The 55,649-nt window shown below is 73.4% G+C and carries 51 protein-coding genes (2 of these 51 cut by a window edge); 30 read left to right on the top strand and 21 right to left on the bottom strand.

Translation table 11 applies throughout. The annotated features are described in order from the left end of the window. From ACJ6WD_RS03320 to alc, 3 genes are all read left to right on the top strand, one after another. Nucleotides 1-1,540: the 3' portion of an NCS1 family nucleobase:cation symporter-1 gene (locus tag ACJ6WD_RS03320; RefSeq protein ID WP_407615098.1), read on the top strand. 14 nt of this gene lie to the left of the window's left edge; only the last 1,540 of its 1,554 coding nucleotides appear in the window; its start codon lies off the left edge, out of view; its stop codon occupies nucleotides 1,538-1,540. Nucleotides 1,541-1,717: 177 nt separating this feature from the next. Further along, on the top strand, nucleotides 1,718-3,058 hold the full coding sequence (gene allB, locus ACJ6WD_RS03315; RefSeq protein ID WP_016573510.1) for an allantoinase AllB: 1,341 nt from the start codon (nucleotides 1,718-1,720) through the stop codon (nucleotides 3,056-3,058). Further along, nucleotides 3,055-4,185, top strand: coding sequence for an allantoicase (alc, locus tag ACJ6WD_RS03310; RefSeq protein ID WP_233661950.1), 1,131 nt, complete (start codon nucleotides 3,055-3,057; stop codon nucleotides 4,183-4,185). Before allB ends, alc begins: the two co-directional genes overlap by 4 nt. 675 nt (nucleotides 4,186-4,860) lie before the next feature. Here alc and ACJ6WD_RS03305 read toward each other — a convergent pair. The 4 genes from ACJ6WD_RS03305 to ACJ6WD_RS03290 form a co-directional block, all read right to left on the bottom strand. Further along, nucleotides 4,861-6,786: a beta-N-acetylglucosaminidase domain-containing protein gene (locus ACJ6WD_RS03305; RefSeq protein WP_376442690.1), complete on the bottom strand. Its 1,926-nt coding sequence runs from the start codon at nucleotides 6,784-6,786 to the stop codon at nucleotides 4,861-4,863. A gap of 152 nt (nucleotides 6,787-6,938) precedes the next feature. Continuing rightward, on the bottom strand, nucleotides 6,939-7,133 hold the full coding sequence (locus tag ACJ6WD_RS03300) for a DUF6126 family protein (RefSeq protein ID WP_233661551.1): 195 nt from the start codon (nucleotides 7,131-7,133) through the stop codon (nucleotides 6,939-6,941). Between the two features lie 53 nt (nucleotides 7,134-7,186). Next, a complete protein-coding gene (locus ACJ6WD_RS03295) occupies nucleotides 7,187-7,819 on the bottom strand; it encodes a helix-turn-helix domain-containing protein (RefSeq protein WP_233661552.1) in 633 nt (210 codons plus the stop codon). Nucleotides 7,820-7,901: 82 nt separating this feature from the next. Next, entirely contained in the window at nucleotides 7,902-8,285 is a 384-nt protein-coding gene (locus ACJ6WD_RS03290; protein WP_233661553.1) for a VOC family protein, read from the bottom strand. Nucleotides 8,286-8,498: 213 nt separating this feature from the next. Here ACJ6WD_RS03290 and ACJ6WD_RS03285 point away from each other — a divergent pair, with 213 nt between their 5' ends. The 3 genes from ACJ6WD_RS03285 (at nucleotide 8,499) to ACJ6WD_RS03275 (ending at nucleotide 10,927) form a co-directional block, all read left to right on the top strand. After that, nucleotides 8,499-8,930 carry a ribonuclease gene (locus ACJ6WD_RS03285; protein ID WP_037636072.1) on the top strand — a complete coding sequence of 144 codons (432 nt, stop codon included), beginning with the start codon at nucleotides 8,499-8,501 and terminating at the stop codon, nucleotides 8,928-8,930. 341 nt (nucleotides 8,931-9,271) lie between these two features. Beyond that, nucleotides 9,272-9,940, top strand: coding sequence for a bifunctional 4-hydroxy-2-oxoglutarate aldolase/2-dehydro-3-deoxy-phosphogluconate aldolase (locus ACJ6WD_RS03280; protein ID WP_038522865.1), 669 nt, complete (start codon nucleotides 9,272-9,274; stop codon nucleotides 9,938-9,940). A 132-nt stretch (nucleotides 9,941-10,072) separates the two neighbouring features. Further along, nucleotides 10,073-10,927 (top strand): transporter substrate-binding domain-containing protein, encoded by an 855-nt coding sequence (locus ACJ6WD_RS03275; RefSeq protein WP_233661554.1) that lies wholly within the window; start codon nucleotides 10,073-10,075, stop codon nucleotides 10,925-10,927. A gap of 48 nt (nucleotides 10,928-10,975) precedes the next feature. Here the strand turns inward: ACJ6WD_RS03275 and ACJ6WD_RS03270 are convergent, their stop codons facing one another. Continuing rightward, nucleotides 10,976-11,869 (bottom strand): LysR family transcriptional regulator, encoded by an 894-nt coding sequence (locus ACJ6WD_RS03270; RefSeq protein WP_376447455.1) that lies wholly within the window; start codon nucleotides 11,867-11,869, stop codon nucleotides 10,976-10,978. A gap of 61 nt (nucleotides 11,870-11,930) precedes the next feature. Here ACJ6WD_RS03270 and ACJ6WD_RS03265 point away from each other — a divergent pair, with 61 nt between their 5' ends. The 12 genes from ACJ6WD_RS03265 to ACJ6WD_RS03210 all read left to right on the top strand — a co-directional run bounded on the left by ACJ6WD_RS03265 (nucleotide 11,931) and on the right by ACJ6WD_RS03210 (nucleotide 23,677). Continuing rightward, a complete protein-coding gene (locus ACJ6WD_RS03265; protein ID WP_407615097.1) occupies nucleotides 11,931-13,286 on the top strand; it encodes an MFS transporter in 1,356 nt (451 codons plus the stop codon). Between the two features lie 87 nt (nucleotides 13,287-13,373). Then, nucleotides 13,374-14,120 (top strand): SDR family NAD(P)-dependent oxidoreductase, encoded by a 747-nt coding sequence (locus tag ACJ6WD_RS03260; RefSeq protein WP_407615096.1) that lies wholly within the window; start codon nucleotides 13,374-13,376, stop codon nucleotides 14,118-14,120. Between the two features lie 137 nt (nucleotides 14,121-14,257). After that, nucleotides 14,258-15,031: a GntR family transcriptional regulator gene (locus tag ACJ6WD_RS03255; protein WP_233661558.1), complete on the top strand. Its 774-nt coding sequence runs from the start codon at nucleotides 14,258-14,260 to the stop codon at nucleotides 15,029-15,031. 422 nt (nucleotides 15,032-15,453) lie between these two features. After that, on the top strand, nucleotides 15,454-16,428 hold the full coding sequence (locus tag ACJ6WD_RS03250; protein WP_407615114.1) for a sugar ABC transporter substrate-binding protein: 975 nt from the start codon (nucleotides 15,454-15,456) through the stop codon (nucleotides 16,426-16,428). Continuing rightward, nucleotides 16,425-17,492 (top strand): ABC transporter permease, encoded by a 1,068-nt coding sequence (locus ACJ6WD_RS03245; protein ID WP_233661559.1) that lies wholly within the window; start codon nucleotides 16,425-16,427, stop codon nucleotides 17,490-17,492. The genes ACJ6WD_RS03250 and ACJ6WD_RS03245 overlap by 4 nt, the downstream gene beginning before the upstream one ends. Beyond that, the gene (locus ACJ6WD_RS03240; protein WP_020930851.1) at nucleotides 17,489-18,298 is read left to right on the top strand and encodes an ATP-binding cassette domain-containing protein; all 810 of its coding nucleotides are present in this window, start codon (nucleotides 17,489-17,491) and stop codon (nucleotides 18,296-18,298) included. The genes ACJ6WD_RS03245 and ACJ6WD_RS03240 overlap by 4 nt, the downstream gene beginning before the upstream one ends. Nucleotides 18,299-18,550: 252 nt before the next feature. Further along, nucleotides 18,551-19,672 carry an ROK family glucokinase gene (locus ACJ6WD_RS03235; RefSeq protein WP_233661560.1) on the top strand — a complete coding sequence of 374 codons (1,122 nt, stop codon included), beginning with the start codon at nucleotides 18,551-18,553 and terminating at the stop codon, nucleotides 19,670-19,672. Further along, complete coding sequence (locus ACJ6WD_RS03230) at nucleotides 19,669-20,241, top strand: hypothetical protein (protein ID WP_233661561.1); 573 nt, start codon at nucleotides 19,669-19,671, stop codon at nucleotides 20,239-20,241. The genes ACJ6WD_RS03235 and ACJ6WD_RS03230 overlap by 4 nt, the downstream gene beginning before the upstream one ends. A gap of 65 nt (nucleotides 20,242-20,306) precedes the next feature. After that, a complete protein-coding gene (pcaC, locus tag ACJ6WD_RS03225) occupies nucleotides 20,307-21,578 on the top strand; it encodes a 4-carboxymuconolactone decarboxylase (protein ID WP_331250044.1) in 1,272 nt (423 codons plus the stop codon). An 83-nt stretch (nucleotides 21,579-21,661) separates the two neighbouring features. Then, a complete protein-coding gene (locus ACJ6WD_RS03220; RefSeq protein ID WP_275462209.1) occupies nucleotides 21,662-22,300 on the top strand; it encodes an MBL fold metallo-hydrolase in 639 nt (212 codons plus the stop codon). Between the two features lie 30 nt (nucleotides 22,301-22,330). After that, entirely contained in the window at nucleotides 22,331-23,110 is a 780-nt protein-coding gene (locus tag ACJ6WD_RS03215; RefSeq protein WP_407615095.1) for an exodeoxyribonuclease III, read from the top strand. Between the two features lie 126 nt (nucleotides 23,111-23,236). Then, on the top strand, nucleotides 23,237-23,677 hold the full coding sequence (locus tag ACJ6WD_RS03210) for a DUF6278 family protein (RefSeq protein WP_016575139.1): 441 nt from the start codon (nucleotides 23,237-23,239) through the stop codon (nucleotides 23,675-23,677). A 47-nt stretch (nucleotides 23,678-23,724) separates the two neighbouring features. Here ACJ6WD_RS03210 and ACJ6WD_RS03205 read toward each other — a convergent pair whose 3' ends face one another. Further along, nucleotides 23,725-24,180 carry a pyridoxamine 5'-phosphate oxidase family protein gene (locus ACJ6WD_RS03205; protein WP_233660662.1) on the bottom strand — a complete coding sequence of 152 codons (456 nt, stop codon included), beginning with the start codon at nucleotides 24,178-24,180 and terminating at the stop codon, nucleotides 23,725-23,727. Nucleotides 24,181-24,269: 89 nt separating this feature from the next. Next, nucleotides 24,270-25,877: a CocE/NonD family hydrolase gene (locus ACJ6WD_RS03200; protein ID WP_407615094.1), complete on the bottom strand. Its 1,608-nt coding sequence runs from the start codon at nucleotides 25,875-25,877 to the stop codon at nucleotides 24,270-24,272. A 262-nt stretch (nucleotides 25,878-26,139) separates the two neighbouring features. Here ACJ6WD_RS03200 and ACJ6WD_RS03195 point away from each other — a divergent pair, with 262 nt between their 5' ends. Next, nucleotides 26,140-26,970, top strand: a complete 831-nt coding sequence (locus ACJ6WD_RS03195; protein ID WP_407615113.1) for a class I SAM-dependent methyltransferase — start codon at nucleotides 26,140-26,142, stop codon at nucleotides 26,968-26,970. Nucleotides 26,971-27,016: 46 nt separating this feature from the next. Here ACJ6WD_RS03195 and ACJ6WD_RS03190 read toward each other — a convergent pair whose 3' ends face one another. Beyond that, complete coding sequence (locus tag ACJ6WD_RS03190) at nucleotides 27,017-27,835, bottom strand: alpha/beta fold hydrolase (RefSeq protein WP_331249528.1); 819 nt, start codon at nucleotides 27,833-27,835, stop codon at nucleotides 27,017-27,019. Between the two features lie 130 nt (nucleotides 27,836-27,965). On the opposite strand from ACJ6WD_RS03190, the gene ACJ6WD_RS03185 reads away from it, so the two are divergent. Continuing rightward, nucleotides 27,966-29,306, top strand: coding sequence for a PLP-dependent aminotransferase family protein (locus ACJ6WD_RS03185; RefSeq protein ID WP_233660659.1), 1,341 nt, complete (start codon nucleotides 27,966-27,968; stop codon nucleotides 29,304-29,306). A gap of 64 nt (nucleotides 29,307-29,370) precedes the next feature. Here ACJ6WD_RS03185 and ACJ6WD_RS03180 read toward each other — a convergent pair whose 3' ends face one another. After that, nucleotides 29,371-30,405 carry a glutathione S-transferase family protein gene (locus tag ACJ6WD_RS03180; protein WP_233660658.1) on the bottom strand — a complete coding sequence of 345 codons (1,035 nt, stop codon included), beginning with the start codon at nucleotides 30,403-30,405 and terminating at the stop codon, nucleotides 29,371-29,373. A 183-nt stretch (nucleotides 30,406-30,588) separates the two neighbouring features. On the opposite strand from ACJ6WD_RS03180, the gene ACJ6WD_RS03175 reads away from it, so the two are divergent. Then, a complete protein-coding gene (locus ACJ6WD_RS03175; RefSeq protein ID WP_407615093.1) occupies nucleotides 30,589-31,518 on the top strand; it encodes a hypothetical protein in 930 nt (309 codons plus the stop codon). A 123-nt stretch (nucleotides 31,519-31,641) separates the two neighbouring features. Here the strand turns inward: ACJ6WD_RS03175 and ligD are convergent, their stop codons facing one another. The 4 genes from ligD to ACJ6WD_RS03155 all read right to left on the bottom strand — a co-directional run bounded on the left by ligD (nucleotide 31,642) and on the right by ACJ6WD_RS03155 (nucleotide 37,105). Further along, on the bottom strand, nucleotides 31,642-32,622 hold the full coding sequence (gene ligD / locus ACJ6WD_RS03170) for a non-homologous end-joining DNA ligase (protein WP_233660656.1): 981 nt from the start codon (nucleotides 32,620-32,622) through the stop codon (nucleotides 31,642-31,644). A gap of 87 nt (nucleotides 32,623-32,709) precedes the next feature. Beyond that, on the bottom strand, nucleotides 32,710-34,962 hold the full coding sequence (locus ACJ6WD_RS03165) for an MMPL family transporter (RefSeq protein WP_407615092.1): 2,253 nt from the start codon (nucleotides 34,960-34,962) through the stop codon (nucleotides 32,710-32,712). A 248-nt stretch (nucleotides 34,963-35,210) separates the two neighbouring features. After that, nucleotides 35,211-36,311, bottom strand: coding sequence for a calcium:proton antiporter (locus ACJ6WD_RS03160; RefSeq protein ID WP_233660654.1), 1,101 nt, complete (start codon nucleotides 36,309-36,311; stop codon nucleotides 35,211-35,213). Between the two features lie 50 nt (nucleotides 36,312-36,361). After that, complete coding sequence (locus ACJ6WD_RS03155; RefSeq protein WP_331249523.1) at nucleotides 36,362-37,105, bottom strand: hypothetical protein; 744 nt, start codon at nucleotides 37,103-37,105, stop codon at nucleotides 36,362-36,364. 241 nt (nucleotides 37,106-37,346) lie between these two features. Between ACJ6WD_RS03155 and ggt the strand changes: the two genes are divergently transcribed. Both ggt and ACJ6WD_RS03145 read left to right on the top strand, forming a co-directional pair. Continuing rightward, the gene (ggt, locus tag ACJ6WD_RS03150; protein WP_233660652.1) at nucleotides 37,347-39,173 is read left to right on the top strand and encodes a gamma-glutamyltransferase; all 1,827 of its coding nucleotides are present in this window, start codon (nucleotides 37,347-37,349) and stop codon (nucleotides 39,171-39,173) included. A gap of 183 nt (nucleotides 39,174-39,356) precedes the next feature. After that, nucleotides 39,357-40,877 carry an amidase gene (locus tag ACJ6WD_RS03145; protein ID WP_233660651.1) on the top strand — a complete coding sequence of 507 codons (1,521 nt, stop codon included), beginning with the start codon at nucleotides 39,357-39,359 and terminating at the stop codon, nucleotides 40,875-40,877. Here the strand turns inward: ACJ6WD_RS03145 and ACJ6WD_RS03140 are convergent. The 3 genes from ACJ6WD_RS03140 to ACJ6WD_RS03130 are packed head-to-tail and all read right to left on the bottom strand — an operon-like array spanning nucleotide 40,858 to nucleotide 43,350. After that, nucleotides 40,858-41,412, bottom strand: a complete 555-nt coding sequence (locus ACJ6WD_RS03140; RefSeq protein ID WP_376446374.1) for an isochorismatase family protein — start codon at nucleotides 41,410-41,412, stop codon at nucleotides 40,858-40,860. The genes ACJ6WD_RS03145 and ACJ6WD_RS03140 overlap by 20 nt on opposite strands. 37 nt (nucleotides 41,413-41,449) lie before the next feature. Further along, the gene (locus ACJ6WD_RS03135; RefSeq protein ID WP_407615091.1) at nucleotides 41,450-42,922 is read right to left on the bottom strand and encodes an MFS transporter; all 1,473 of its coding nucleotides are present in this window, start codon (nucleotides 42,920-42,922) and stop codon (nucleotides 41,450-41,452) included. Next, entirely contained in the window at nucleotides 42,919-43,350 is a 432-nt protein-coding gene (locus ACJ6WD_RS03130; protein ID WP_233660648.1) for a MarR family winged helix-turn-helix transcriptional regulator, read from the bottom strand. The genes ACJ6WD_RS03135 and ACJ6WD_RS03130 overlap by 4 nt, the downstream gene beginning before the upstream one ends. A 261-nt stretch (nucleotides 43,351-43,611) precedes the next feature. Between ACJ6WD_RS03130 and ACJ6WD_RS03125 the strand changes: the two genes are divergently transcribed. The 3 genes from ACJ6WD_RS03125 (at nucleotide 43,612) to ACJ6WD_RS03115 (ending at nucleotide 46,401) form a co-directional block, all read left to right on the top strand. Continuing rightward, a complete protein-coding gene (locus tag ACJ6WD_RS03125; RefSeq protein ID WP_376558359.1) occupies nucleotides 43,612-44,454 on the top strand; it encodes a nitrilase-related carbon-nitrogen hydrolase in 843 nt (280 codons plus the stop codon). Next, on the top strand, nucleotides 44,451-45,764 hold the full coding sequence (locus tag ACJ6WD_RS03120) for an aspartate aminotransferase family protein (protein ID WP_233660646.1): 1,314 nt from the start codon (nucleotides 44,451-44,453) through the stop codon (nucleotides 45,762-45,764). The genes ACJ6WD_RS03125 and ACJ6WD_RS03120 overlap by 4 nt, the downstream gene beginning before the upstream one ends. A gap of 160 nt (nucleotides 45,765-45,924) precedes the next feature. Further along, complete coding sequence (locus tag ACJ6WD_RS03115; protein ID WP_331249520.1) at nucleotides 45,925-46,401, top strand: hypothetical protein; 477 nt, start codon at nucleotides 45,925-45,927, stop codon at nucleotides 46,399-46,401. Nucleotides 46,402-46,688: 287 nt separating this feature from the next. Here the strand turns inward: ACJ6WD_RS03115 and ACJ6WD_RS03110 are convergent, their stop codons facing one another. Both ACJ6WD_RS03110 and ACJ6WD_RS03105 read right to left on the bottom strand, forming a co-directional pair. Further along, on the bottom strand, nucleotides 46,689-47,522 hold the full coding sequence (locus ACJ6WD_RS03110; RefSeq protein WP_376446234.1) for a heparin lyase I family protein: 834 nt from the start codon (nucleotides 47,520-47,522) through the stop codon (nucleotides 46,689-46,691). A 115-nt stretch (nucleotides 47,523-47,637) separates the two neighbouring features. Next, nucleotides 47,638-48,522: an ABC transporter substrate-binding protein gene (locus ACJ6WD_RS03105; protein WP_376446231.1), complete on the bottom strand. Its 885-nt coding sequence runs from the start codon at nucleotides 48,520-48,522 to the stop codon at nucleotides 47,638-47,640. A gap of 334 nt (nucleotides 48,523-48,856) precedes the next feature. Here ACJ6WD_RS03105 and hydA point away from each other — a divergent pair, with 334 nt between their 5' ends. Both hydA and ACJ6WD_RS03095 read left to right on the top strand, forming a co-directional pair. Further along, nucleotides 48,857-50,263, top strand: coding sequence for a dihydropyrimidinase (gene hydA / locus ACJ6WD_RS03100; protein WP_016574990.1), 1,407 nt, complete (start codon nucleotides 48,857-48,859; stop codon nucleotides 50,261-50,263). Nucleotides 50,264-50,324: 61 nt separating this feature from the next. After that, a complete protein-coding gene (locus ACJ6WD_RS03095; RefSeq protein ID WP_233660642.1) occupies nucleotides 50,325-51,323 on the top strand; it encodes a TIGR03842 family LLM class F420-dependent oxidoreductase in 999 nt (332 codons plus the stop codon). A gap of 253 nt (nucleotides 51,324-51,576) precedes the next feature. On the opposite strand, the gene ACJ6WD_RS03090 is transcribed toward ACJ6WD_RS03095, so the two are convergent. Continuing rightward, nucleotides 51,577-53,703, bottom strand: a complete 2,127-nt coding sequence (locus ACJ6WD_RS03090) for a tetratricopeptide repeat protein (RefSeq protein ID WP_407615090.1) — start codon at nucleotides 53,701-53,703, stop codon at nucleotides 51,577-51,579. A gap of 8 nt (nucleotides 53,704-53,711) precedes the next feature. Then, nucleotides 53,712-54,068: a hypothetical protein gene (locus ACJ6WD_RS03085; RefSeq protein WP_376446225.1), complete on the bottom strand. Its 357-nt coding sequence runs from the start codon at nucleotides 54,066-54,068 to the stop codon at nucleotides 53,712-53,714. A gap of 322 nt (nucleotides 54,069-54,390) precedes the next feature. Here ACJ6WD_RS03085 and ACJ6WD_RS03080 point away from each other — a divergent pair, with 322 nt between their 5' ends. After that, a complete protein-coding gene (locus tag ACJ6WD_RS03080) occupies nucleotides 54,391-54,660 on the top strand; it encodes a hypothetical protein (protein WP_016574986.1) in 270 nt (89 codons plus the stop codon). Beyond that, the gene (locus ACJ6WD_RS03075) at nucleotides 54,653-55,279 is read left to right on the top strand and encodes a DUF6879 family protein (protein ID WP_233660639.1); all 627 of its coding nucleotides are present in this window, start codon (nucleotides 54,653-54,655) and stop codon (nucleotides 55,277-55,279) included. The genes ACJ6WD_RS03080 and ACJ6WD_RS03075 overlap by 8 nt, the downstream gene beginning before the upstream one ends. 328 nt (nucleotides 55,280-55,607) lie before the next feature. On the opposite strand, the gene ACJ6WD_RS03070 is transcribed toward ACJ6WD_RS03075, so the two are convergent. Next, nucleotides 55,608-55,649, bottom strand: partial view of a biotin/lipoate A/B protein ligase family protein gene (locus tag ACJ6WD_RS03070; RefSeq protein WP_407615089.1) — the 3' portion only. It continues 1,026 nt past the right edge of the window; only the last 42 of its 1,068 coding nucleotides appear in the window; its start codon lies off the right edge, out of view; its stop codon occupies nucleotides 55,608-55,610.

Raw genomic sequence — 55,649 nt, 5'->3', positions numbered from 1 at the left:
GCAGCACCGTCCGGGACCGCCGGACCCGAGGCTCTTCAACGAAGACCTCGCACCGGCGGCGAAGCGCACCTGGGGCACGTACAGCGTCTTCGCGCTGTGGATGTCCGACACCCACGCGATCAGCAACTACGCCTTCGCCGCCAGCCTCTTCGTGCTGGGGCTGCCGGCCTGGGAGGTGTTCCTCGCCCTGCTGGTCGGCATCACGATCGTCTACTGGCTGATGAACCGGATGGGGCACGCCGGGCACCGCACCGGCGTCCCCTACCCGGTGCTCGCCCGGGCGAGCTGGGGCGTCTACGGCGCCAACATCCCGGCGCTGTTGCGCGCGGTGATGGCGGTGGCCTGGTACGGCATCCAGACCTGGCTGGCCTCCACGGCCGTGGTGCTGCTGACGTTGCAGATCGCACCCGGCCTGGACGCGTACAACCACAACTCGGTGCTGGGGCTGTCCACCCTGGGGTGGATCGCCTTCATGGTGATGTGGGGGCTGCAGGCCGCGCTGCTGACCCGCGGCATGGAGTTCATCCGCAAGGTCCAGGACTTCGCGACCGGGCCGGTGGTCTGGCTGGTGGTGCTGGCGCTGGCGGTGTACCTCGTCATCGCGGCGCACGGCGACATCTCGCTGACCCGCAGCCTGACCGGGCTCAGCGGCACCGCGCAGCTCCGGCAGAGCCTGATCGCGGTCAGCCTGACCGTGGCCACCTTCTTGACCCTGGTCCTCAACTACGCCGACTTCGCCCGCTTCACCCCCGACCACCGCTCCTACCGGCGGGGCAACCTCGTCGGGCTGCCGGTGAACTTCACCGCCTTCGCGGTGGTCGCCGTCCTCGTCACCGCCGGCACCATCGCGGTCTTCGGTGAGGCGATCTACGACCCGGTGAAGGTGATCCAGAAGATCGACAACCCGGTGGTCACCGTCATCGGCGCGCTGGCCTTCATCGTCGCCACCATCGGCATCAACGTCGTGGCCAACTTCGTCTCGCCCGCCTACGACTTCGCCAACCTGCTGCCGAAGTACCTGGACTTCAAGCGCGGCGGCATGATCACCGCGGTGCTCGCGGTGCTGGTCATGCCCTGGAAGCTGTACTCCTCGGCGCTGGTGATCCAGTACTTCCTGGGCGCGCTGGGGGCCTTCCTCGGTCCGCTGGTGGCGATCCTGCTCGTCGACTACTCCCTGGTGCGACGGGGGCGGATCGACGTCGATGCGCTGTTTTCGGCCGATGCCGCCGGGGCCTACTTCTACCGCCGGGGCTACAACCCGAAGGCCGTGATCGCCTTCCTGCCGGCGGCCGCGGTCTCCGCCTCGGTGGCACTGATACCGGCCTTCGACGCCGCGGCGCCGTTCTCCTGGATCTTCGGCATGGGGATCTCGGGGCTGCTCTACGCCTTCGTCTCGCGGCGCGAGCGGGCCGCGGCCGGTGCCGGGCCGATTCCGCAGGACATCATCGCGTCGCAGGTCAGGGGCGAGTTGGTGACGTCTGTCGAGGAACCGGAGCGGTCCGGTGCGATCGCCGGGCCGGCTGCCGCATCGGGGTCTTGACGGGCCGCGGTCCTGAGTGAAGACTCATTCAACAGACTGTTGAATTCCGTATACCAGTGGTCCACTCCGGCATTCCGGGGTGCTGGAGAATCCGCGCCGGCGGCGGCACGGCCCGCGTCAGACGTGCCCCGCAGGCGCCGGCCCGCGACCATGAAACAACGATATGGGAGGTACTGGGTGTCCGAAATAGAGCTGGTGCTGCGTTCCACGCGCGTCGTCACCCCGGAGGGGACGCGGGCCGCGTCCGTCACCGTCCAGGACGGGAAGATCGTCGCGGTCCTGCCGCACGACGCCGAGGCCCCGGCCGGCGCCCGGGTGGAGGACTTCGGCGACGACGTCCTGCTGCCCGGTCTGGTGGACACCCACGTGCACGTCAACGACCCCGGTCGCACCGAGTGGGAGGGCTTCTGGACGGCCACCCGCGCGGCCGCCGCCGGCGGCATCACCACGCTCGTGGACATGCCGCTCAACAGCCTCCCGCCGACCACCACCGTCGACAACCTCGACACCAAGCGCGCGGTCGCCCGCAGCAAGGCCCACATCGACGTCGGCTTCTGGGGCGGAGCCATCCCCGGCAACGTCAAGGACCTGCGCCCGCTCCACGAGGCCGGCGTCTTCGGCTTCAAGTGCTTCCTGTCGCCCTCCGGCGTCGACGAGTTCCCGCAGGTCGACCAGGAGCAGCTGGCGGCGGCGCTCGGCGAGATCGCCGCCTTCGACGGCCTGCTGATCGTGCACGCCGAGGACCCCGGCCACCTGGACGCCGCCCCCGAGCCGCACGGCCCCAAGTACGCCGACTTCCTCGCCTCCCGCCCCCGGGTCTCCGAGAACGACGCCATCGCCGGCCTGATCGAGCTCGCCCGGAAGCTGGACGCCCGGGTGCACGTGCTGCACCTGTCCTCCAGCGACGCCCTGCCGACGATCGCCGCCGCCCGCGCCGACGGCGTCAAGATCACCGTCGAGACCTGCCCGCACTTCCTGACGCTGACCGCCGAGGAGATCCCGGACGGCGCCACGGAGTTCAAGTGCTGCCCGCCGATCCGCGAGGCCGGCAACCAGGACGCGCTGTGGCAGGGCCTGGCCGACGGCACCATCGACTGCATCGTCTCCGACCACTCGCCGTCCACCACCGACCTGAAGACCCCCGACTTCGGTACGGCCTGGGGCGGCATCTCCTCCCTCCAGCTCGGCCTGCCGGCCATCTGGACCGCCGCCCGGGAGCGCGGCCATAGCCTGGAGGACGTGGTCCGTTGGATGTCCGCCGCCCCCGCGGAGCTGGTCGGCCTCGGCAGCAAGGGCGGCATCGCGCCCGGCCGGGACGCCGACTTCGCAGTGCTGGCACCCGACGCGACCTTCACCGTCGACCCCGCCGAACTCCAGCACCGCAACAAGATCACTGCGTACGCCGGAAAGACCCTGTACGGCGTCGTCCGCTCCACCTGGCTGCGCGGCCGGAAGATCAACGACGGCGCCACCCTCGCCGAGCCCACCGGCGAACTCCTCGAAAGGCCGCGCGCATGACCACCGGCGAACCCCCGCGCTACACCGGGGACGCCAGCCCCTACGGAGGCGGTGACCCCTACGCCGACTACCGGACCCCCGGCCCGGCCGGCTTCCCCTTCTCCCACCTGCCCGACCTCGCCGACCGGCGGCTCGGCGCCGGAGTGCTCGCCGCCAACGACGAGTTCTTCGCCGAACGGGAGAACCTCCTCAAGCCCGAGGCCGCCCACTTCGACCCCGAGGCGTTCGGCCACAAGGGCAAGGTCATGGACGGATGGGAGACCCGTCGGCGCCGCGGCACCGACGGCGCGCACCCCTTCCCGACCGAGGAGGACCACGACTGGGCGCTGATCCGGCTCGGCGCCCCCGGCGTGATCCGCGGCATCGTCGTCGACACCGCGCACTTCCGCGGCAACTACCCGCAGTCCGTCAGCGTCGAGGGCACCCGCGTGGAGGGCTCGCCGTCACCCGCCGAACTCCTCGGCGCCGACGTCACGTGGACCCCGCTGGTCCAGCGCACCGCCATCGGCGGGCACGCCGCCAACGGCTTCGCCGTCCACATCGAGCAGCGCTTCACCCACCTGCGGCTCAACCAACACCCCGACGGCGGCGTCGCCCGCCTACGGGTCCACGGCGAGGTCGTCCCGGCGCCCCGCTGGCTGGCCGCGCTCGGCACCTTCGACCTCGCCGCCCTGGAGAACGGCGGCCAGGTCGAGGACGCCTCGGACCGCTTCTACTCCTCGCCCACCAACACCATCCAGCCGGGCCGGTCCCGCAAGATGGACGACGGCTGGGAGACCCGGCGGCGCCGCGGCACCGGCAACGACTGGGTCCGCTACCGCCTCACCGAGCAGTCCGCGATCCGCGCGGTGGAGATCGACACCGGCTACCTCAAGGGCAACGCGGCCGGCTGGGCGGCGCTGTCCGGACGCGACGGCGAACAGGGCGACTGGGTCCAACTACTGCCCCGCACCCGGCTCCAGCCCGACACCGTCCACCGCTTCCTCCTGGACGACGCGCCGGCCGTGACCCACGTCCAGTTGGACATCTTCCCCGACGGCGGAATCGCCCGACTCCGGCTCCACGGCTCGCTCACCGACGACGGCGCGGCCCGACTCACCGCCCGCCACCGGGAACTCGGCGGCTGACGGTTCGCTGTGCGCTTGGTTGGGCTTCCGACGTTGTCGGCTTTCCCGCCGTGGGGGTTGCTGTTTTTGCGCCTGCGGCGCGTTGCCGCGGCGCGGGGCTTGTGCGTACGTCGTCGGCTTCCCGCCGTGCGGGTTGCCGTTTGCGCCTGCGGCGCGGGTCCGCTGCGCGGGGCTGTTAGGGCGCGGTGACGGGTCTGCGGGGTTGGGGGTTGCCGGACTGCTGCGCTTTACGTCCGGCAACCCCCAACCCCGCAGACCCGTCACCTCCCGTGGGTGGGTGGGAAAGAGGAAGGGCGGGGGTCTGGGCGGGTGGGCTGCTGTGGGGATCGGTGCGGTGGTGCGGGCCGAGGACGAGCGGCGTGGCCGCGTTGGGCCGGTGCGGCGGAGCCGTCACGGGCGCGGCCCTGTCATGACCGACGGATGACCGGCACCGCACCATTCACCTCAAGTCCCACCCACCCGTCTTTCCCCCCACCTCCAACGGGAGGGGGCGGGCCGGAGGGGGTGGTGTGCAGGACGTAGGGCGCAGCAGTCCTGCACACCGCCCCCGCAGGCCCGTCACCGCACCCAACAGCCCCGCGCAGCGGACAACGCCCGCGCCGCAGGCGCAACGGCGAGACGACCCACGGCGGGAAAGCCAAAAACGTGGGAAGCCAGCCAAGCGCAGCGCAGCGGTCAATGACCGCCCCGCCCCGCCAACGCGTCCGCGACGAAGGTGTCCAGTACTCCGTCGCCGACCACGACGGGGATCCGCTTGCCTTTCAGGTCCACGTAGACGTACGACTTCGCCTTGGTCACCAACTCCGGGATGCTGGCGCGTAGTTGCTTGGCCTTGGCCGTGTCGCCCGACCGGTCCGCCTCGATCAGTCGTAGGGCGTCGCGCGCCGCGACCGCCCAGGCGTGGGTGGCGTCCAGCCATGGCGTCGCCTCCCGGGCGAAGCCGCGGTCCGGGAGTCGGTCGCGCAGCACGCCCGGGGCGTCCTGGAGGTCGTGCAACACCGCGTCCAGCCGCCGGGCGTCGCCGCCCTTGCGGAACCGGTCGAGGGCGGCGGACAGTTCGGGCGCCTGCTTCGGGTTGATCGCCGAGGTGTAGTTGACGTCCGCGAAGGCCCGCAGGGCGCGGGCGGCCCGGGCGTCGCCGCCGGCCAGTTCCTCGATGGCCGTGCTCCAGGAGTCCCGTGCGTCGTAGGCCCGGTCGTTCCAGGCGTAGTCGGCGACGGTGGCCAGCGCCAGCTTGGACGCCGAGGGTTGGATCATCGGGTTGGCGGTGATCCCGGCCAGCCGGCCCGGGACGCCCGGCGCCCGCCCGTTGTACGGCCCGAGCATCAGCCGCTTGCTGACGTAGTCGTTGACGGGGTAGTTGTCCCAGAGCAGGATCGGGTGGCCGAAGAGCTCCCGGGCCTGTTGGGCCTGTGCGGCGGTCATGGTCGGTGCGATGACGCCCACGCCCGTCCACTCCACCAGCACGTTGGCGTCCAGCTTGGTGGCGAGCGCCGCCTTGTACGGCGTGGCCTTGAGGTCGTAGTACTCGGTCGGCACCATCTGGAGCGGCCGGGCGCCCGGATGGCGGGCGATGAACTCGCGGTTGACCTGGTTGAGCAGTTGGGCCTGCGCGGTGCCGGCCGCCGCGCCGCCGGTCCCGAACTTCTCCTTGTCCGCGGCGCAGTTCCACTTGGTGTAGCTGATGTCGTCCAGCGGCACCGCGAAGGTCCGCACCCCGATGTCCCACAGGGTCGCGAACTTGGCGGTCAGTGCCTTGACGTCGGCGGCCGAGCTGTAGCAGACGGACAGTCCGGGGGAGAGGGCGTAGGTGAACTCCACGTGCCGGGCCCGGGCCCGGTCCACCAGCTCCTTGATCCGGTCCAACTGGTCCGCGGGGTAGCGGTCGCGCCACTTCTCCCGCAGGTAGGCGTCGTCCTTGGGGGAGTAGACGTAGATGTTCATCTTGTGCCGGGCGGCGAAGTCGAGTTGGTCGAGGCGGGCGGCGTGCGACCACGGCGTGCCGTAGAAGCCCTCGATGACGCCGCGCAGCGGGGTCGCCGGCCAGTCCCGTACGACGGCGCCGGGCACCCGGGCGCCCGGGCGGTCCCGGTGCGGCAGCAAGTGGGCCAGCGTCTGCGCGGCGTAGTAGGTGCCTGTGGCGTCCTTGCCGGCCAGGGCGATCCGACCGCGGCCGACGGCCAGCGCGTAGCCCTCGGCGGGGAGGCCGGCGGTGCCGCGGGCCCCCAACGCCGTCAGGGCGCGCGCCGCACCCGGCCCGTCCACGTAGACGGTCAGCCGCCCGGCCTGCGGGGCGACCCGGTCGGTGCGCACGACGCGCTGGGCACCCGCGGCCTTCAGGGACGTGGTCACCAGCGCCAGCGCCGGGGCGTCGGCCTTCGGCCCGGCGACGAGGGTCACGGTGCCGGTGACGGTGAGGTGGTCGGAGCGGTCGTGGACGGACTGCGGGGCGGGGGAGAGGGTGGCGGTGGCGGGTCTGGCCCGGGAGCCGTCGGCCCCTCGGGCCGGCGCGGCGCCGGACGGCCCCGCCATGCCCGCCAGGGGGATCACGGCGAGGGTCACGGCGAGGCCGGTGACGGCCGCGGTGCGCGTACGGTGCATCCTTCGGTCCTCCTCGGTGCAGCGAGGTTCACGGACGAGTCTGGTGCGTGCGTCGCGCCGCGGGTGCGCTGCCGGGCGCGCGTCGGGCAGGGTGTGGCAGCAGGGTTCACCCGATCGCGGGGGTGGGGCAAGGGGGCCCGGCCCGGCGCGGCCTAGCGGGACTTGGCGACGAGGACCAGCACGCTCATGAAGGCGAGCAGCACGTGGGTGGCGACGACGTAGATGAAGACCCGCACGTACAGACCGCGCGGTGGCTTGTTCTCGACGTAGCGACGGGGGGCCGCGGCGTCGGACGCGCCCCCGGCGGTCGGGGGCGTGGCGGGGTCGGGAGTGGTGTGGTCGGGCACGGCGGACGGTCCTTCCCTTCCGGAAACGGTGGACGGCGGGTGGCGGCTCGGGGTCAGCCGCCGCGACGGTGCGGGGTGCGATCGCCCAGGCACAGCTCGGCCGCGCCGCTCTGCAGCAGGGTGTGCACGAACAGCAGTTCCGTCCCGCCGCGGGCGGCGGCGGCCAGCCGGTGCGGGGTGAGCGAGTCGAAGTGCGCGGCGTCGCCCGGCTCCAGTACGTGCACCGCCTCGCCGAGGGTGAGCCGCAGCCGTCCGGTGAGGACGTAGAGCCACTCCTCGCCGGGGTGCACCCGCACCAGGTCGCCCTGCGCCCGCTCCGGCACGTGCACCCGCAGTGCCTGCATGGCGCGACCGGCCCCGCCGACGGTCCGGTACGTCCAACCGCCGGCCTCCGAGGGCTCGGCGCGGTCGGCCCGCACGATCGGGTCGTGCTCCGGGGCGGTCTCGCCGAGCAGGTCGGATACCGTGGTTCCGTACGTCCGGGCCAGGGCCAGCAGCATCGGCAGCGACGGTTGCCGCTGACCGGTCTCCAGCCGGGACAGGTGTGCGGGCGACAGGCCCACCCGCCGGGCCGCGGTCTCCAGCGTCAGTGCGCTGTGCCGCCGCAGCTCGCGCAGGCGCGGTGCGACGGCGGTCGACAACTCCTCCGGGGCGGGGTCGGAGGGCGGGTCGGGGAGCTCGGTCATGCTTCCGGTATAGCCAGCGTTCGCCTCAGAGGCAAAAGTTTTGCCTCTGAGGCAAAACTCCCCAGAGGGCCGGCCGGGCCGGCTATCGGACGTCCTGCGGGTACCAGCGCAGTTCGACGGTGTTGCCGTCCGGGTCGGCGACGTAGATCGACTGTGCGTCGCCGCGGGCGCCGTAGCGGCCCACGGGGCCCTCCAGCACGGTGAAGGCGCCGGAGTCGACGACCTCCTGCCAGTCCAGCGGATCGACGACCAGACAGATGTGGTCCACGTTGGTGCCGGCCCGGTCGCCGGTGACCAGGTCGATGATCGTGGTCGGGCTCACCCGGACCGACGGGAACGGGGCCTCGCCGGCCCGCCAGGCGTCCACCCGGACCGGCTCCAGGCCGAGCGGCCCGCAGTAGAACTCCAGGGAGCGTTCGATGTCCTGCACCGTGAGGACGAGGTGGTCGAAGTCCTTGACGTGCATGGGGGTTCCTCCTGTGGGTGTGGGGATGGGTGTCGGTGTCGGTGTCGGTGTGGCTGGGGGAGTGGTGGGGGCGGGGGTGGTTGGTGTCGGGGTGGCGGCGGCGGAACATTCAGGGCGTCTTGGGGTGACCCTGCGGGGTCCGTGTGAACTCCCGGGAAACATCGGCTCCTTGGGATTGACAGGGCCATGTCTACGCGCGTCATGCTGGTTCGCATGAGAATCCCCCCACGGATGACCAGGATCGGCGCCGCCGGCGCCCTCGCATCGGCCCTTCTCCTCGGTGGCACGGCGGTCGCCGCGACGCCCGCCGCCCCGACGCACCACGCCGCGGTCCACACGGCGACCGTCCACGTCAAGTCGGTCGGCAGCGTCTGCTATTCCAAGCTGCCGTCCCAGGCGCACGACACCCTGGACCTGATCGACAAGGGTGGCCCCTTCCCGTACCCGAAGGACGGCACCGTCTTCGACAACCGCGAGGGCATCCTGCCGTCCCAGAGCTCCGGCTACTACCACGAGTACACCGTGGTCACGCCGGGCTCGCCGGACCGTGGCGCCCGGCGCATCGTCGCCGGTCAGAAGCAGCAGGAGGACTACTACACCGCCGACCACTACGCCACCTTCAACCTCGTCAACTTCGGCTGCTGAGCCGACGGACGACCCAGCCGCACGAGCGGCGCACGCGGCGGCCGGGGTGCCCATGCACCCCGGCCGCCGTCGTGCTCCCCCGAAAACCCCGGTCCCACCTGCCACTCGCCCCTCTCCTTCGCCCATTCTCGGCAGAAGGGGCGCACGGGGGCGCACCCCGAGAGAGGATTGTCAGTGGTTGCCGGTAGCGTTTCGGTAGAAACGAGGAACGGGCGGGCATCGGCGGCAAAGGGGCCATGAGTGGTCGGCCGGCGTGGCGCGCCCCGGATGGTGCTGGGTCAGTCATGAGCCGCCTCGCCGCGGCGCGGGCGTCGGAGCAGAAGGAAGGACGGCGAACTGCCGTGTATCGCTGGGAGATCACCCGGGCCGCACTGGCGCAGCGTGTTTTCGCCATCGTCCGCAGCAAGACCTACGACGAGGCGAGCGCCACCGCCGACACCCTGCTGTCGGCCGGCATCACGAGCCTGGAGATATCCCTCACCACGCCCTTCGCGCTGGAGGCGGTCACCACCCTGTCCCGCGAGTTGGGGGACGACGCGGTCATCGGCGCCGGCACCGTCCTCGACGCCGCGTCGGCCCGGATGGCGGTCGACGCCGGCGCCCGCTTCCTGGTCTCGCCGAGCCTGGACGCCTCGGTGATCAGCGCCGGCCACCGCTACGGCGTCCCGGTCTTCGCCGGGGTCTCCACCCCCACCGAGATCGTGCGCGGCCTGGAGCTCGGCGCGGACGCGCTCAAGCTGTTCCCGGCCGCCGGCCACCACCCCTCCTGGGTCAGTGACGTCCGCGCGGCCCTGCCGCAGGCGCCGTTGGTGCCGACCGGCGGGGTGACCACCGAGACCGCCCCGGAGTGGATAGCCGCCGGCGCCGTCGCCGTGGGCATGGGCTCGGCCCTGTCGGAGGGCGACCGCGAGACGGTGGCCAAGCGCGCAGCGGACCTCCTGGCGCGGCTCGCCGACGCGGTGCCGGAGCAGCCGGGCCAGGCCGGCGCGCTGGACCCGTACGGGGCCTGAGCGGGCGGGACTGGTGGGTCCGGGCACGCCCGGGCGTCGTCGGGGCGCCCAGGGGTCGGTCGGGGGCTTCACCGGGCGGCCGGGCTCTGCCACCCTGAGCGCTCCGCCCACCTGATCAGGAGTCAGCCCACGATGAAGCGCGCCGCGACCCTCCCCGCCCTGGCCTGTCTGCTCCTCGCCACCGCCGCTGCCCCGGCGGCTTCTTCCGCCCCGGCGGCCGCTTCTGCCCCGGCTGCCGGCCACGCCGCCGCGGCCGCCGCCCAGCGGGACCGGCGACCGGCCACGCTCCTGGACGAGGTCCCGCGCCGCGGCGTGCTGAGGGTCTGCACCACCGGCGACTACCGCCCCTTCAGCTACCGCGACCCGGCCACCGGCGACTACCGCGGCGTGGACATCGACATGGCCCGGGACCTCGCCAAAAGCCTGGACGCCACGCCCCGTTACGTTCCGACGACCTGGTCCGGGCTGGTCGGCGACCTGACCGCCGGCCGCTGCGACATCGGCATGGGCGGCGTCTCGATCACCCTGGCCCGGGCCCGCTCGGTGGCCTTCAGCGAGCCGACCCGCACCGACGGCAAGACGCCCGTCGTCCGCTGCGCCGACCAGGACGCGTACCGCACCCTGGACCAGATCGACCGGCCCGGCGTCCGCGTCGTGGTCAACCCCGGTGGTACCAACGAGCAGTTCGCCCGTGCCCACGTCAAGCGGGCCACCCTCACCGTGCACCCGGACAACACCACGATCTTCGACGAGATCATCGCCGGTCGCCAGGACGTGATGATGACCGACGCCAGCGAGACCCGCTACCAGGCCAAGATCCACCCCGAGCTGTGCGCGGTCCACCCGGACCAGCCGTTCACCTTCTCCGAGAAGGCGTACGCCCTGCCCCGCGGCGACGCCCAGTTCACCGCGTACGTCAACCAGTGGGTCCACCTGGCCACCCACGACGGGACGTACCGCAGGTACGAGGACGCCTGGATGAAGTAGCCCGGCGGCGACCGGACGCCGCGGCCGACGGCCCTGGTTGACGGGGCGTCACACGGCGGGCCGGGCCTGCCGGACCGCTTCGAGGACGTCGCGCAGCACGGTGCGGTGGTCGTCCGCGCGCCAGGCCAGCGCCAACCGGCTGGGGGACAGGCCGCTCACGGGCCGGGTGACCACCCCGGGGCGGCGGTAGATCGTGGCGTTCCCGGCGGCCAGCAGCACCACGCCCAGCCCCTCCGCCACCGCCTCGAACGTCTCGTCCGCACCGGCCACCACGGCCCCGACCCGCACCGGCCGGCCGTCCCGCTCGGATGCCGCGAGCCAGTGGTCGCGCAGCGCGCCCGCGCTCTCCGGCAGCGCGAGGAACGGTTCGTCGAGCAGTTCGGCGAACGGTATCTCGGCCGCGTCCGCGAGCCGGTGCCCGGCCGGCAGTGCCACCCAGCGCGGTTCGGTGGCCACCACCTCGACGGCGAGGGCGTCCTGCCCCGGACACGGCAGCCACAACAGCGCCAGGTCGGCGGTGCCGTCGGCGAGCCCGGCGGTGCCGTCGTCCCAGGTGATCTGCCGCACCCGAATACGCCAGTTGGGGCGGCGTTCGGCGAACCGGGCCCGGATGGCGGGGAGGAGGCCGCGGCCCACACTGGTGGAGACCCCCAGGGTCAGCTCGGCGGCCTCGGCCGCCGCCGCGTCGCTCACCGCCCGCTGGGCCTCGTCCCAGAGGCCGACCAGCTCCCGGGCCCTCGGCAGCAGCGCGGTGCCGGCCGCGGTCAGCGTCACGGTGCGCCGGTCGCGGTGGAACAGCCGGACCCGCAGGCCCTCCTCCAGCTGGCGGATCTGCTTGCTCAGCGCCGGCTGCGAGACGAAGAGCCGCTCCGCGGCCCGGGTGAAGTGCAACTCCTCGGCGGTGGCGAGGAAGTAGCGAAGATCGCGGATATGGGCGTCCATAACCCCTGGTTATCAGAAAGGGTCTTGGACGGGGAACGGCAGGCGGCGGCACGATCGCCCCATGGACTCCTCATCGCCGCACCAACTGCCCGTCAGCAAGCCACCGTTGGGACGCCGGTCGGTGTCCGCGCCGCCGTCGGCGGGGTCCGGTGCCGCCGGCGGCGGCAGCCGTTGGGGCCGGCTCGTCGCCACCGTCGTGGTCACCGTCGGCGCCGTCACCCCGGGCCTGATGGTGCCTGCCCTCGCGGCCCCCGTGCCGGGCGCGCCGCCGCTGTCCGCCACCGCCTACGGCGCCGCCGTCACCTGCTTCTTCGCCTGCACCGCCGCGGGCGCCCCGCTCGCCCGCCGGAGCGTGCCGCGGATGCCCGTGCGGGCCGTGCTCGGTGCCGTCGGGCTGCTGACGGTCGGGGTCTTCGCCGGTCTGGCGGTGGCCGGGCGGGCGTGGCAGCTGTGCCTGCTGCTCGCCCTGGCCGGCCTCGGCAACGCCTTCACCCAGCCGGTCGCGGCCCGGGTGATCGCCGCCGACATCGCGCCCGGGCGGCACTCGTTCGCCGGGGGCCTCTTCGGCGCCTCGCTCGGCGCCGGACCGTTCCTGCCGGGGCTGTTGGTGACGCTGGTCGGCGCGCCGTACGGGTGGCGGCCCGCACTGTGGACCGCGGCCGGCCTGGCCCTGCTGACGCTGGTCGCGGCGGCGCTGGCCCGCCCGGCGGCGGGTGGCCGGGCCGTGCCCGAGCAGGGGCGCGCGGTGACCGCCGCGGGGGCCCCGGCGGCCGTCGCGGCCCCCACGCCGCGCACCGTGGGCCGGGTCGTGGTGGCCTGGAGCGCCGCCGCGGCCCTGGCGACCATCGGCAACAACGTCGGCGCCGCGTACTTCATCCAGATCGGTTCCGCCTCCGGGTTCTCCGCGGCGACCGCCGGGACGCTCCAGATGGTCGCCAGCGTGCTGGGCATCGCGGTGCGCCTCGGCTCGGGCGGCCTGGCGGACCGGGCGCCGCACCGGATCCCGCGGACCGTCGCCGTGATGATGCTCACCGGCACCGTCGGGCTCGCGGTGATCGTCGTCGGCACCCCGGTGGCGTTCGTGGCCGGCGCGCTGCTCGCCGTGGCCGGCGGCTGGGGCTGGACCGGCCTGTTGCTGGCCGCCACCATGCGGCTGCTGCCGGGGGAGAGTGCCCGGGCCGGGGCGGCGATGCAGGGCGGGCTGTTCGCGGGCGCGGCCGTCGGCCCGCTGTCGTTCGGGGTGCTCTCCGGTCAGCTCGGCATCCCGACGACGGTCGGCATCGCCGCCGTCGGCCCGCTGCTGGGCGCGCTGCTGCTGGGCGTCGGCATCCGCGCCCTGGCGAAGGACGGGGCGGGACGGGCCGCCCCGGCCGCCCCGCCCGCATCGGCGGCCGTCCGGGCGGAGGAGGCCCGGTGACGGTGCCCGCCCGCCCGTGACCGGCCGGCCACGTCCGCCCCCGCCCCCCGGCCCCCGACCGACCGCCCCCGTCTCCAGGAGCACCCCATGCCGTCCTCGGCCGCCAGCACACCCGCCGCCTCCGCCGCCCCGACCGCACGCATCGCCCTCGTCACCGGCGCCACCCGGGGGATCGGCCGCGAGGTGAGTCACCAACTGGCCGAGCGCGGCCACACCGTGCTGCTCACCGGCCGCGACCCGGACGCCGTCCGACGGGCGGCCGACGAACTGCGGGCCGCCGCCGGCACCGCGGACGTCCGCCCGCTCCCGCTGGACGTCACCGACGACCGCAGCGTCGCCCGTGCCGCGGCCCGGGTCACCGCGGCGTTCGGCCGGCTGGACGTCCTGATCAACAACGCCGCGATCACCTACGACACCTGGCAGCGGGCCGTCACCGCCGATCTGGCGGTGGTGCGCGGGGCGGCCGAGACCAATCTGTACGGGCCCTGGCGGATGGCCACCGCCTTCGCCCCGCTGCTGCGCGCCTCGGCCCACCCCCGGCTGGTCAACGTCTCCAGCGAGGCCGCCGCGCTGACGAACATGGGCGGCGGCACCCCCGCGTACACCGCCTCCAAGGCCGCGCTGAACGCGCTGACCCGGATGCTCGCCGCCGAGCTGCGCGCGGACGGCGTGCTGGTCAACGCGGTCTGCCCGGGCTGGGTGGCCACCGACATGGGCGGGCCGGGCGGCCGACCGGTGGCGGCGGGCGCGGCGAGCGTCCTGCACGCGGCGACGCTGCCCGACGACGGACCCACCGGCGGTTTCTTCCGCGACGGCCGTCCGCTGCCCTGGTAGGCCGGCGTCCTCGCGGCCCCCGCACGGCCCGGCGACGCCGGGGGAGATCCCGTCCTTCGAGACGCCCGACCGCCCTTGTCCGGACAATGTGACCTGAAGACTTCCCGTCATCTGTGCGGACGGTTACGCTCGCCAGCGTGGGGAAACGCGATGCAGATGCCGCGGGTGCCGAGGGCCCCGTCCAGTTCAGCGTGGACCGGAACAGTCCGGTGCCGCTGTATTTCCAGCTGTCGCAGCAGTTGGAGGCCGCGATCGAGGACGGCCGGTTGGCCCCCGGCAGCCTGCTCGGCAACGAGATCGAACTGGCCGGTCGGCTCGGCCTGTCCCGGCCCACGGTGCGCCAGGCCATCCAGTCACTGGTCGACAAGGGCTTGTTGGTCCGCCGCCGCGGCATCGGCACCCAGGTCGTGCACAGCCAGGTCAAGCGCCCGCTGGAACTCAGCAGCCTCTACGACGACCTGGAGGCGGCCGGGCAGAAGCCGGCCACCCGCGTCCTGCTGAACACCACCACCGCGGCGGACGCCGAGGTCGCCGCCGCCCTGGGGATCGCCGAGGGCACCGAGGTGGCCCTCGTCGAGCGGCTCCGGCTGACCCACGGCGAACCGGTCGCCCACCTGCGCAACCACCTCCCGGTCGGGCTGTTGAAGCTGGCGACCGCCGACTTGGAGGAGACCGGCCTGTACCGCCTGATGCGGGCCGCCGGGATCACGCTGCACAGCGCCCGCCAGGCGGTCGGCGCCCGCGCGGCGACCGCCGAGGAGGCCGCCCGGCTCGACGAACCCGAAGGCGCGCCGCTGCTCACGATGGAGCGCACGACCTTCGACGACACCGGTCGCGCGGTGGAGTTCGGCTCGCACGTCTACCGGGCGACCCGCTACGCCTTCGAGTTCCAGCTGCTCGTGCGGCCGTAGCCGCGCGGTGTCGGTCGGGCGGCGTGCGACCGTAGGGTGCCGGGGGCGGAACGCGCGCCGACCCTCTCGTCAGAATGTTCTGACAAACCATTGACGCGGCTCGACGCGCGCCGCTAGAACTCCTCCAGCCGCAATCCGGCGGCGGGGGAGCGAAGGCGGTCCACCATGATCTGCGTCAGCACGGCCCGGCCCGGGAGCGGTCGGCCGGGCACCCTGCGAGCCCTTATCACCCGGTGCACCTCGGCCGGGGCCAGGACCCCATGAATCGGTACAGAACGCCGGTAACGGATACTTGCAAGGTTGCCCGGTCCGGCCGCTGGCCGGCGCCGCGGCGACACCAGACAGAGCCGGGACAGCGGCTAGAGCGGGAAAGGCAAGTCCTCGTGGCAAGGGTTCGAAGAAGAGGACGCGTCGTGGGCGCCGTGCTGGCGGCGGTGCTCGGCGCCTCCCTGGTGGGGTGCAGCAGCACCGGCGGCAAGCGTGCCGAGGAGGAGCGCGCCGCGCAGACCGCGGGCGGGAAGGCCGCCGTGAACACGCCCCGGTGGACCTTCGCGATGGTCACCCACTCGGGAGACGGCGACACCTTCTGGGACATCGTGCAGAACGGCGCCGAGCAGGCCGCCCTCAAGGACAACATCAACTTCGTCTACGCGCACGACAAGGAGGCCCAGCGGCAGAGCCAGCTCGTGCAGTCCTACATCGACCAGAAGGTCGACGGGCTGATCGTCTCGCTGGCCAAGCCCGACGCGATGAAGGACGTGGTCCTCAAGGCCGAGAAGGCCGGCATCCCGGTGATCACGGTGAACTCCGGCGCCGAGGAGTCCAAGGCGTTCGGCGCGCTCACCCACGTCGGGCAGGACGAGACGGTGGCCGGCGAGGCGGTCGGCGAGGAACTGACCAAGCGCGGCAAGAAGAAGGCCCTGTGCGTCCTGCACGAGCAGGGCAACGTCGGTCACGAGCAGCGCTGCGACGGCGCCGCGAAGACCTTCAAGGGACAGTTCCAGAAGCTCTACGTCGACGGCACCAACATGCCCGACGTCCAGGCGTCCATCGAGTCCAAGCTCCAGGCGGACCCGGACATCGACGCCGTGGTCACCCTCGGCGCGCCGTTCGCCCCCACCGCCGTCAAGGCCAAGGAGCAGGCCGGCAGCAAGGCCGAGGTCGACACCTTCGACCTCAACGCGCAGGTCGCGGGCGGGCTGGAGGCCGGCTCGCTGGGCTTCGCCGTCGACCAGCAGCCCTACCTCCAGGGGTACCAGGCGGTCGACCTGCTGTGGCTGTACAAGTACAACGCCGACGTCCTCGGCGGCGGCAAGCCGGTGTTCACCGGACCCCAGGTGATCACCAAGAAGGACGCCGCCGCGCTCCAGGAGTACACGAAGCGGGGGACCCGATGAGCACGGCCGACGCGCCGACCCGGCAGCCCGCGCCGTCCGACGGCGCGGGCGACGAGCGGCTGCTGCACCGTTCCCTGGCCCGCCGGCTGATGGGCCGCCCCGAGCTGGGCTCGGTGGTCGGCGCCCTCGCGGTCTTCGTCTTCTTCTCGCTGATCGCCGAACCGTTCCTGCGGCCGGCCAGCCTCTCCACGGTCCTGTACGCCTCCTCGACGATCGGCATCATGGCCGTGCCGGTGGCGCTGCTGATGATCGGCGGGGAGTTCGACCTGTCGGCCGGCGTGATGGTGGTCAGCTCGGCGCTGATCTCGTCGATGTTCAGCTACCAGATGACCGCCAACACCTGGGTCGGCGTCGGGGTGTCGCTGCTGGTCACCCTCGCCATCGGGGTCCTGAACGGGGTGCTGCTGACCCGGACGAGGCTGCCCAGCTTCGTGATCACCCTGGGCACCTTCTTCATGCTCACCGGCCTCAACCTGGGCTTCACCAAACTGATCAGCGGCACCGTCTCGACCAAGTCGATCGCCGACATGGAGGGCTTCGACTCCGCCCGCGCGGTCTTCGCCTCGCACCTGGACCTCGGCGGCGTCGACATCCAGATCACCATCGTGTGGTGGCTGGTGCTGGTGGCCGTCGCCACCTGGATCCTGCTGCGGACCCGGGCCGGCAACTGGATCTTCGCGGTGGGCGGCAACGCGGACGCGGCCCGGGCGGTCGGCGTCCCGGTGACCCGCACCAAGATCGGCCTCTACATGGGCGTCGCGTTCGCCGCCTGGATCTCGGGCCAGCACCTGCTGTTCTCGTACGACGCGATCCAGTCCGGCGACGGCGTCGGCAACGAGTTCCTGTACATCATCGCGGCGGCGGTCGGCGGCTGTCTGATGACGGGCGGCTTCGGCTCGGCGATCGGCGCCGCGGTCGGCGCGTTCATCTTCGGCATGGCCAGCAAGGGCATCGTCTACGCGCAGTGGAACCCGGACTGGTACAAGTTCTTCCTGGGCGCGATGCTGCTGCTCGCCACGCTCCTGAACGCCTGGGTCCGCAAGCGGGCGGAGGACAAGTCATGACGGCGCTGGTCGAACTCGACGACGTCAGCAAGTTCTACGGCAACGTCAAGGCGCTGACGGGCGTGTCGCTGGAGGTGCACGCGGGCGAGATCACCTGCGTCCTCGGTGACAACGGCGCCGGCAAGTCCACCCTCATCAAGATCATCGCGGGGCTGCACCGGCACGACGCCGGCGCCTTCCGCATCGAGGGCGAACAGACCCGGCTCGGCTCCCCGAGGGAGGCCCTGGACCGCGGCATCGCCACGGTCTACCAGGACCTGGCCGTGGTGCCGCTGATGCCGGTGTGGCGGAACTTCTTCCTCGGTTCGGAGCCGACCACCGGCGTCGGTCCGTTCCGCCGGCTCGACGTGCGCACCATGCGCGAGACCACCCGCGCCGAGCTGCTGCGGATGGGCATCGACCTGCGCGACGTCGACCAGCCCATCGGCACCCTCTCCGGAGGCGAACGGCAGTGCGTCGCCATCGCCCGCGCGGTCTACTTCGGCGCCAAGGTCCTCGTCCTGGACGAGCCGACCGCGGCGCTCGGCGTGAAGCAGTCCGGGGTGGTGCTCAAGTACGTCGCGGCCGCCCGGGACGCCGGTCTCGGGGTGGTGTTGATCACCCACAACCCGCACCACGCCTACCTGGTCGGCGACCGCTTCGTCCTGCTCAAGCGCGGCACGATGGCCGGCAGCCACCTGAAGTCGGAGATCGCGCTGGAGGAGCTGACCCGCCAAATGGCGGGCGGCAGCGAGCTGGAACAGCTCAGCCACGAACTGGCCCGCACCGGCCCGACGGAGTTCCCCGGCGGTCACCGGCCCGAGTGAACCCGCGCCGCGCCCCGCACCGGCCCCCGGCCGCACAGCCGTCCGGCGCCCCGCACCGCGGTGCGCCGGACGGTGCGGGTGATGCACAATCGCAGCGGACCATCCACCGAGGCCCCCGGCCTCCCCGACACCCGCAGGGACGAGACGACTCTTGCGCGCACGCAGCCGTCGAGACCGTAACGGCAGCCGCCCCGGCTGTCCCGGCTGCCGCCCCGGCAGCCGTACCGGCGACGAGGCCCGGGGGGTGATCCGATGAGCATGTACCGGGACCGGGCGCACCGCGGGAGCGCCCGCGCCACCGTCCTGCGCACCGTCGGGGCCAGAGAGCGCCGCTCCCACCTGACCGCCCCCCGGGTGCCCACCGTCGGCATCGACATCGGCGGCACCAAGGTGATGGCCGGCGTGGTCGACGCCGACGGCACGATCTTGGAGAAGGTCCGCACCGAGACGCCGGACAAGTCCAAGAGCCCCAAGGTCGTCGAGGACACCATCACCGAGCTGGTGCTGGACCTCTCCGACCGGCACGACGTGCACGCGGTCGGCATCGGCGCGGCCGGCTGGGTGGACGCCGACCGCTCCCGGGTGCTCTTCGCCCCGCACCTGAACTGGCGCAACGAGCCGCTGCGCGACCGGCTCGCCGGCCGGCTGGCGGTTCCGGTGATGGTCGACAACGACGCCAACACCGCGGCCTGGGCCGAGTGGCGGTTCGGCGCCGGCCGCGGCCAGGACCACCTCGTCATGATCACCCTCGGCACCGGCATCGGCGGCGCCATCCTGGAGGACGGCGCCGTCAAGCGCGGCAAGTACGGGGTGGCGGGCGAGTTCGGCCACATGCAGGTGGTCCCCGGCGGGCACCGCTGCCCGTGCGGCAACCGCGGCTGCTGGGAGCAGTACAGCTCCGGCAACGCCCTGGTCCGCGAGGCCCGGGAGCTGGCCGCCGCCGACTCCCCGGTCGCGTACAACATCATCGAGCGGGTCGGCGGACGGGTCGGTGACATCACCGGACCGCTGATCACCGAGCTGGCCCGGGAGGGCGACGCGATGTGCGTCGAACTCCTCCAGGACATCGGCCAGTGGCTCGGCGTCGGCATCGCCAACCTCGCCGCCGCCCTCGACCCGTCCTGCTTCGTCATCGGCGGTGGCGTCAGCGCCGCCGACGACCTGCTGATCGGCCCGGCCCGGGACGCCTTCCGACGCCACCTCACCGGCCGCGGCTACCGCCCCGAGGCCACCCTCACCAAGGCCCAGCTGGGCCCCGAGGCCGGCATGGTCGGCGCCGCCGACCTGGCCCGCCTCGTGGCCCGCCGCTTCCGGCGCGCCAACCGCCGCCGCGTGGAGCGCTACGAGCGCTACGAACGGTCCGGCCGCCGATGACCGAACCGGACCCCGCCGCCATGCCCGACGAGCACCACCCCCCGACCGCGCCCCGCCCCCGGCCGCGCCGGCCCCTGTTGATGGCGCTGGTCGTCTTCCTGCTGATCACGATCCCGGCCGGCTACTTCGTCATCTCGGCCGAGCAGAGCCGGGACAGCGGCGAGGACAAGGAGTCCGAGGCCGCCGCCACCGGCCTGACCAACGCCTTCCCCTCCAAGCTCCAGCAGCGGATCTACGACGTCCCGGTGCCCATCGGCTCCACCCCGGTCTACTACTACGAGACCAACTCCTGGCAGACCAGTTCGCTGTTCGTGCAGTTCCGGACCAACGACTGGGGCCTGGAGAAGTACCTCGCGGCCGTCGGCACCAGCACCGCCGCCCTCAAGCAGGGCGCGGTCCCGATCTCCCCGGAGCAGGCCGCCAAGGTCGGTTGGGACTTCAGCGCCAACTGGCCCTGGCGGGGCGTCACGGTCAACCGCCCGGCGCCGCAGCCGTCCCAGCACATCGTGGTCAGCGACGACGAGCCGGGGCACCCGGTCGTTTACACCGTTTCGACCGTGCACTTCTGATCTGTTCCCCCGGCTTCCTTACCCGGGTGTCAGGACCGCGTCACGGCGTCGGTTAGCGTGGTCGGGTGAGCGAGAAGACCCTGCAGCACCGGATCGACGGTCCCGACGGCGCCCCCGTCCTCGTCCTGGGGGCTGCCCTCGGGACGACGTGGCACATGTGGGACCGGCAGATCCCCGACCTGACCCGCCAGTGGCGCGTGATCCGTTTCGACCTGCCCGGGCACGGTGGATCCCCCGCGCACGCGGCGAGTTCCATCGCCGAACTCGCCGACCGGCTCGTCGCCACCCTCGACGCCCTGGGCGTGGAGCGGTTCGGCTACGCGGGCTGCGACATCGGCGGTGCCGTCGGCGCCCAGCTCGCTCTCACCCGTCCGCACCGGGTCACCTCGCTCGCGCTGGTGTCCTCCTCGCCGCGCTACGGCACCGCCGACGCCTGGCGCCAGCGCGGCGTGGTGATCCGCACCAACGGACTCGACCCGATCGCCCGCACCGCGCCCGAGCACTGGTTCACCCCGGGCTTCGCCGGCGCCCAGACGGCCATCGTGGAATGGGCCGTCCAGATGGTGCGGACCACCGACCCCGGCTGCTACATCGCGGCCTGTGAGGCGCTGGCCGCGTACGACGTGCGGTCCTCCCTGGGGCGGGTGGGCGTGCCCACCCTCGTCGTCGTGGGTGCGGAGGACCAGGTCACGCCGACCACCGACGCCCGCACCCTGGTCGCCGGCATTCCGGACGCCAGCCTGGCGCTGATCCCGGGCACCTCGCACCTGGCGCCCGTCGAGCAGCCCGCCGCCGTCAGCGAACTCCTCATCCGCCACTTCAGCACCGCCTGGCACGACAAGCCCGGTCCGCCCGCGCTCGGCGCGGCCGCCCCCAAGCCGCAGATCGCGCCGCCGATGCCGACCCACGCCCCGCCCGCCATCGAGTCCGGGACGTCGCAGCCCGCCCAGGTCAGGGGCGGCACGTACGAGCAGGGCGTCAAGGTCCGGCGCGAGGTGCTCGGCGACGCCCACGTGGACCGCGTGGAGGCCGGCACCGACGACTTCAACGCCGACTTCCACGACTTCATCACCCGCTACGCCTGGGGCGAGACCTGGACCCGGCCCGGTCTGGACCGGCGCACCCGCAGCGTCATCACCCTCACCGCGCTGGTCGCCCGCGGCCACCGCGAGGAGCTCGCGCTGCACACCCGCGCCGCCCTCCGCAACGGCCTCACGCCCGCGGAGATCCGCGAGGTCCTGCTGCACACCGCGGTCTACTGCGGCGTCCCGGCGGCCAACTCCGCCTTCGCGGTGGCCCAGAAGGTGATACAGGAGGAGACGACGCCGGAGGCGTGAGGCCCCGGCGGGGTTCCGCACCGGGTCCGGGCTGTTGTCCACAGGTCGGCCGGCAGGCCGTCCCCGCGCGGCAAGATGACCTCATGGAACTCACCAAGAAGACCCACGCCTGCGTCCGGATCGAGAAGGCCGGGCGGACGCTGGTCATCGACCCCGGGGTGTTCAGCGAGGAGGACGCGGCCGTCGGCGCGGACGCGATCCTGGTGACGCACGAGCACCCGGACCACTTCCACGAGGGCCGCCTGCGCCGGGCCATGGAGGCCGATCCGGCGACCGAGATCTGGACCCTGGCCAGCGTCGCCGAGCAGATCGCGGCGGCCTTCCCCGGCCGGGTGCACACCGTCGGCGAGGGCGACGCCTTCACCGCCGCCGGTTTCGACGTCGAGGTGCACGGCCAGCTGCACGCCGTGATCCACCCGGACATCCCGCGCATCACCAACGTCGGCTTCCTGCTGGACGGCACCGTCTTCCACCCCGGCGACGCGCTGACCGTCCCCGAGGGCCGCACCGTCGACACCCTCCTGCTCCCGGTCCACGCGCCGTGGAACAAGGTCGCCGAGATCATCGACTACGTCCGCGAGGTCGCCCCGCGCCGGGCCATCGACATCCACGACAGCCTCCTCCAGGACCACGCCCGCCCGATCTACGACTCCTTGATCGGCGCGCTGGGCGGGACCGACCACGGCCGCCTCACCCCGGGCGCCCGCTCGGCGGTGGGCTGACCGTCAGTGCCGCGCGGTAGGTTTGCGGACATGCGCATCGCGACCTGGAACGTCAATTCGATCACCGCCCGCCTCCCCCGGCTGCTGGCCTGGCTGGAGCAGTCCGGCACGGACGTGCTGTGCGTCCAGGAGACCAAGTGCTCCGAGGAGCAGTTCCCCTACGCCGAGCTCCGCGAGATCGGCTACGAAGCCGCGGTCAACGCCACCGGCCGGTGGAACGGCGTCGCGCTGCTCTCCAAGGTCGGCCTGACGGACGTGGTCACGGGGCTGCCCGGCGGCCCGGAGTACGAGGGCGTGCAGGAGCCCCGCGCCGTGTCGGCGACCTGCGGCGCGGCCCGGGTCTGGTCGGTCTACGTGCCCAACGGCCGCGAGGTCGACCACGCGCACTACGCCTACAAGCTCGGCTGGTTCGAGGCGCTGAAGACCGCGGTCGCCGAGGACGCGGCGGGCGGCCGCCCGTTCGCGGTCCTCGGTGACTTCAACGTCGCGCCCACCGACGACGACGTCTGGGACCCGGCCGTCTTCGAGGGCCTCACCCACGTCACGCCGGCCGAGCGCGCCGCCCTGGCCGCGCTGCGCGAGGCCGGCCTGTCGGACGTGGTGCCCCGCCCGCTGAAGTACGACCGGCCGTACACCTACTGGGACTACCGCCAGCTCGCCTTCCCCAAGAACCGCGGGATGCGCATCGACCTCGTCTACGGCAACGCCCCCTTCGCCAAGGCCGTCTCGGACGCCTACGTCGACCGCGAGGAGCGCAAGGGCAAGGGCGCCTCGGACCACGCACCCGTGGTGGTCGACCTCGACGTCTGAGCCGGCCGTCCTCCCCGGCGCGCACCGGGGAGGCGCGCGGCGCGGGCGCGCACGGCACCGGGGCGGCCCCACAGCCGTGCCGCGCGCCTGTGGCCGCGGCGCGGGGGTGGGTGGGACCCTCGCAGCATGAACCTGTCTTTCCTGGACAAGTGGCGAAGGCGCACCGGCGCGGGCGGCTCGGTGCCGCTCGCCGAGTCGGTGCGTGCGGATCCCGAGAGCGTCGTCGAGCTGCTCTCCGAATGCGAGCTGCTACGCGACCAGGCGGCCACCGCCGGCGTCGAACTCGACGACTCCGCACGGTCGTTGGAGGAACTCGACCAGCTCCAGCCGGTCTGGCGGGACGACCCCGAGGTGCTGCCCTGGCTCGGCAACGACGCCGGGCTCTACCTCGGCACGGTCCTGGTGCGCACGGTGCGCGGCGCGGTCTGGCATGTCTGGCCGGACGGTCAACCGGTGGTGCGGCTGGCCTCCGGCCGGGAGCTCGACGTGGTGGCCGCCGGGCACTCCTGGGCCGACGACGGCGCCCCCGAACTCTCCCAGGTCTACGCCGAGGTCGCGGAGGGCTGACCAGCCGGCCCCGGGGCCCCGTCGTCCGGGTCGGGGACGCCGGCGGGTCAGACCCGCCAGGCGCCGTCCCGCATCAGTTCCCGGCCGGCCAGTTCGTTCTCCTCGCGCCAGACCAGCAGCCGGTGCGGGGTGAAGCGGAGGAAGACCCACGCCTCGCGGCCGCGGGGGTTCCAGCCGAGCTTGGCCGCCAGGGCGTCCGCCGCGTCCTGCGGCAGTGCGGCGTTGGCCAGCACCTCGACGGTGCAGTCGGCGAGCACCACGTCCCGGGTGGTCCCCACCGCCACCCGGCTCTCGCCGCGGGCCGCGAGGTTGCGGACGGTGGCGTGGGTGCGCTTGGTGGACATCACCAGGCGTTCGCGGTGCCAGACGAAGGACAGCGGCACCATGGTCGGCGCGCCGTCGGGGGAGGCGGACGAGACCCAGGCGTCCTCTTCGGCGGCCAGCAGCCGCAGGGCGTCCTTCTTGCGTTGCCCGGCGTCGCGGGGCGGGGGGAGCGGGCGCATGGCGGGGAGCGTAATGGGCCGGGCCCGCCGGGCGCTTCGGGCGCGAGCCGTAGGGCGGCGGTCGTAGGTCGCGACCGCCGCCGCGCCGCTCAGTCGCGGACCGGCACCGAGACGTACGAGGGGTCGTCCGCCGGGGAGGAGAACGTCAGTCGGGCGCCGGCGGGGTTCTGGGAGATGTAGAGCGGGTCGACGGTGTCCACGACCACCGCGAGCCGGTGTCCGGCGGGCACGTCGTAGGCGGTGGCGGAGAGGTCCAGGTCCGTGCCGAACGGCCGGCCCGGGGCCTTGTCGTGGAAGGTGAACGGCGCGTGGGTGATCAGCTTGCCCAGGCCCAGCGGGCCGACGTCGTAGAGGTAGGCGATGGCGGTGCCGCTGGCGGCGGTGGGGGTCACGGTGGTGTGCAGGCGGGTGGTGCCGCGCACCCGTTGGCCGCTCTCGTAGGGCGCGGACTGCCAGACGGCGGCGGCCGAGCGCGGCAGCAGCGGGATCGACGCCATCGGCGGCAGCCGGAGGAACTGGTCCAGCATGCTGGAGAGGAAGATCAGGCCGCCGTCGGCGCCGGAGTCGATGCCGGTGCGGATGCGCTGGGTGCCGTTCAGGGCGATCCGGCGGTGCCCGGAGGGGACGTCCTGCCAGCTCTTGTAGCCCTCGTAGGCGCCGGTGGAACGGGACTTGAGCAGGACCGGGGACTCGCGGTCGATGCCGTTGTCGACGCCGCGAAGGTAGTGGTCGAACCAGCGCTGGGTGTCGTTCCAGGTGTCGTTGGGCAGTCCGAGCAGCCCCAGGCCCTCGGCGGTGGCGTGGTCGCCGGGGCGGAACTCCAGTCGCTTGGGGCCCTTGAGCTTCTCGAAGAACGCCGCGTACTGGTCGGGCGGGAAGAGGGAGTCGCCCCAGGCGTTGCCGAGCAGGATCGCGGCGCCGTTGGCGTTGATCCGGTCCAGGTAGGTGGCGGGGGAGCGCTTCCGGCCCCACGCGATCATGTCCTTTTCCTTGGCCATGTTGGCGGTGAGGAAGTCCTTGAGGACCTGCTGGAGTTCGGGGCTGGGGCGTCCGGTCAGCGCGCCGGCGCCGCCGAGCATCGCCGCCGCCTGGAGGTGCGGGGTGCGTCCTCCGTAGATCGAGCCGATGAGGTCGGCCCAGCCGCTGAGCGCCGCGACCGCCTTGATCCGCTTGTCGGACGCGGCGGCCAGCAGGCTGATCCCGGCGCCGTAGGAGACGCCGGCCATCCCGACCTCCCGCGGGTCGGCGGGGGTGTGCGCCAGCGCCCAGTCGATGACCTTGGAGGCGTCGGCGACGTCCTGCGGGCCGGCGGTCTCTATCTGGCCGCCGGACTGCCAGAAGCCGCGCGAGTTGTAGCCGACGACGACGTAGCCGGTGGCGGCCAGTCTGCGGGCCTGCGCGAGGTATTCGACCTGCGGCATCGCCCAACTGGTGGGCAGCACGATCAGCGGGTGGCGCCGGTCGCCGTCGGCGCCGGCGGGGGTGAAGACGTTCGCCTTGAGGGTGATCCCGCCTGCGCCGGTGATGTCGACGAACCGCAGGGTGGGGGAGGCGCCGGCGGCCGACGGCGCGGGGGTGCCGGGGCGGGCGGGGGCGGGTGCGGCGCTCGCCGGGGCACCGGTGAGGACCGTGGTGGCGAGCACCGTCGCGCAGACGGTGCCGATCGCGGCGCGCAGAGTGGTGCGGGAGGGCGTCATCTTCTGCTCCAGATCTCGACGCGAGCCGCGCGGGACGCTGTCCCAAGGGCCCGGGGGACAGGAGGGGCGCCCGGCGGCTCGATGTGACTGGAGAGTAAGGTCCACTGCTTACCTCTGGTAACCCGTCGGTAGGTTACGGCTGGGTAACGCCGTTGTGCGGCTGGTGAGTTCGAGCTGGCCCCGAGCGTTGGAAGAGGACGCAGTGCGGAACGAGGCGCGAGGGGAAGGCGGGGCGAGCGTGGCGAAGGCGGAGGAGGTGCCGATGCCCGACGCGGCGGCGACCCCGTTCGACGCCAGTGAACGACGGGCCTGGGCCGGACGGGCCGCGGCCTACGCGCCCGGGTTCGGCCGGCTGTGCGCCTACACGGTGCCGCGCCTGCTGGACGCCGCCGGCGTCGGCGACGGCACGCGGGTGCTGGACGTCGGCACCGGCACCGGCACCGCCGCGGCGGCGGCCCGCGCCCGCGGTGCCCGGGTGACCGCCGTGGACGCCGAACCCGACATGGTGCGCACCGCCGCTGCCGCCGCCCCCACGGCCACGGTGCAGCTCGCCACCCTCCCTCAACTCCCCTTCCCGGACGCCGCGTTCGACGCGGTCGTCGGCAACTTCGTGCTCAACCACGTCGGGCGGCCCCGGACCGCCCTCGCGGAGCTGCGCCGGGTGACCCGGCCGGGCGGCCGGATCGCGCTGACCGTCTGGGCCGCGCCGCCCGCGGCGGGCCAGGCGCTTCTCGGCCGCGCGGTGCGGGCCGCCGGCGTGCCCCGGCCGCCGGACGCCCCCGCCCTCGCTCCCGAGGACGACTTCCCGCGCACCGCGGACGGCCTCGCCGCGCTGCTGCGCACCGCCGGCCCGCTGTCCGCGGTCGAGTGCGCCGTGCTGTCCTGGGAGCACCGCACCACGCTGGCGGAGTGGTGGCACGGGCCGGCCGCCGGCGTGGCGACCATCGGCCGGGTCGTCACCTCCCGGGGGTCCGCCGCCACCGAGCGGATCAGGCGCCACTTCGTCGCGCTGGCGGCCGAGTTCACCGCACCGGACGGCCAACTGGTGCTACCACACGCGGCGTTGCTGGCGTCCGGGCGGGTCGCGCCGTAGTCGGCGTGCCGGCCGTCCGCCGGGGCCGCGGCGCCCCGGGGCGGCTTCAGCCCTGCGGGGCGGCCGGGGTCGGCAGCGCGGACAGGAACTCCGCCAGCGCCGCGTTGAACTCCTCCGGGCGCTCCAGGTTCGGCATGTGGCCGGCGCCCTCAATGACGGTCAGGCGGGCTTCGGGCACCGCATCGTGGATCACCCGCGCGTCCGCGACCGGCGTGAACTCGTCCGCCGCGCCCACCACGACCAGGGTCGGCACGGTGACCCGCGGCAACAGCCCGGTGTAGTCCGGGCGTTCGGCCCGGCCGCGCAGGGCCGCCGCCGCGCCTTCGGGGGAGGCGCCCCGCATCATGCCCAGGACGTGTGCGGCGACCGCCGGCAGCGCGGTGACGTTGGCCGGCGCGATCATCTTGGACAGCACCTCGTGCGCGTAGCCGTCCATGCCCTCCGCGAGCAGGCGGTCCGCGGTGCGCAGCCGTACCGCCCGGTCCTCCGCGGTGTCGGCCGCCGCGAAGGTGTCGGCGAGCAGCAGCGCCCGGATCCGCTCCGGGAACCGCCGGTAGCACTCCATGACGATCTGCCCGCCCATGGACAGTCCGCCCAGGACGCACCGCTCGATGCCGAGGTGGTCGAGCAGGGCGGCGACGTCCCCGGCGAAGGTCTCCAGCGGGGTCTTGCCGGGCACCACCGAACTGTCGCCGTAGCCGCGGAGGTCCGGTGCGATCACCCGCATCCCGGCGCGGCTGAAGTGCGTGGTCTGCGGGCGCCACATCGAGCGGTCGAAGGGGTGCCCGTGGAGGAGCACCAGCGGTTCGCCGCTGCCCTCGTCCTCGTACTCCACCGTGATTCCACCACATTGCACCGATGCCATGACACGCCTCTCCTGGCCGCATCACCTGCGGCCTTCTGCATACGGGAGTTGACGCACCGATGCTATGAGGGGCATTGTCTCGACACAATAGGATCAATGCACTCGGTGCAATGTTGGGGAGGGCGTGCGCATGACGGCGGACGACTACCGGGCCATCGCCGACGAATTCGCCGCGGCCATCGCCGCCGGCCGGCTCCGGCCGGGGGACCGGCTCCCGCCGCTGCGCCGGTTCGCCCAACGGCGGCGGATCGCCGACTCGACCGCGGCCCGCGTCTACCGCGAACTGGGCCGCCGCGGCCTGACGGTGGGCGAGGTCGGCCGCGGCACCTTCGTCCGCACGGCACCGCCGGCGACCGAGCCGGCGCTCGCCGAACCCGGCGCCCACCGCATCGACCTGGAGCTCAACTTCCCCGTCCTGCCCGGCCAGCCCGCACTCCTCGCGCGCAGCCTCGGCACACTGCTCCAGCAGGACGACGCGCTGGCCGCGGCGCTGATCCCGGCCGGCGCCGCCGGCACCCCGGCCGCCCGGGAACTGGCCGCCGCCCACCTGGCCCGGGCCGGCTGGGCCCCCGACGCCCGCCGGTTGCTCTTCGCCGGCAGCGGCCGCCAGGCGCTCGCCGCCGCCTTCGCCACCCTGGTCCCGCCCGGTGAACGCCTCGGCGTCGAAGCGCTCACCTTCCCCGTCGTCAAGGGCATCGCGACCCGCCTCGGCATCACCCTCGTCCCGCTGGCCATGGACGCGCACGGCGTCACCCCCGACGCCGTGCGCGCCGCCGCCCCGCTGCGCGCGGTCTACCTCCAGCCCGCCCTGCACAACCCGCTCGGCACCACCATGCCGGCCGCCCGCCGCGCCGAGCTCGCCTCGACGGTGCGCGCGCTGGACGTGTCCGTGGTGGAGGACGCCGTCTACGCCTTCCTGCGTCCCGACCTGCCGCCGTTCGCCGCCCTCGCACCGGAGCGCACGGTGCTCGTCGACAGCCTCTCCAAGCGGCTCGCCCCCGGACTGACCCTCGGCTTCCTGGTGCCCCCCGATCGCAGCGCCGCCCCGGACTTCGCGGCCGCGCTCCGCTCCGGCGCCTGGACGGCCGCCGGTTTCGCGCTACAGGCGGCGGTCCGCTGGCTGGGCGACGGCACGGCCGCCGCCGTCGAAGCGGACAAGCGGGCCGACGCGGCGGCCCGCCAACGGCTCGCCGCGGACCGCCTCGCCGGGCAGCGGCTCCGCGCCGACCCGCGCTCCTACCACTGCTGGTGGGAGCTGCCCGAGCCGTGGCGGGCCGACACCTTCGTGGCCGCGGCGGCCCGGCACGGCATCGCGGTCACCCCGTCCGGCGCCTTCGCCGCCGGCCCCGGCCACGTCCCCAACGCGGTCCGGCTGGCGCTGGCCTCCCCGCCCGTCGACGTCCTGGCCGACGCCCTCGACGTGCTGGCCGGGCTGGCCCGCCGGACCCCGGAGGACGCGACGGCGGAGTAGCCGCACCCCTCGGGAAGGGCCGCTGCGCCGGCCCCGACAACCGGTGCCCCCTACCGTCGGGTGGTCAGGGGCGCCCCGACGGCGGGACCTCCTCGCCGGGCCGGACCGGACCCGGCGGCGTGCCGTCGCCGAACGGCCGGCCGCCCAACTCCTCGCGGTGGTGCGGGGTCAGCCAGCCGGACAGGTCCGGACCGAGCGGGACGATGCCGGTGGGGTTGATGCCGGTGTGCACCCGGTAGTAGTGCTGCTTGATGTGGTGGAAGTCCACCGTGTCGCCGAATCCGGGGGTCTGGAAGAGGTCCTTGGCGTACGCCCACAGCACCGGGTCCTCGGCCAGCTTGAACCGGTTGCACTTGAAGTGGCCGTGGTAGACGGGGTCGAAGCGGACCAGCGTGGTGAACAGGCGGACGTCCGCCTCGGTGAGCGTGTCCCCGACCAGGTAGCGCCGGTCGGACAGCCGGTCGGCGAGCCGGTCCAACCGCGCGAAGAGCGCGCCGAACGCCTCGTCGTACTCGCCCTGGCCGGTGGCGAAGCCGGCCCGGTACACGCCGTTGTTGACGTCCCGGTAGACGTCCGCCATCACCGCGTCGATCTCCGCGCGGTGGGCTTCCGGATAGAGGTCGGGCGCGCCGGGCCGGTGCAGCGCCGTCCACTCGGTCGCGAAGTCCAGCGTGAGCTGCTGGAAGTCGTTGGTGACGAGCCGCCCGCTGGGGACGTCGACGAGCGCGGGGACGCTGACGCCGCCGGGGTAGCCGCGCTCGCGGGCGTCGTACGCCTCGCTGAGGAAGCGGATGCCGAGGACCGGGTCGCGCCCGTCGGCGTCGAGGGTGAAGCGCCAGCTGCGGTCGTCCTGGAGCGGGTCGACGACGGCGAGCGACACGGCGTCTTCGAGGCCGAGCAGCCGTCGGGAGATCACCGCGCGGCTCGCCCAGGGGCAGGCGCGGCTGGCCACCAGCCGATAGCGGCCGGCCGCCACCGGCCAGCCGTCGCGGCCGTCGGCGGTGACCCGGTCGGCGAAGTGGCTCCGGGAGCGCGTGAAGGGCCGGTGGCCGTACGCGGGGTTGCCGGCGTCGGCGGGAGCGGGGTCGGGGGCGGGCATCGCCGGGTCCTTCCGTAGGGGGCCGTGGGATGGCGTCCCCCCATGCCTTCCGCCCCGCCGGGGGATTCTCCCGGTGCGTCAGCCGCCCGGCGCACGGTGAATCCTGAGGGAATGTCCGGAGCCCCGCGGAATGCGAAAACGCCAACTCACCGGTAATTGAGGGGATTCACCTATCATCGCCCGATGATCAAGAAGGCAATAGGTGTGGCCCTCGCCGGTGTCGCGTTGCTGGCGCCGACGACGGCCACCGCACAGGAGCAGCATCCGGCCGCCGCGTCCCGCCCCGGCGGCACCGACTGGCAGCGGGTCGGGGACGGCATCACGGCCGGCATCAGCGGCCTGGCGATCGAGGGCCGGCACGGCGCCGCGATCGACGCCGTCGGCGTCCGCGACAACAAGAAGCCGGGCCAGAACCGGCTGGTGGCGATAGGTCTGCGCCCCGACGCCGGACCGCAGGTGCAGCCGCTCGACTGGGTCGGCGACCTGCCGGTGGACCTGGAGGCGATCGACGCGGTCCCCGGCCGCCCGCACGAGTTCGTGGCGCTGGCGAGCAGCGGCACCGCCTACCGCGTCGTCCGGGAGGGCGACACCGCGCGGGTGCTCGGCACCTTCGAGTTGCCCGGAATTTCGCCGGACGCCAATTACGAGGGTTTCGCGCTCTTCGTCAGCCACGGCAAAACCGTCGCGGTGTGGGCGGACCGCGGTCAGGACGACCGTCCGGCGACGTTGTCGGCGGCCGTGTGGAATCCGGCGGACAACTCCTTCGGAAAGCCGGTCTCGGCGGAATTCCGGGCGCCCTATCCGACGGCTGACGTCCGGCACGTCTCGGACGTGAAGGCCGCCGCGGACGGCCGGTTGACCGTGTCGTCGGCGGCCGACCCGGGGGACGACGGCCCGTTCGCCTCCGCGCTGTACGACGCCGGACGGGTCGGCGTCACCGCGGACGGCCGGGTCCGGCTGACGGTGTCCGCGCGTCCGCGGCGGCTGGCGACGGTCGCCGGCCACAAGGTCGAGGCGCTGGTCTGTCTGCCCGGCTCCCGCAGCGGCGTCCTCGGCTCGGACGACGAGAACGCCGGAGGCTCGGTCGCGGTGGCGGCGTTCTGCCGCCCGTGACGGCGCCGGGCCGCCGGTGAGGCGACCCGTACCGGTGGTCACGTCCGTGCCGTCCCACGGTCGTGCCCCGTCCGGGCCCCGCGGCCCCGTGCCGGCCGGGCCGGGCGGCTCAGCCCAGCCGGGTCAGCCCAGCCGGGTCAGGTCGGGCCGCAGCCGGTGCCAGACCGGATGCCGGATCCGGCCCGCCGAGGTCCAGCCGCTGAAGGTGATCTCGGCCACCAGCCGGGGTTCCGTCCAGTGCACCCCCGTCTGGTCCACGGGGTTGACGAACGGCGAGCGGTCCAGCGGGATCACGCCGAGGTAGCTCGCCAGTTCCCGTCGCTCGGCGTCGGACAGGCCCGACCCGACGGCGCCCACGAACCGCAGCCCGCCCGGTTCCACCACGCCCGCCAGCACCGACCCGGGCAGCCCGCCGAGCGCCCCGTGCCCCTCCGTCCAGCCGCCGATGACGACGTCCAGCGACTCCACGTGCTTGGTCTTGACCCAGTCGGGCGAGCGCACCCCGGGGAGGTACGGCGAGGACAGCCGCTTGGCCACCACGCCTTCCAGGCCGCCGCGCAGCGCCGCCTGCCACGCCCGGTCGCCGTGGCCGGCCAGGTACCCCGGCACCGACCAGTTGGGGCCGGCCAGCCCCAGGCCCTCCAACACCGCCCGCCGCGCGTGGTACGGCGCGTCCACCAGCGGCCCGGCCAGGTACATCACGTCGAACAGCACCAGCTGCGCCGGCAGCTCCATCGCCAACCGGGCGGTGCGGCGCGGGTTGAGCACGCCCATCCGACGCTGCAACAGCCCGAAGTCCGGCCGCCCGGACGGGTCCAGCACCACCACCTCGCCGTCCAGCACGGCGGGGCGCCCGCGCAACTGCTGCCCGAGCGGCCCCAGCTCCGGGTAGGTGGTGGTGGCGTCGTTGCCGGCCCGGGTGACCAGCCGGACGGTGCCGTCGCCGGGCGCGTTGACCAGGCACCGGGCCCCGTCCCACTTGGCTTCGAACGCCCAGTCGGCCTGCTCGTGCTCGGGCGGCAGCGGCCCGAGCACGGCCAGCATCGGCCGGATCACGGGATACGGGGGCGGAGCCGCGCCGCCGCCCCCGGGGGTCGGGGCCATACTCCGATGATCGGCGGACCCGCTGGTCCCCGCAGGACGGGCCGGGGCCGCGCCACCGTGCGCGGGCCGCGGCCGTTCGGCCCGCGGTCAGCGCGGTGGCACCCCGGGCTGCCCGACCGGTTCCGCGGGCCGCGGGGGCTCGGGCCGCGGTGGGTCCACCGGCCCGGGGGCCCGGGCCGGCACGGCCCGCGCCAACCACCACGGCGTCCACCAGGCCCGCCGACCCAGCAGCGCCAGCAGCGCGGGCACCAGCGCCAGCCGCACCACCGTCGCGTCGAGCAGCACGCCCACCGCCAGACCCAGCCCGAGCATCCGCACCGCCACGTCGTCGCTCAGCACGAAGGCGGCGAAGACGCCCGCCGTCACCAGCGCGGCCCCGGCGAGGACCGCCGGGGCGGGGAAGGGGTCTCGGGGCGGGTCCGCGTGCCGCGGCCGGCGGGGGCGGACCGGGGAGAGCGCGAGGAGCGCGGAGCCCGTGCCCACTCCGACGAGGACCGCGCACAACGTCACCGGGACGTGCCCCTCCACCGGAACGGGGCCGGCGACGCCCAGTGCCGGGCCGCCCCAGCCCCACTGGAAGACGGCCACCACCACCCCCACGGACGCCGCGAGCGTCAGCCCGGTGCACGCCGCGGCCTGCACCGCGATCAGCACGCCCCGGCACAGCAGCAGGACGTTCAGGAACGCCAGGCCGACCAGCGCCACGATGATCAGCGGCAGCCGGGCGGCGAGCAGGGCCACGAAGTCGACGCGGGCCGCGGTGGCGCCCGTGACGTAGCCGTGCGCCTCGTACCCGCGGACCGCCCGCGGCAGCACGGAGTCCCTCAGCCGCCGGGTGAGCGCGGTGGTCGCCGCGTCCTGCGGGGCCGTCAGCGGTTGGGCGGTGGCGGAGAGCACCGCGCCGTCCGGGGACGGCCGCAGCGGGGTGACCGCGGCGGTGCCGGGGATCCGCCCCAGGACGCGCCGGGCCTGGTCCGCGAGCGCCGGGCGGTCCGCCTCCGGCACCGCGGTGCGGTCGATGACCAGCGTCAGCGGCCCGTTCGCGCCGGGGCCGAACGCGGCGGCCAGCAGGTCGTGCGCCCGGCGGCCGGTGGACGACGGCGGGTCGGCGCCCTCGTCGAGGTGCCCCGGCCGCAGCGACCACGCCGGGACGGCGAGCACCGCGAGCACCAGCACCGCGCCCACCAGGTACGGCCACGGATGGCGCGCCGCCCGGCGGGGGCCGGGTGCCCGGACCCCCACGGCGCCCGGACGGGGCACCCGGAACCGCTCGATCCGCCGGCCCAGCAGCCCGAGCAGGGCGGGCACCAGGGTCAGCGCCGTGAGGACCGCGGTGACGACGGCGAGCGCCGCGGCGACGCCCACCCCGGTGAGGAAGCCGATGCCGGCCAGCGGCAGCCCGGCCAGCGCGAGCAGCACCGCGCCCCCGCGGCGCAGTACCGTCCGGCCGCCGCTCGCCACCGCCCGCCCCGCGGCGACCGCCGCCGGCGCGCCGTCCGCCAGGTACTGCCGGTGACGGGCGGTCAGGAACAGCGCGGCGTCGATCCCGACGCCGAGGCCGAGCATGGTGGCCACCGCGGGGGAGACGGTGGCGAAGGGGAAGGCGGCGCCGAGCAGCCCCAGGCAGCCCAACCCGCCGACCACGCCGATCAACGCGGTCAGCACCGGCACCCCGGCGGCCAGGACGCTGCCGCACCCGGCCAGCAGCACCAGCAGCGCCACCGCGCATCCGACCAGTTCGCCCGGCCGGTCGTCGCCGGCCGGCCGTGCCAGGTCGCCGAGCACCCCGCCGTACTCGACGCGGACGCCCGCCGCGCGCAGCGGTGCCACCGCCCGGTCCACGCCGGCCAGGACGTCCGTCCCCAGGTCGGCGGGGGTGTCGCGGAGGCGGACCGCGAGGTAGCCGGTCCGGCCGTCGGCGGTCAGCGGCCCGGTATGCGCCGCGCCGGGCGGCGGGGGCGCGGGCCGGGCACCGGGCGGTGGCAGCGGGCTCTGCGCGGACCGCACCGCCGGCAGCCGGGCGAGCGCCGCCCGGGCGTTCGCGATCCGGTCGGCGACCTCGGTCATCGGTCGGTCGGCGTGCAGTACCACCTGGCCGGTGTCCCCGCCGGCGGCCGGGTGGTGGGCGGTGAGGACCGCACGCCCCACGGTGGAGTGGGCTCCGGGGAGCCAGAAGTCGTCGGCGTACCGGCCGCCGCACGTCCGCTGGAGCACCTGGACCGCGGCCAGTCCCACCAGCCACAGCACGACGACGGCCACGGCGTGCCGGGCACACCACTCCCCGAGGCGCCGCAGCGCGCCCTCGGGACGCCGGCGGTCCGGCGCTTTCGGTGACGACATGCCTCGCATTCAAGGCGCGTTCGGCCGCGGCGGCATGCGGGGGGAGCGAGACGGGTGGTGCGGCCGCGGGCGTACGGGGCGGGACGCCGCCGTACCGGGCACGGGGGGGAGGGGGAAGCCCCGGCCGGGCGGGGGAACCCAGCCGGGGCTGCTCGTGGGGCGCGGCCCATTGGGCGCACCGCCAATTGAACGATAAACCATTCTCCGGCGTTCCGACGCCCCGGGTGACCACGCTCACGCCCGACCCGTCAGGGGCTGACCGCCAGCACCAGGTACGCCGCCAGCAGCGTCAGGTGGACGCTGCCCTGGAGCACGGTGGCCCGGCCGGGCACCACCGTCAGGGTGCCGACGACGACGGTGAGCGTCAGCAGCACCATGTGGCTGGCCCCCAGGCCCAGGACCAGCGGGCCCTTGAGCCAGATCGTGGCCAGCGCGACCGCCGGGATCGTCAGGCCGATGCTGGCCATCGCCGAGCCCAGGCCGAGGTTGATGCTGGTCTGCATCCGGTCCCGCCGGGCCGCCCGGACCGCCGCGATGGTCTCCGGCAGCAGCACCAGCAGCGCGATCACCACGCCGACCACGGACGACGGCAGGCCCGCCGCGGCCACCCCGGACTCGATGGTGGGCGAGACCGCCTTGGCCAGCCCGACCACCGCGACCAACGCCAGCACCAACAGCCCCAGGCTGCTCAGGGCGGCCCTGAGGGACGGCGGGTCGGCGTGGTCCTCGGTGTCGATCACCTCGCCGGCCGTGGTGAGCGGCAGGAAGTAGTCCCGGTGCCGGATGGTCTGGGTGGTGACGAACAGGCCGTACAGCGCCAGCGCCGCGAGCGCCGCGAAGACCAGCTGCGGCCCGGAGAACTGCGGCCCGGGCGTCGTGGTGGTGAAGGACGGCAGCACCAGGCTCAGCCCGGCCAGCGTGGCGACCGAGGCCAGCTCCGCCCCGGTGCCCTCGGCGTTGAAGACCGCCACCCGCCGCTTGAGCGCGCCGATCAGGAGGCAGAGCCCGACGATGCCGTTGCAGGTGATCATGACGGCGGCGAAGACCGTGTCCCGCGCCAGCCCGGCGCTCTTCTCCCCGCCGTCGACCATCAACGTGACGATCAGCGCCACCTCGATGATGGTCACCGCGACCGCCAGCACCAGCGACCCGAACGGCTCGCCCACCCGGTGCGCGATCACCTCCGCGTGATGGACCGCGGCCAGCACCGCCGCGGCCAGGAACAGCGACACCACGCCCACCAGCGCGCTGGGCAGTGACCGGCCCCAGATGAAGGCCAGCAGCACCACCGCCGCGACCGGCAGCACACCGGTCCAGTGCACCAAGGGCGTTCGCGGCCGGGGAGTCATGCCCCGAGCTTGGCAGACAAGTCGGACCCCCGCCCGTCGGTGAAGCCGCCTCAGGCCGTCGCCCGGTGCTGCCCCTTGGCCTCCGGCGGAGCCAGCGCCGCCTTGCTGACATCGGCCACCAGCTCCACCACATCCGGCCCGTACGCCTGCGAGTTGACGACCTTCAGCAGCAGCGCGAACTGCCCGTCCGCGCCGTACCGGCGGGCCAGCCGCGACCGGTTGCGGACCAGGTGGCGCACCGCGGCCCGGTGGGTGACCGGCCGCTGACCGGCCGCCAGGAACACCGGCCGACCGCCCTCCCCGGCCGTCAGCCGGGCCAGCAGCACGTGCTCCACCGCCCCCGGCTCGATCCGGTACGCCGTCCCGCCGATCGTCAGGGTGCCCCGGCCGGCGCCGGTCGCGTCACCCGGGTGGACCGCGACGCCCGGCAGCAGGTTCGCCATGTGGGCCGCCAGCCGGCGGTGCGCGGTCGGGTCGCCGACGCAGAACTCGGTCCGCGCCCCGAAGCCCTGGAGCCCGGTGTCGTGCGGGGCGACCTCCGGGTGCGCACCGCAGTTCTCGACCACCGAGGCCAGTCCCAGCAGCGCCAGCGCGTCATGCCGCGGGATGCTCCACTGGGCCGCGGCGCTGTCCCGGTGGGTGACCAGGACGCACTCGGAGCCGTCGGGCAGCCCGAAGAAGTCCTGTTCGCGGGCGCGCTTCCGGCGGGCCACCGCCGAGGGTCCGGCCCAGCCGGCGGCCAGCCCCACCAGGAGGGCGACCGCCGCGGTCAGGAGCAGCAGGGTGTCGTTCATGGCGGGCGAGCGTAGCGGCTGTCGGGCGGGTGTTCGAGGCCGGCCCGCCGGTCCGCGCCGCTTGCCCGGAAGCGTCCCGAATCGGCGGGAGCGTACACCTCGGCCCGAACCGTCCCCGCGGCCGCGCCGCCCCGCACGGCGCGGCCGCACCCCGAAGCACCCCCTGTCGGCGCGGTGTTGGCCCCGGTAGGCTCCGGCCCCTGCCGCCCCCCATCGCGCAGCCCTTGGAGGAATTCCAGGTATGTCGAACGCCCGACGTCTCACCGTCCTGGGAGTCGCGGCCGCACTGGCCGGTTCCCTGATGGCCGTCCCGGCCGCCGCCCGGACCGCGGCACCCCACCCCGGCCCCGCCGCCGAGGACGCAACCACACCCGCCAAGACCCCGGTCGCCGTCGGCTACGGCGGAGCGGTCTCCAGCGTCGACGCGGACGCCTCGGCCGCCGGCATCGAGGTGCTCCGCAAGGGCGGCAACGCGGTCGACGCCGCGGTCGCCACCGCCGCCGCCCTCGGCGTCACGGAGCCCTACTCCGCCGGCGTCGGAGGCGGCGGCTACTTCGTCTACTACGACGCCAAGTCCAAGACCGTCCGCACCCTCGACGGCCGCGAGACCGCCCCCCGCTCCGCCACCAAGGGCCTCTTCCTGGAGAACGGCAAGCCGATACCGTTCGACGACGCGGTCACCAGCGGACTCAGCATCGGCACCCCCGGCACCCCCGCCACCTGGGACAGCGCCCTCAAGAAGTGGGGCAGCCGCTCCCTGGCGCAGGTGCTCCGGCCGGCCGAGAAGATCGCCGCGAACGGCTTCACCGTCGACGCGACCTTCCGCCAGCAGACCGCCGACAACGAGGCGCGGTTCCGCGACTTCCCGGCCACCGCCGACCTCTTCCTGCCCGGCGGCAAGCTCCCCGTCGTCGGCTCGACCCTGAAGAACCCCGATCTGGCCCGCACCTACCGCGAGTTGGGGCGGCAGGGCGTCGGCGCGCTGTACCGCGGCGACATCGGCCGGGACATCGTCCGCACCGTCCAGCAGCCCCCCGTCCGCTCCGGCGCCACCCGCAAGGTCCGGCCCGGCGACCTGACCGCCGCCGACCTGCGCGCCTACCGCACGCTCAGCCACCGCCCGACCCACACCACCTACCGCGGCCTGGACGTCTACGGCATCGCCCCGTCGTCCTCCGGCGGCACCAGCGTCGCCGAGGCCCTCAACATCCTGGAGAAGAGCGACCTCTCGCACCTGTCCGAGACGCAGTTCCTGCACCGCTACATCGAGGCCAGCCGGATCGCCTTCGCCGACCGCGGCCGCTGGGTCGGCGACCCGGCCTACGAGAACGTCCCCGTCAAGGGCCTCACCTCCAAGCGGTTCGCCGCCTCCCGGGAGTGCCTGATCAACGACGACAAGGCGCTCACCAGCCCGCTCGCGCCCGGCGACCCGCGCCACCCGACGCCCTGCGGCACCACCGGCAAGGCCGCGCCGACGACCTACGAGGGCGAGAACACCACCCACCTCACCGCCGCCGACAAGTGGGGCAACGTCGTCGCCTACACCCTCACCATCGAGCAGACCGGCGGCAGCGGCATCGCCGTCCCCGGCCGCGGCTTCCTGCTCAACAACGAACTGACCGACTTCTCCTTCGCCCCCGCCGACCCGGCCGTGCACGACCCGAACCTGCCCGGCCCCGGCAAGCGGCCGCGCTCCTCCATCTCCCCGACCGTCGTGCTGCGCCACGGCGACCCCGTACTGGCGCTGGGCTCGCCCGGCGGCGCCACCATCATCACCACCGTGCTGCAGACCCTGGTCAACCACCTCGACCGCGGGATGTCGCTGGTCGACGCCATCGCGGCGCCGCGCGCCAGCCAGCGCAACGCCGCCGCCACCGAGCTCGAACCGGCACTGTGGAACAGCCCGCTGCGCAAGCAACTCGAAGCCCTCGGCCACACCTTCAAGCTGAACCCGGAGATCGGCGCGGCCACCGGAGTGCAGCGCCTGCCGGACGGCCGCTGGCTCGCGGCGGCCGAGAAGGTCCGGCGCGGCGGCGGCTCGGCGAGGGTCGTCCAGCCGGCGCCGTGACGCTCCCGCGCGGGGCGGCCGGCGACCGGCGAGGCGCCTGCGAGGCCGCCCGGGCGGGCCGTGTGTGCCGTCCGTGTGTCGTCGGCGTGTCGCGCCGCGCGGCGTCGTTGCCGCCCCCCGCGGGTCCTATTAGCCTCCTGGGACCGTTCGTTGGCATGAGCGGTCCCAGGGAGGGCACGCAGCGTGAGCGTTGACGAGAGCCAGGAACGCCGGACCGGATCGTCCCCGGAACGCCCCCGCCGCCCGGCGTCCGCCGCCCCGGCCGGGCACCTGGACGGACAGTGGGAGGGGCTCGCCGACCAGGCCCGGGCACTGGCCGACGGGCGGGTCACCGCCACCGCGCTGGTGCAGCGCTGCCTCGACCGCATCGCCGCCACCCAGGAGAGTGTCAACGCCTTCCGCCGGGTCCGGGCCGAGGCCGCGCTCGCCGAGGCCGCGGAGGCGGACCGCCGGCTCGCCGACGGGGAACGGCTGCCGCTGCTGGGGGTGCCGGTCGCGGTCAAGGACGACACCGACGTGGCGGGCGAACCCACCGCGTTCGGCTGCGCCGGGGTGTTCCCGCCCAAGCCGCACGACGCCGAGGTCGTCCGGCGGCTGCGCGCGGCCGGCGCGGTCATCGTCGGCAAGACCAACGCCTGCGAACTCGGGCAGTGGCCGTTCACCGAGGGCCCGGCCTTCGGCGACACCCGCAACCCCTGGAACCTCGCGCACACCCCCGGCGGCTCCTCCGGCGGCTCGGCCGCCGCGGTCGCCGCCGGACTGGTCCCCGCCGCACTCGGCACCGACGGCGCCGGCTCGGTCCGGATCCCCGCCGCCTGGTCCCACCTCGTCGGCATCAAACCGCAGCGCGGCCGGATCTCCACCTGGCCGGACCCCGAGGCGTTCCAAGGCATCACCGGCATCGGCCCGCTGGCCCGCACGGTCCAGGACGCCGCGCTGCTGCTGGACGTCGCCAGCGGCAACCACGCCGGCGACCTGCACCGGCCACCGGCCATCGCGGCCCACGAGGCGGCCGGCCGGGACCCCGGGAAGCTGCGCATCGCGCTCGCCTGGAAGGCCCCCACCACCTTCACCCGCAAACCCCTGCACCCCGACGTGCGGACCGCGGTCACCGCGGTGGCCCGCACCCTGGCCGGCCTGGGCCACTTCGTCGAGGAGGCCGAACCGGACTACGGGCTGGTCGGACTGGCCTTCGTCCCGCGCGCCACGGCCGGGGTGGGCGAGTGGGCCGCCCGGGTCCCCGACCCCCGGCTGCTGGACCGCCGCACCCGGGAGGCGGCGCGGCTGGGCCGCCTGCTCGGCGGACCGGTGCTGCGCCGCGCCCGGGCCGCGGAACGGCGCCAGCAGAGCCGCATCGGCGCGCTGTTCGGCCGCTACGACGTGCTGCTGACGCCGACCACCGCGACCCCGCCGCCGCGCGTGGGCACCCTGGCCCGGCTCAGCGGCTGGCAGACCGACCGGGCCATGATCGCGGCCTGCCCGTACGCCTGGCCGTGGAACGTGCTGGGCTGGCCGGGCATCAGCGTCCCGGCCGGCTTCAGCGCCGACGGTCTGCCGCTGGGCGCGCAACTGCTCGGCCCGGCGCACGGCGAACCGCGGTTGATCTCACTGGCCGCCCAGTTGCAGGACGCCCTGCGGTGGCACGAGCGGCACCCCGAACCGCACCCCGTACCGGACGCCGGCCTCAGCCCAGGAGGCCGATGATCGCCTCGGTGGTGTCCGTCTCGCCCAGCCGCGGGAAGATCCGCTCCACGCTGTTGCGGTGCGCCTCCGGGTCCAGGTCGGTCACCGCGTCGACGGCGACCGTGACGTGGTAGCCGTGCGCGTACGCGGCGCGGGCGCTGGACTCCACGCCGATGCTGGTGGCGATCCCGCCGAACACGACCTGGGTGACGCCGCGCCGGCGCAACTCGGCGTCCAGCTCGGTGCCGTGGAAGGCGCCCCACCGCTCCTTGGTGACGAGCACGTCGCCCGGCTGCCGGTCCAGTTCCCCGACCAGCTCGGCCCAGTCGGCCGGCGGGGTGTGGCCGCCGGCCCGCCCGGCCTCGGTGCGGCCCGGCGCCCCACCGGTGACGTTCACCAGGACGACCGGCAGGCCGTGCGCGCGGAACGCCGCCGCGAGCCGGGCCGCGCGGGCCACGACCTCGTCGGCGGGGTGGACGGTGGGCAGCCCGGTGATGCCCTTCTGAAGGTCGATCAGGACCAGGGCGGTGTTCGGGTCAAGAATGCTGGCAGGCACGGTAACTCTCCATGGTGGATCGGTGGTTGGTGGTGGATCAGCCGAAGCTCCGGCCGCCCGCGGTGCGCAGCGTCCGGTCGGCGAGGGTGACGGCGAGCAGGAGCCCGCCGAGGATCACGCCGGTCAGCGCGATCGAGTGCAGTCCCGGGTCCGTGGCCCGCTGCCCGTACCAGAGCCCGATCAGGCTGGACGCGGTGATCGCGCCGAGGTACTGGGCGGTGCGCTGGAGCCCGGCGGCCGCGCCCACGCCGTCGGCGGGGGCCTGGGCGTAGACGGCGGCTTGGTTGCCGGTGGAGGCCAGCCCCTGCGGGATGCCGAACAGTGCCCCCGCGACGAGCAGCAGCGGCAGCGGACTGGTGCCGTGCAGCAGCAGGAAGACGGCGCTGCCCGCGGTCAGGCAGGCCGCGGCGACGGTCAGCGGGGCGCGGATGCCCTTCGTCCGGGCGCCGGCCAGCGAGCAGAGCGCGGCCGCGCCGGACATCGGCAGCATCACCAGTCCGGCGTGGAACGACGAGAAGCCGTGCCCCTGCTCCAGCCACTGGCTGTAGCCGTACAGCACGCAGTAGATGACCAGGTAGGTCAGCCCGTGCCGGAGGTAGGTCAGTGCCAGGGCCCGGTTGCGGGCCAGCATCCGCAGGTCGATGAAGGGCCGGGGGTGGCGCAGCTGCCACCAGACCAGGACGGCGCTCAGCGCCGCGGTCGGCGCGAGCAGCGGCCACCGCGGGGCGTCCAGCCGCAGCAGGAAGAACATCGCGCAGGTCAGCGCGGAGGCGAAGAGCGCGATGCCGAACGGGTCCAGGCCACCGCGGGCGGCGTCGGCCGGCGCGGCACCGTGCGCGGCCCGGGCGTCCCGGTCGGCCGGGAGCCAGGTCAGCGCACCGACCAGCGCCAGCAGCGCGAGGGGGACGTTGACCGCGAAGACCGCCCGCCAGCCCGCGGTCGCGGCCAGCAGCCCGCCGAGGGTGGGGCCGACCGCGGCACTCGCCAGCGCGGCCAGGGAGAGCCGCCCGAGCACCGCCCGGGGGGTGGGCCGGCCCACCCGCCGAGACTCGGCGCGCAGCATCGCCATCGCCGCCGGGTAGGCGGCCGCGGTCCCGATGCCGAGGACGATCCGGGAGACGACCAGCAGCGTGAAGGTCGGCGCCAGCGCGCCGATCAGTCCGGCCGCACAGACCGCCACGGTGCCGGCGAGGAACACCCGGCGCGGCCCGATCCGGTCGGCGACCCGGCCCAGCGTCGGCTGGCCCACCGCACTGGCGAGGTACATCGCCGAGATCAGCCACGCGGTGTCGGCGGCGCCGACCCGGAAGTCCCGGCCGATCGCCACCAGCGCGGTGGCGATCATCGTCGAGTTGATCGGATTGAGCAGCGACCCCAGCAGCAGCGGCGCCATCAGCCGGGCGCCGAAGCCGCGGTCGGCGGCCGGGGGCGCGGGGCGGTGCGCGGCCGGGCCGACGGGGTCGGCGGCGGTCCCGCCGGCGGTCCGGTCCGGGGCGTCGGGGGCGCTCATTCCTCGGTCAGCCGTCGTATCAACGCGGTCGCCTCGGCCAGCGTCCGCCGCTCGTCGGCGGTCAACCGCTCGGCGACGGCCACCGCGAGCCAGTCGTGCTTGGCGGCCCGGACGTCCCGGAGCACCCGGCGGCCCTCCTCGGTGAGCGAGAAGACCACCTGGCGCCCGTCGGTGGGGTGCGGGTTGCGGGCGAGGATCCCGTGCTCCTCCAGGGCGCCGACGGTCACCCGCATCGACTGCGGACGCACCAGCTCGGCGCGGGCCAGCGCCGCGATGGTGGACGGCCCGTCGGCGTCGATACGGGCGAGCACCGCGCGCTGTGTGGGGGACAGCTCGCCCTGCGGCGAGGCGGCGCGCAGCCGGCGCATCAGCAGGGACACCGTCGCGCCGAGATCGGTGGCGAGCCGTTCCTGGTCCTTGTCGGGCATGCTCCGAGCGTAGGAGCCCGACAGACAAACTTGCAAGTTTGCCTGTCATTCTTGGTGTCCTCCCGGCGCTCCGTCCCGCCCGCACCGCACGGCGGTGCGGGCGGGACGGAGCGCCGGGAGGACACCGGTCCGGACCCGCGCACCCGACCGCCGCGCCGCGCTGGGAGATGGTCTTGCCACGGTCGGTGACGGGGCTTACGGTCGCCTCCACACGCGTAGATCCGCGCACCGCAGGCTGACGCAGCGACAAAGGAGCAGCTCATGGCCGATGTTGTGCGTGCCGCACTGGTCCAGGCGACCTGGACGGGCGACACCGAATCGATGATCGCGAAACACGAGGAGCACGCCCGGGCGGCGGCCGCGCGGGGTGCCAAGGTGATCGGCTTCCAGGAGGTCTTCAACGCCCCGTACTTCTGCCAGGTCCAGGATCCGGAGCACTACCGCTGGGCGGAGCCGGTACCGGACGGCCCGACCGTGCGGCGGATGCAGGACCTCGCCCGCGAGACCCAGATGGTGATCGTCGTGCCGGTCTTCGAGGTCGAGCAGTCCGGCTTCTACTACAACACCGCGGCCGTCATCGACGCCGACGGCACCGTCCTCGGCAAGTACCGCAAGCACCACATCCCGCAGGTCAAGGGGTTCTGGGAGAAGTACTACTTCCGCCCGGGGAACATCGGCTGGCCGGTCTTCGACACCGCCGTCGGCCGGATCGGCGTCTACATCTGCTACGACCGGCACTTCCCGGAGGGCTGGCGGCAGTTGGGTCTCAACGGCGCCCAGCTCGTCTACAACCCGTCCGCCACCTCGCGCGGACTGTCGGGCTACCTCTGGCGGCTGGAACAGCCCGCGGCCGCGGTCGCCAACGAGTACTTCGTCGCCGCGATCAACCGGGTCGGCGTGGAGGAGTACGGCGACAACGACTTCTACGGCTCCAGCTACTTCGTCGACCCGCGCGGCCAGGTCGTCGGCGATCCCGCCAGCGACTCCACGGAGGAACTGGTCGTCCGCGACCTGGACTTCGGCCTGATCGACGAGGTCCGCCAGCAGTGGGCGTTCTACCGCGACCGGCGCCCCGACGCCTACGAGGGGCTGGTGCAGCCGTGACGTCCGACGCCGCAAGCCTGCACGCCCGCCACCAGGCCGTCATGCCGTCCTGGTTGAGCCTCTACTACGACCGCCCCCTGGAGCTCACCCACGGCGAGGGCCGGTACGTCTGGGACGCCGACGGCACCCGCTACCTCGACTTCTTCGGCGGCATCCTCACCACGATGACCGCGCACGCCCTGCCCGAGGTCACCAAGGCGATCAGCGAGCAGGCCGGCCGTCTCCTGCACTCCTCCACGCTGTACCTCTCCCGCCCCATGGTGGAGTTGGCGGAGCGGATCGCCGCGCTCTCCGGCATCCCCGACGCCCGGGTCTTCTTCACCACCTCCGGCACCGAGGCCAACGACGCCGCACTGCTCCTGGCCACCACCCACCGCCGGTCCAACCAGATCCTGGCGATGCGCAACAGCTACCACGGCCGTTCCTTCTCCACCGTCGGCATCACCGGCAACCAGAGCTGGTCACCCACCAGCCTCTCGCCGCTGCAAACCCTCTACGTCCACGGCGGGGTCCGCTCCCGCGGCCCGTACGCCGACCTCGACGACGCCGCGTACACCGCGGCCTGCGTCGCCGACCTGGAGGACGTGCTCCAGCAGGCCGCGGGCGGCGTCGCCGCGCTGATCGCCGAACCGGTGCAGGGCGTCGGCGGCTTCACCGCACCGCCGGACGGGCTGTACGCGGCGTTCCGCGAAGTCCTGGCCCGCGAGGGGATCCTGTGGATCAGCGACGAGGTGCAGACCGGCTGGGGCCGCACCGGCGAGCACTTCTGGGGCTGGCAGGCGCACGGCGAGAACGGCCCGCCGGACCTGCTCACCTTCGCCAAGGGCATCGGCAACGGCATGTCCATCGGCGGGGTGGTGGCCCGCGCCGAGATCATGAACTGCCTGCCCGCCAACTCCATCTCGACCTTCGGCGGCAGCCCGATCACCATGGCCGCCGGCCTGGCCAACCTCACCTACCTCCTGGAGCACGACCTCCAGGGCAACGCCCGGCGGGTCGGCGGACTGCTCATCGAGCGCCTGCGGGCGGTGACCGCCGGCCTCGACATGGTGCGGGAGGTGCGCGGGCGGGGCCTGATGATCGGAGTCGAGCTGGTCCGGCCGGGCACCGACGAGCCGTCCCCGGAGGCGGCCACCGGAGTGCTGGAGGCCGCGCGGGAACGCGGGCTGCTGGTCGGCAAGGGCGGCCGGGGCGGCGCCTCGCTCCGCATCGCCCCGCCGCTCACACTCACCGTCGCCGAGGCGGAGCACGGTGCCGAACTGCTCGCGGACGCCCTGCGGTCGACGCGGGCGAACCTCGCACCGCGCTGACCGCCGCGCGCCGCGCCCGGCCCGCGCCGCCCCGGTCACCCCGGGCGGTGCCCCGGCCGCGGCGCGGCGCGCGTCGACCGGACACCCCCGTGCTCCCTCGTGCGCGTGGTTCCCCGGCGTGTTGCTTGTCCGGCCGGGGCGCGGCCGGAACGGTGGGACCGTGCGCACCCCTCCTCTCCTCGTCCTGACGGCCGCGGTGTTGGCCACGGTCACCGGCTGCATGTCCGTCCCGGCGTCCCGGACGGCGCCGCCCGGGCCCCGCCCGGCACCGTCCGTGCCCGAACGCCCCGCGACCCGGGCGCCGTCCGAAGGGACCGCGCACGAACAGGTGGTGACCGCACCGCGGCCACCGGAACCGCCCGCGGACGCCGCCGTCGCGGAAGCGGACGGGACCGCGGCGGACGCGCCGGCCCCGCACCGCGGACGGCTCCCCGCCGCGCCGCATCCGCAGCACCCCCGGCCGGCCCACCACCGCGAACGGCCACGGCCCGCGCAGGCCGCACCGCCCCCGCACCATCCCGCGGTGCGCGCCCCGGCCGCGCACCGCACCGTGGACCCGCGGGTGATCTGTCAGATGGCCGCCGGCAAGGTGCGCCCGGACCTGTTGACGCTGTGTCAGGGAAGCTTCGGGCAGTGACGCACCGCGGCGACCGCCGCAGAGCACGAGAAAGGGCCCCCGCTCCATGAGCGGGGGCCCTTCGTGTGGAGCGCCCGGCAGGCCTTGCACCTACATTTCCCATCGGATGATGGGCGTCTTTCCTTGGACCACAGACGCGTGACTCCCGCCCGCGGGCCGGAGTTACGTGATGATCATACAGCCTCGGCGGATGGTCGCGCACCCGCCGCCCGGCCGGCCGCGGAAGGGCCGCGGCCGGCCCCGCCCCGACCCGCCGGGCGCATCCGGGCCCACGTGGCGCCCCGCGGTCAGTCCTTGGGTGCCACGTCCTCGTAACGGCCGCCCACCGCGGGGGAGTTGAGCCAGGCGGTGGCCGGCCCCTTGATGCCGTCGGAGCGGTAGACCCCCCACTTGTCGGTGACCCAGGAGGCGCGCAGGGTCGCCGCGGGGTACTGCTCGGAGCCGCCGGGCAACTGCTGGGCCGCGCCGTCGTGCCAGAGCCGCACCCAGCCGCGCGCCGGGTCCTTCGAGACCTTGATGCCGAGGACGAAGTCGTGCCAGGTGTTCAGGGCGATCGGCGCCTGCCAGAGCCGGGTGGTCCTCAACTGCGGGTCGCAGTACTCCAGGTCGACGGTGCCGTCGCCCCGGGCGCGCAGCGACAGCGGCGGGGTGGCGGCGCCCGGACCGTAGTCCTTGAGCTGCCACAGGACCACCCAGTCGCCCTTCTTCGTCGGCAGCGGACCCCACATCGAGCGCCAGCCGACGTAGACGACGTCGCCCTCGCGGGAGAAGCGGAGCGGGCCGTTGGCGGTGCGGTGGCCGCGGGTCTCCACCCGCACCCGGGTGGGGCCGTCGAGCTTGTCGCCGGAGGTGTGCAGCGCGAAGGACTTCCCGTGCCGCCCGGTCGGATCGTCGGCGACCCGCACCGTGCCCGGTTTGGTCTCCGTGCCCTCGAAGTCGGCGGTGCCCCGCGCCGGATCGGCGCGCCACGGCGCGGCCGCGTGTGCGGCGGACGGGGGCGCGCCGCCGAGCCGGGCCGCGGGCGGGGCCAGCTGGGCGGCCGCGGAGCAGGCGCCGGTCAGCGCGATTCCGGCGAGGAGGGCAACTCCCCTACGGAGGTGGGGGGTTAGGGGTCGCTCCATGGGTGGACTCCCGACGTGGAGGTGGGGGACGGGAGTGAAAGTTAGGTTTGTTGCCAGTTGCCGTCAAGGGGGCGGTCGGGCCGCCGGCGTCCGGTGCACCGCGGGAGCCCGGACGCTACTTCCGCGCGGCGGCCGCCCGCACCGCGCCGGCCACCTCGGTGAAGAAGCGGGTGTGGGCGCGCCGGCTGACCGGGGCCTCGGGGTTCCACGGCAGCAACCGCACCCGGGACTCGATCGCCCGCCAGTGCTCGTCCGTCCGCAGCGCCTCGACCCGGGCGGCGTTGGCCCGGACGTCGATCAGGACCACGTCCGGGGCGAGCGCGGCGGCCTCCGCCCAGCCCACCGTCGACCAGTTGGTGCCGGCCCCGGCCGCCGGTTCCGGCAACTCCACGCCGTGCTCGGCCAGCGCCCGCAGGTCCGGCCAGGTGCCCGGGCGGGCCAGGTGCACCTTGTCCGACCCGGCGGGGGAGAGCGCCACCACCCGCGGCCGCACCGGACCGCCGCCGGCCCGTCGCAGCTCGTCCTCGGCGTCGTCCAACTCCTTGGCCAGCGTGAGCGGTTCACCGTGCCCCAGGGAGCCGGCCAGTGCCGCGAAGCGCTCCCGCACCTCGGGCAGGCTGCGTCCCGGGCCCACCGCGACGGTGGCCACCGGGACCTGCTCCTCCAACTCCTGCGCGACCTTCGCCTCCAGGCCGTACACCTGCTCCCCGTCGTAGGTCACCGCCACCACGAGGTCCGGGCGGGCCGCCAGCACGGCGTCCGGGTGCAGTGCGCTGCCCGAACCGAGGTACGGGATCTCGTCCAACGGCAGCTCACCGGCCTTGGCCGGGTCGGCCGCCACCCCGTCGTGCTGGGACCCGAACAGGCCCGCGGGGCGGATGCCGTGGTCCCACAGCGTCGCCCCCGCCGGTATGTACGCCACGATCCGTTCCGGCCGGGTTCCGGCCACCACCAGGCGCCCGCGGTCGTCGGAGAACTCCCACGGCGTGCTCTGCTCCATGGCGCATCGCCTTTCTGACGTCATCTGTGTGCCTTTTGACGCCCTCAGTGCCGATTGTGAAGGTGTGGTTCCGTCATCACTTTCGAAGTTGTGGGTCGGAGTCTGTTACCTGCCCATCCGGTCGCCCCCGCACCCCTCCCGGCCCCGCCCCCGGCGCCCCTCCCGCACCGCCCGTTCAACCACCCGGCTGACCGCCGCCGCGACACCCGGCAGGTGGCCGATCTTCCGTCACGGTATTGCCACGGTGGGTGACATGCTTCTACGGTGTCTCCTTCCCGTCCGGAATCTACGGGTGTAGACCAGCTTGTGACGTAGCGTCAGGTAGGGAGCCGAGATGAGCCGTACGGTCGTCCGGGGCGGACTGGTCATCACCGCCGCCGAGGAGATGCACGCCGACGTCCTGATCGAGAACGGCCGCGTCGCCGCCCTCGCCGCCCACGACAGCGCGACCGCCGACGGCTGGACCGCCGGCGCCGACCGCGTCCTCGACGCCACCGGCACCTACGTCATCCCGGGCGGCGTCGACGCCCACACCCACCTGGACTTCCCGTTCGGCGGCACCGCCTCCTCCGACACCTTCGAGACCGGCACCCGCGCCGCGGCCTGGGGCGGCACCACCACCCTCGTCGACTTCGCCGTCCAGAGCCGCGGCCAGGCACTCCGCGCCGGCCTGGACCTGTGGCACGCCAAGTCCGACGCCCAGTGCGCCATCGACTACGCCTTCCACATGATCCTCTCCGACGTCAACGAGCACTCGCTCAAGGAGATGGACCTCCTGGTCGCCGAAGGCGTCACCTCCTTCAAGCTGTTCACCGCCTACCCCGGCGTCTTCTACAGCGACGACGGCCAGATCCTGCGCGCCATGCAGCGCGCCGCCGGCAACGGCGGACTGGTGATGATGCACGCCGAGAACGGCCCCGCCATCGACGTCCTGGTCGAGCAGGCCCTCGCCGCCGGCCACACCGACCCCCGCTACCACGGCGAGGTACGCCACGTGCTGCTGGAGGCCGAGGCCACCCACCGCACCATCCAACTCGCCCGCGTCGCCGGCGCCCCCCTCTACGTCGTCCACGTCTCCGCCGAGCAGGCCGCCGACGAGATCGCCCGGGCCCGCCACGCCGGACTCAACGTCTTCGGCGAGACCTGCCCGCAGTACCTCTTCCTGTCCACCGACAACCTCGCCGAGCCGGACTTCGAAGGCGCCAAGTACGTCTGCTCCACGCCGCTGCGGCCCCGCGAGCACCAGGCGGCACTCTGGCGGGCCCTGCGCACCAACGACCTCCAGGTGGTCTCCACCGACCACTGCCCGTTCTGCTTCCGCGGCCAGAAGGAACTGGGCCGCGACGACTTCTCCAAGATCCCCAACGGGATGCCGGGCATCGAGAACCGCATGGACCTGCTCCACCAGGCCGTCGTGGACGGCCGCATCAGCCGCCGCCGCTGGATCGAGATCGCCTGCGCGACCCCGGCCCGGATGTTCGGCCTCTACCCGAAGAAGGGCACCATCGCGCCGGGCGCCGACGCCGACATCGTGCTCTACGACCCGCACGCCGAACAGACCGTCTCCGCACGGACCCACCACATGAACGTCGACTACTCGGCCTACGAGGGCAAGCGCCTGACCGGACAGGTCCTCACCGTGCTGTCCCGCGGCGAACTCGTCATCGACGGCCGCGAGTTCACCGGCCGCGCCGGCCACGGCCAGTACATCCCGCGCGGCACCTGCCAGTACCTCATGTGAGCACCCCGCGCCCACCCCACCCGGCCGGCACCGACCGGCCCGCACCCCAAGGAGCGCCGCAGTGGACTTCGGAGTCGTCCTCCAGCCCGATCCGCCCGCCTCCGCCGTCGTGGAGCTGATGCGCCGCGCCGAGCGCAACGGCTTCCGCTACGGCTGGACCTTCGACTCGGCCGTGCTGTGGCAGGAGCCGTTCGTCATCCACAGCCGCATCCTGGAACACACCGACCACCTGATCGTCGGCCCGATGGTCACCAACCCCTCCACCCGCACCCCCGAGGTCACCGCCTCCACCTTCGCCACCCTCAACGACATGTACGGCAACCGCACCGTCTGCGGCATCGGACGCGGCGACTCCGCGATGCGGGTGGCCGGCCGCCCGCCCAACACCCTGGCGCGGCTGGGCGAGGCGATCGGCCAGATCCGCGACCTCGCCGAGGGACGCGAGGCCGACGTCGGCGGCCACCGCATCCGCATCCCCTGGATCACCAACGGCCACCTGCCGGTGTGGATGGCCGCCTACGGCCCCAAGGCGCTGGCCATGGCGGGCCGGCTGGCCGACGGCTTCATCCTCCAACTCGCCGACCCCTTCCTCACCGAGTGGATGATCAAGGCCGTCCGCCGGGCCGCCGCGGACGCCGGCCGCGACCCGGCCGCGGTCACCATCTGCGTCGCCGCCCCCGCCTATGTCGGCGACGACCTCGACCACGCCCGCGAGCAGTGCCGCTGGTTCGGCGGCATGGTCGGCAACCACGTCGCCGACCTCGTCGCCCGCTACGGCGAACACTCCGGCCTCGTCCCCGACGAACTCACCGACTACATCAAGTCCCGCGAGGGCTACGACTACTCCCACCACGGCCGCACCGGAAACCCCGACACCGCCTTCGTCCCGGACGGGATCGTGGACCGCTTCTGCCTGCTCGGCCCGGCCGAGGCGCACCGCGAGAAGCTGCGCGCCCTGCGCGACCTGGGCGTCGACCAGTTCGCGCTCTACGCCATGCACGACGCCAAGGAATCCACCCTCGACGCGTACGGCGCGGAGGTCATCCCCGCTCTTTGCTGAGGCCGGAGCACCCGGCCGACCGTTCCACCGGCGCGGCCCCGAACAGGAGAGTCACCCTGCTCGGGGCCAGTCGCACGACCAGAGCACGACCAACGCAGGATCACCCGCCCCGATGGCGACGCCGAGCCCGGTCAACGGTCAGGGCAGGTCCGCAGCACCTCTGACGATCCGCACGGACCGTGCTCCACAGAGCCCCCGCAGTCCCTCCCGGCCCAGCGCCCCGTTCGTACGCGGACTCGTGTGTCTGGACGACTCAGTGCGCCGTTTGACCGTTGCCCCTGAAGTCGGCCAGCACACGTCTGCTGGCGGTGGTGAACGGATGGTCGGGCCCCAAACTGCTGGCTCTCTTCTGCACGACCTCGTCCATGAGGTCCACCGCTGCCTCGACATTGCCAAGCTTGTGGTGGATACGGGCGTGCAACTGCTGCGCGGAGAGCGCGATAGGGTAATCGGCCCCGAAGCGATGCTCGTACATCTCCGAGACGAGTCGAATTTCTTCATCCGCTTCGTGGAGCTGATGCAGTACGTAGAGCGCCCACGCGTGATTGTGTCTCGCGCCCAACGTGACCGTGTGATCGGCGCCGAGGTGGCGCTGGCAGTCCGCGGGCAGGGAAAGCAACGGGACGTTTTCCGGCATTTCGAGTTCGGCCTTCGACAGCATCGTCAACAAGCTGGCCTGGGAGCGCAACGTCAGCGGATGAGCAGGTCCGAGAGATGCCAGCCGGCCGGTGATCGTGGCGCGGAGCAGCGAAAGGGCCTCCGGTCTTTTGCCGACATTCCCCAGGACCAGTTGGAGTCCGTGGCTGCTGTCCAGAGTGTCCGGGTCCTCAGCTCCGAACAACTGCTCCTGAGCGCCTCTCACCTGACGTAGCACCCGCTCGGCCTCGGGGTACCTGCCCAAACGAAAAAGCGCCCGGCCGGCCCTCGAATCCGCTGCCAACACCAAGCGGTGCTCCGCGCCCAGGGTTTCCCGGGAGAGCTGCACTGCGCCATGTGCGGTCTCCCAGGCGGTGAGGTAGTCGCCCGTGCGGTGTAGGGCGGTGGCCAATCGTGTGGCAGTGCCGACCAGTTCAGCCGTCGTTTGGGCAGGCGCGCCATGCCGCAACATGGCGATGGCGTGGGGGCTGAGAAGACGTAACCGAGGGTCTTCCGGGCCGGCGTCCGGCTGCTCCGGAACGGCGGCGTTCAGCAACTTGCCAGCTGTCGTGCTGAGCACCGCGAGCGTCTCAGGGGGCGTGGCGGAAGCGACGCTGTCGAGCAGAACGCCGTGGGTCTGCACACACCGTACGCCGACGTCGATGAGCTCGGTGAGTGATTGGTCGAGCAACGCGCGGAGCGCCGCTTCCGTACGAGCACGGGGAAACGCGCGGCCGACTTCCGGGTGATTCAGGAGGGATACCGGCAACGGCTCCGGCGCGAAACGCGCGAGCAAGCGAAGAAGCGTCACCGCTTCAGGCAATCCGCGTGCCTCGAAGCTGTCGAGCGTCAGTTGCCAGGTGCGCGCCACCAGGTGGCGCGGGTCGTCGTCAGACAAGATGTCAGCTCCTTGGTCTATCAGCTCGACGCCTTCTCCTTCCTCGAGGTGGCGCCGGTAGGCATCCATCGTCCAGGGGTCGAGCACTTGGTGGGAGAGGAAGCCGCCGGCCAGCGTCAGTGCGAGGGGCAGGCGACCTAGCTTGTCCGCGATCTCAGCGGCCTGCTTCAACGTGCCGCTCTGTGGTGCGAGGTCGCACAGCACCCTCGCGGCGTCGTCCCGCGGCAGCACCCCGATGTACTGCAACTCCGCTCCCGGCCACCAACGAGGCGCCGCTCGACGGGTCGTGACCACGACGATCCCGTTGGGGCTGGTGCGCAGCCAGCTCCCGTCCCGCAAGATCTCGGGGTCGTCCGCGTTGTCCAGCACCAGTAACCACGGCTCGGTGGAACGGTTGAGGCGCTCCCAGACCAGGTCGGCTCCGGGCCGCAAGCCGTTCCTGGCTGCCAGGAGTTCGCCGTCCGCAGCCCCGCGGTCAGCGGCCACCGCGAGCATCCCGGAGCGGAGGCTGGCCCGGTCGGAGGCGTTCACCCAGAGCCCGACACGGTTGTTGCCCTCGGTGGCGAAGTGGAAGAAGGCGTAGGCGACGGCGGTTTTGCCGCAGCCTCCCATGCCGTGGAGCACGAAGGCCCGGCCACCCTGTCGCGCGGCGGTGCTCGATCGCAGGCGTTCCAGCACTTCGGCGCGGTCCCGCAGGACCACCGGTGCCCGGCCGACTGCCGGGCGCCTCACGGAGTCGGGCCCGGCGAGGCCGAGTTCCTCACTGCCGTGGTAGTGGTACTCGCTGATGTGCTGGTCGCGGGATGACTGGTAGACGCGGCCGCCGTCCTCGGCACGGCCGTCCATCGCTCCTCTCATCGCTCATTGATGTGCATGTCGCGGCCCGCTTGATAGATGCGAGCTCGCCCGGACGCGGTGCCGTGCTGAGCCACGGACGGGGCACTCGCGTCGGTATGGGGGCTGAACTCGCCGAGCAACGTGCGCAGATCCTCGACGGCCTCCGGATCGGACAGCAAAAGCCGGCGGAGATATCCCACCCACTGCGTTCGCAGTTCACCGAGCATCTCTTGGTCGTCTGCCGAGTGGGCGCGCAGCACTTCCTCTTGGCTCACGTCCAACGCGCGGGAAATGTCCTGTGCTCTTTCGGGCTGCCAGCGCTGCCATACACGTGTGAAACTATCGCGAGCGTGTTGCCAGGCTTCGGTTGTCATCAGAGTGACCAGGGTGGTTCCAGCGGCCTGTGCGAAGGACGTTAATTCTGCATCCATAGTTCCCCCATTTGGATGATTGGCACGCTGAAACTCTTCCCATAAGGCTACAAATCGGGCCATCGATGCCCATGGGTGAGTTGCGTTCCCTCCTTGTGGTCAGCATGGTGGCATCGGCAATCCGAACCAGCAAGTGTCTTCGCGGATGTATGACTATGGCATATGCCGTTGTCGATTTTCCCCGGATGGCTTAGTGGTTGCTCTAGTGGGTCAAGGCTTCAACCGTTACGCTCGGTACGTTCTCGTCATCTCTGGGAGGGGTGTTATGTCCAGGCCGTGGGAAGCTGACCCCATGACGACATTTAAAAGGCGGCTGGGGAAGTCGCCGCAAGAATTAGGTCACACGACCGATAATCCCGACTGCCCGGACATCTGGGAGCTTGAGAACGGAGACGTCGCCATCATCGGTCGAGACCTCACGGATTCGCTGGGGGAAGTGCTTCCCGCGGGCGTTTCGATCGGGAGTGACGAACGTCTGGTGGTCATCCCGAGGAGCATGATGGTCGCAGCGAAGCCGGACATTCCCAGTGTTTGAATCGTTCCGGCGCAGTACCTCAGAGCATCTGGACCGCCCTCGGTATCACGAAGACTTTCGTCGCCATTATGGGAGCGGCATCCGCTCCTTGCGCAAGCTCGAACGTGGTCAGAACTTCAAGGAGCGAGGCTTTCCCAGTTGGGAAGCTTTTGCGGCCGGTGAATGGCGCACGGCGATCTCCCTGATCGAGGAGAAACGAGAGATCTACTCCGCGCAGTTCCGGAAGGCTGCCGAATTGGGGATTCTGGAGCGCCGGATTCGCGTGGTCGAATTCCCCGTCACCCCGTACGTGCAGTGGGAGCTCTTCGTGCTTCGTCTGCGCGTGGAACTGGGGGACAATATCAGGGTGATGGACTCCCGTGCCATCTCGGAAATTGAAGCGGAATCCCTGGTCCCCGAAGTCGTGATCCTCGGCGACGAGGTCATGTACGAGGTGACTTACGATGACGACGGGAACGCTGCCGGAGCAAACCGCATCGCGGATCGAGCGGCAATCGAGGACACCTCTGCGAGTTTCGACGTGCTGTACCAGCGCAGTGAGCCGTATGGTGAATTCTTCGCTCGTGAAATTGCGCCACTCGCCCCTCCGGTGGTCAATGATCAAGTCGCCGCTCGCTGAGTGGTGGCTCGCGTCCCTCCGCTGTTTCCGGGAGCACTGTCTCGTTCAGGCATGCTCGGCCATGGTGAACGAAGACGGACTCCCGGTCAGTGCCGAACGAGCCTGCTCGCGAGTGAACAGGTGGTTCCCCATGCCCGAAGGGCAGTTGCCCGGGCACGGCAGACGCTCCGCCGCGGCGTGCCAGTCACGTGCGAACCTCCCGCGAGGCAGTTGAGTCGTCCGCCACGCAGGCGAACGCCTGCCGGTGGGCGACGGCACGGCTGATCGCGCGGATGCCGAGACTCTCCCCGCCCCCCGCGATCGGCCCGCCGGTGCCCGTCGGCCCCGGCTACGGCACCCGCGTCAGCCACTCCCGGGAGCTGAACTTGGC

This window comes from Streptomyces sp. VTCC 41912 (assembly GCF_045799175.1).
GTDB lineage: Bacteria > Actinomycetota > Actinomycetes > Streptomycetales > Streptomycetaceae > Streptomyces > Streptomyces albulus_C.
Note: the sequence above shows the minus strand (reverse complement) of the source record. Positions and strands in the feature narration are given on the sequence as shown.

Excerpts from the sequence above, each read along its gene's own strand:
- alc (WP_233661950.1), top strand. The coding sequence starts at position 3,055 with ATGACCACCGGCGAACCCCCGCGCTACACCGGGGACGCCAGCCCCTAC.
- ACJ6WD_RS03305 (WP_376442690.1), bottom strand. The coding sequence starts at position 6,786 with ATGCACCGTACGCGCACCGCGGCCGTCACCGGCCTCGCCGTGACCCTC.
- ACJ6WD_RS03295 (WP_233661552.1), bottom strand. The coding sequence starts at position 7,819 with ATGACCGAGCTCCCCGACCCGCCCTCCGACCCCGCCCCGGAGGAGTTG.
- ACJ6WD_RS03290 (WP_233661553.1), bottom strand. The coding sequence starts at position 8,285 with ATGCACGTCAAGGACTTCGACCACCTCGTCCTCACGGTGCAGGACATC.
- ACJ6WD_RS03285 (WP_037636072.1), top strand. The coding sequence starts at position 8,499 with ATGAGAATCCCCCCACGGATGACCAGGATCGGCGCCGCCGGCGCCCTC.
- ACJ6WD_RS03275 (WP_233661554.1), top strand. The coding sequence starts at position 10,073 with ATGAAGCGCGCCGCGACCCTCCCCGCCCTGGCCTGTCTGCTCCTCGCC.
- ACJ6WD_RS03270 (WP_376447455.1), bottom strand. The coding sequence starts at position 11,869 with ATGGACGCCCATATCCGCGATCTTCGCTACTTCCTCGCCACCGCCGAG.
- ACJ6WD_RS03265 (WP_407615097.1), top strand. The coding sequence starts at position 11,931 with ATGGACTCCTCATCGCCGCACCAACTGCCCGTCAGCAAGCCACCGTTG.
- ACJ6WD_RS03260 (WP_407615096.1), top strand. The coding sequence starts at position 13,374 with ATGCCGTCCTCGGCCGCCAGCACACCCGCCGCCTCCGCCGCCCCGACC.
- ACJ6WD_RS03245 (WP_233661559.1), top strand. The coding sequence starts at position 16,425 with ATGAGCACGGCCGACGCGCCGACCCGGCAGCCCGCGCCGTCCGACGGC.
- ACJ6WD_RS03240 (WP_020930851.1), top strand. The coding sequence starts at position 17,489 with ATGACGGCGCTGGTCGAACTCGACGACGTCAGCAAGTTCTACGGCAAC.
- ACJ6WD_RS03235 (WP_233661560.1), top strand. The coding sequence starts at position 18,551 with ATGAGCATGTACCGGGACCGGGCGCACCGCGGGAGCGCCCGCGCCACC.
- ACJ6WD_RS03230 (WP_233661561.1), top strand. The coding sequence starts at position 19,669 with ATGACCGAACCGGACCCCGCCGCCATGCCCGACGAGCACCACCCCCCG.
- ACJ6WD_RS03220 (WP_275462209.1), top strand. The coding sequence starts at position 21,662 with ATGGAACTCACCAAGAAGACCCACGCCTGCGTCCGGATCGAGAAGGCC.
- ACJ6WD_RS03215 (WP_407615095.1), top strand. The coding sequence starts at position 22,331 with ATGCGCATCGCGACCTGGAACGTCAATTCGATCACCGCCCGCCTCCCC.
- ACJ6WD_RS03210 (WP_016575139.1), top strand. The coding sequence starts at position 23,237 with ATGAACCTGTCTTTCCTGGACAAGTGGCGAAGGCGCACCGGCGCGGGC.
- ACJ6WD_RS03205 (WP_233660662.1), bottom strand. The coding sequence starts at position 24,180 with ATGCGCCCGCTCCCCCCGCCCCGCGACGCCGGGCAACGCAAGAAGGAC.
- ACJ6WD_RS03200 (WP_407615094.1), bottom strand. The coding sequence starts at position 25,877 with ATGACGCCCTCCCGCACCACTCTGCGCGCCGCGATCGGCACCGTCTGC.
- ACJ6WD_RS03195 (WP_407615113.1), top strand. The coding sequence starts at position 26,140 with ATGCCCGACGCGGCGGCGACCCCGTTCGACGCCAGTGAACGACGGGCC.
- ACJ6WD_RS03190 (WP_331249528.1), bottom strand. The coding sequence starts at position 27,835 with ATGGCATCGGTGCAATGTGGTGGAATCACGGTGGAGTACGAGGACGAG.
- ACJ6WD_RS03185 (WP_233660659.1), top strand. The coding sequence starts at position 27,966 with ATGACGGCGGACGACTACCGGGCCATCGCCGACGAATTCGCCGCGGCC.
- ACJ6WD_RS03180 (WP_233660658.1), bottom strand. The coding sequence starts at position 30,405 with ATGCCCGCCCCCGACCCCGCTCCCGCCGACGCCGGCAACCCCGCGTAC.
- ACJ6WD_RS03175 (WP_407615093.1), top strand. The coding sequence starts at position 30,589 with ATGATCAAGAAGGCAATAGGTGTGGCCCTCGCCGGTGTCGCGTTGCTG.
- ligD (WP_233660656.1), bottom strand. The coding sequence starts at position 32,622 with ATGGCCCCGACCCCCGGGGGCGGCGGCGCGGCTCCGCCCCCGTATCCC.
- ACJ6WD_RS03165 (WP_407615092.1), bottom strand. The coding sequence starts at position 34,962 with ATGTCGTCACCGAAAGCGCCGGACCGCCGGCGTCCCGAGGGCGCGCTG.
- ACJ6WD_RS03160 (WP_233660654.1), bottom strand. The coding sequence starts at position 36,311 with ATGACTCCCCGGCCGCGAACGCCCTTGGTGCACTGGACCGGTGTGCTG.
- ACJ6WD_RS03155 (WP_331249523.1), bottom strand. The coding sequence starts at position 37,105 with ATGAACGACACCCTGCTGCTCCTGACCGCGGCGGTCGCCCTCCTGGTG.
- ggt (WP_233660652.1), top strand. The coding sequence starts at position 37,347 with ATGTCGAACGCCCGACGTCTCACCGTCCTGGGAGTCGCGGCCGCACTG.
- ACJ6WD_RS03135 (WP_407615091.1), bottom strand. The coding sequence starts at position 42,922 with ATGAGCGCCCCCGACGCCCCGGACCGGACCGCCGGCGGGACCGCCGCC.
- ACJ6WD_RS03130 (WP_233660648.1), bottom strand. The coding sequence starts at position 43,350 with ATGCCCGACAAGGACCAGGAACGGCTCGCCACCGATCTCGGCGCGACG.
- ACJ6WD_RS03125 (WP_376558359.1), top strand. The coding sequence starts at position 43,612 with ATGGCCGATGTTGTGCGTGCCGCACTGGTCCAGGCGACCTGGACGGGC.
- ACJ6WD_RS03110 (WP_376446234.1), bottom strand. The coding sequence starts at position 47,522 with ATGGAGCGACCCCTAACCCCCCACCTCCGTAGGGGAGTTGCCCTCCTC.
- ACJ6WD_RS03105 (WP_376446231.1), bottom strand. The coding sequence starts at position 48,522 with ATGGAGCAGAGCACGCCGTGGGAGTTCTCCGACGACCGCGGGCGCCTG.
- hydA (WP_016574990.1), top strand. The coding sequence starts at position 48,857 with ATGAGCCGTACGGTCGTCCGGGGCGGACTGGTCATCACCGCCGCCGAG.
- ACJ6WD_RS03090 (WP_407615090.1), bottom strand. The coding sequence starts at position 53,703 with ATGGACGGCCGTGCCGAGGACGGCGGCCGCGTCTACCAGTCATCCCGC.
- ACJ6WD_RS03085 (WP_376446225.1), bottom strand. The coding sequence starts at position 54,068 with ATGACAACCGAAGCCTGGCAACACGCTCGCGATAGTTTCACACGTGTA.
- ACJ6WD_RS03080 (WP_016574986.1), top strand. The coding sequence starts at position 54,391 with ATGTCCAGGCCGTGGGAAGCTGACCCCATGACGACATTTAAAAGGCGG.